General features: G+C 69.4%; 54 protein-coding genes (1 of these 54 only partly in view). 40 read left to right on the forward strand and 14 right to left on the reverse strand.

Annotation, left to right across the window (positions count from 1 at the left end; genetic code table 11):
- Positions 1-57: 57 nt before the first annotated feature.
- Entirely contained in the window at positions 58-1104 is a 1047-nt protein-coding gene (locus ACFV9G_RS12695; RefSeq protein ID WP_378727831.1) for a class I SAM-dependent methyltransferase, read from the reverse strand.
- Positions 1105-1300: 196 nt separating this feature from the next.
- Here ACFV9G_RS12695 and ACFV9G_RS12700 point away from each other — a divergent pair, with 196 nt between their 5' ends.
- From ACFV9G_RS12700 to ACFV9G_RS12735, 8 genes are all read left to right on the forward strand, one after another.
- Positions 1301-1639, forward strand: coding sequence for a P-II family nitrogen regulator (locus tag ACFV9G_RS12700; protein ID WP_141803747.1), 339 nt, complete (start codon positions 1301-1303; stop codon positions 1637-1639).
- 69 nt (positions 1640-1708) lie between these two features.
- Positions 1709-2047 carry a P-II family nitrogen regulator gene (locus ACFV9G_RS12705; RefSeq protein WP_008363338.1) on the forward strand — a complete coding sequence of 113 codons (339 nt, stop codon included), beginning with the start codon at positions 1709-1711 and terminating at the stop codon, positions 2045-2047.
- A 105-nt stretch (positions 2048-2152) separates the two neighbouring features.
- On the forward strand, positions 2153-4366 hold the full coding sequence (locus ACFV9G_RS12710) for a [protein-PII] uridylyltransferase (protein WP_378727832.1): 2214 nt from the start codon (positions 2153-2155) through the stop codon (positions 4364-4366).
- A gap of 98 nt (positions 4367-4464) precedes the next feature.
- Complete coding sequence (ffh, locus tag ACFV9G_RS12715; protein WP_378727833.1) at positions 4465-6027, forward strand: signal recognition particle protein; 1563 nt, start codon at positions 4465-4467, stop codon at positions 6025-6027.
- Between the two features lie 393 nt (positions 6028-6420).
- Positions 6421-6783 (forward strand): hypothetical protein, encoded by a 363-nt coding sequence (locus ACFV9G_RS12720; RefSeq protein WP_378727834.1) that lies wholly within the window; start codon positions 6421-6423, stop codon positions 6781-6783.
- 130 nt (positions 6784-6913) lie between these two features.
- On the forward strand, positions 6914-8923 hold the full coding sequence (locus ACFV9G_RS12725) for a glycoside hydrolase family 3 protein (RefSeq protein ID WP_378727835.1): 2010 nt from the start codon (positions 6914-6916) through the stop codon (positions 8921-8923).
- A gap of 78 nt (positions 8924-9001) precedes the next feature.
- Positions 9002-10702, forward strand: coding sequence for an FHA domain-containing protein (locus ACFV9G_RS12730; protein ID WP_378727836.1), 1701 nt, complete (start codon positions 9002-9004; stop codon positions 10700-10702).
- A gap of 14 nt (positions 10703-10716) precedes the next feature.
- Complete coding sequence (locus tag ACFV9G_RS12735; RefSeq protein ID WP_378727837.1) at positions 10717-11787, forward strand: amidohydrolase family protein; 1071 nt, start codon at positions 10717-10719, stop codon at positions 11785-11787.
- Here the strand turns inward: ACFV9G_RS12735 and ACFV9G_RS12740 are convergent.
- Positions 11784-12365: a hypothetical protein gene (locus tag ACFV9G_RS12740; RefSeq protein ID WP_378727838.1), complete on the reverse strand. Its 582-nt coding sequence runs from the start codon at positions 12363-12365 to the stop codon at positions 11784-11786. The two genes, ACFV9G_RS12735 and ACFV9G_RS12740, sit on opposite strands and share 4 nt — an antisense overlap.
- A 326-nt stretch (positions 12366-12691) precedes the next feature.
- Between ACFV9G_RS12740 and rpsP the strand changes: the two genes are divergently transcribed.
- The 5 genes from rpsP (at position 12692) to ACFV9G_RS12765 (ending at position 16794) form a co-directional block, all read left to right on the forward strand.
- Complete coding sequence (gene rpsP, locus ACFV9G_RS12745; protein WP_378727839.1) at positions 12692-13189, forward strand: 30S ribosomal protein S16; 498 nt, start codon at positions 12692-12694, stop codon at positions 13187-13189.
- Positions 13190-13194: 5 nt separating this feature from the next.
- Positions 13195-13437 (forward strand): RNA-binding protein, encoded by a 243-nt coding sequence (locus tag ACFV9G_RS12750; protein ID WP_378727840.1) that lies wholly within the window; start codon positions 13195-13197, stop codon positions 13435-13437.
- Between the two features lie 219 nt (positions 13438-13656).
- A complete protein-coding gene (gene rimM / locus ACFV9G_RS12755; RefSeq protein ID WP_378727841.1) occupies positions 13657-14226 on the forward strand; it encodes a ribosome maturation factor RimM in 570 nt (189 codons plus the stop codon).
- A complete protein-coding gene (gene trmD / locus ACFV9G_RS12760; RefSeq protein ID WP_378727842.1) occupies positions 14223-15380 on the forward strand; it encodes a tRNA (guanosine(37)-N1)-methyltransferase TrmD in 1158 nt (385 codons plus the stop codon). Before rimM ends, trmD begins: the two co-directional genes overlap by 4 nt.
- Positions 15381-15537: 157 nt before the next feature.
- Positions 15538-16794, forward strand: coding sequence for an ammonium transporter (locus tag ACFV9G_RS12765; protein WP_378727843.1), 1257 nt, complete (start codon positions 15538-15540; stop codon positions 16792-16794).
- Positions 16795-16892: 98 nt separating this feature from the next.
- Here ACFV9G_RS12765 and ACFV9G_RS12770 read toward each other — a convergent pair whose 3' ends face one another.
- Positions 16893-18104, reverse strand: coding sequence for a Fic family protein (locus tag ACFV9G_RS12770; RefSeq protein WP_378727844.1), 1212 nt, complete (start codon positions 18102-18104; stop codon positions 16893-16895).
- 250 nt (positions 18105-18354) lie between these two features.
- On the opposite strand from ACFV9G_RS12770, the gene rplS reads away from it, so the two are divergent.
- The 9 genes from rplS to ACFV9G_RS12815 all read left to right on the forward strand — a co-directional run bounded on the left by rplS (position 18355) and on the right by ACFV9G_RS12815 (position 25831).
- A complete protein-coding gene (gene rplS / locus ACFV9G_RS12775) occupies positions 18355-18705 on the forward strand; it encodes a 50S ribosomal protein L19 (protein WP_378727845.1) in 351 nt (116 codons plus the stop codon).
- Between the two features lie 62 nt (positions 18706-18767).
- Positions 18768-19670 carry a signal peptidase I gene (gene lepB, locus ACFV9G_RS12780; protein WP_378727846.1) on the forward strand — a complete coding sequence of 301 codons (903 nt, stop codon included), beginning with the start codon at positions 18768-18770 and terminating at the stop codon, positions 19668-19670.
- A complete protein-coding gene (locus ACFV9G_RS12785; RefSeq protein WP_378727847.1) occupies positions 19667-20359 on the forward strand; it encodes a ribonuclease HII in 693 nt (230 codons plus the stop codon). Before lepB ends, ACFV9G_RS12785 begins: the two co-directional genes overlap by 4 nt.
- Before the next feature lie 82 nt (positions 20360-20441).
- Entirely contained in the window at positions 20442-20750 is a 309-nt protein-coding gene (locus ACFV9G_RS12790; RefSeq protein WP_045550889.1) for a DUF2469 domain-containing protein, read from the forward strand.
- A 139-nt stretch (positions 20751-20889) separates the two neighbouring features.
- Positions 20890-21255: a YraN family protein gene (locus ACFV9G_RS12795; RefSeq protein ID WP_091050102.1), complete on the forward strand. Its 366-nt coding sequence runs from the start codon at positions 20890-20892 to the stop codon at positions 21253-21255.
- Positions 21255-22838, forward strand: coding sequence for a YifB family Mg chelatase-like AAA ATPase (locus tag ACFV9G_RS12800; protein ID WP_378727848.1), 1584 nt, complete (start codon positions 21255-21257; stop codon positions 22836-22838). Before ACFV9G_RS12795 ends, ACFV9G_RS12800 begins: the two co-directional genes overlap by 1 nt.
- Positions 22835-24007, forward strand: coding sequence for a DNA-processing protein DprA (locus ACFV9G_RS12805; protein WP_378727849.1), 1173 nt, complete (start codon positions 22835-22837; stop codon positions 24005-24007). The genes ACFV9G_RS12800 and ACFV9G_RS12805 overlap by 4 nt, the downstream gene beginning before the upstream one ends.
- Positions 24008-24035: 28 nt before the next feature.
- Positions 24036-24998, forward strand: a complete 963-nt coding sequence (locus tag ACFV9G_RS12810; RefSeq protein ID WP_378727850.1) for a tyrosine recombinase XerC — start codon at positions 24036-24038, stop codon at positions 24996-24998.
- Positions 24999-25225: 227 nt separating this feature from the next.
- The gene (locus ACFV9G_RS12815; protein WP_378727851.1) at positions 25226-25831 is read left to right on the forward strand and encodes a hypothetical protein; all 606 of its coding nucleotides are present in this window, start codon (positions 25226-25228) and stop codon (positions 25829-25831) included.
- Here the strand turns inward: ACFV9G_RS12815 and ACFV9G_RS12820 are convergent.
- Entirely contained in the window at positions 25750-26373 is a 624-nt protein-coding gene (locus tag ACFV9G_RS12820) for a murein hydrolase activator EnvC family protein (protein ID WP_378727852.1), read from the reverse strand. The two genes, ACFV9G_RS12815 and ACFV9G_RS12820, sit on opposite strands and share 82 nt — an antisense overlap.
- Positions 26374-26795: 422 nt before the next feature.
- On the opposite strand from ACFV9G_RS12820, the gene rpsB reads away from it, so the two are divergent.
- The 9 genes from rpsB to rlmN all read left to right on the forward strand — a co-directional run bounded on the left by rpsB (position 26796) and on the right by rlmN (position 34581).
- Positions 26796-27728, forward strand: a complete 933-nt coding sequence (gene rpsB, locus ACFV9G_RS12825; RefSeq protein WP_378727853.1) for a 30S ribosomal protein S2 — start codon at positions 26796-26798, stop codon at positions 27726-27728.
- A gap of 49 nt (positions 27729-27777) precedes the next feature.
- Positions 27778-28587, forward strand: coding sequence for a translation elongation factor Ts (tsf, locus tag ACFV9G_RS12830; RefSeq protein WP_378727854.1), 810 nt, complete (start codon positions 27778-27780; stop codon positions 28585-28587).
- A gap of 168 nt (positions 28588-28755) precedes the next feature.
- Positions 28756-29469, forward strand: coding sequence for a UMP kinase (gene pyrH, locus ACFV9G_RS12835; protein WP_378727855.1), 714 nt, complete (start codon positions 28756-28758; stop codon positions 29467-29469).
- 59 nt (positions 29470-29528) lie between these two features.
- On the forward strand, positions 29529-30083 hold the full coding sequence (frr, locus tag ACFV9G_RS12840) for a ribosome recycling factor (protein ID WP_378727897.1): 555 nt from the start codon (positions 29529-29531) through the stop codon (positions 30081-30083).
- A gap of 156 nt (positions 30084-30239) precedes the next feature.
- Positions 30240-31148, forward strand: coding sequence for a phosphatidate cytidylyltransferase (locus ACFV9G_RS12845; protein ID WP_378727856.1), 909 nt, complete (start codon positions 30240-30242; stop codon positions 31146-31148).
- A complete protein-coding gene (locus ACFV9G_RS12850) occupies positions 31148-31654 on the forward strand; it encodes a histidine phosphatase family protein (RefSeq protein WP_378727857.1) in 507 nt (168 codons plus the stop codon). The genes ACFV9G_RS12845 and ACFV9G_RS12850 overlap by 1 nt, the downstream gene beginning before the upstream one ends.
- Positions 31655-31842: 188 nt before the next feature.
- Positions 31843-32811 (forward strand): hypothetical protein, encoded by a 969-nt coding sequence (locus ACFV9G_RS12855; protein ID WP_378727858.1) that lies wholly within the window; start codon positions 31843-31845, stop codon positions 32809-32811.
- Positions 32812-32942: 131 nt separating this feature from the next.
- Entirely contained in the window at positions 32943-33341 is a 399-nt protein-coding gene (locus ACFV9G_RS12860; RefSeq protein WP_378727859.1) for a hypothetical protein, read from the forward strand.
- A gap of 121 nt (positions 33342-33462) precedes the next feature.
- Positions 33463-34581 carry a 23S rRNA (adenine(2503)-C(2))-methyltransferase RlmN gene (gene rlmN, locus ACFV9G_RS12865; protein WP_378727898.1) on the forward strand — a complete coding sequence of 373 codons (1119 nt, stop codon included), beginning with the start codon at positions 33463-33465 and terminating at the stop codon, positions 34579-34581.
- Positions 34582-34623: 42 nt separating this feature from the next.
- On the opposite strand, the gene ACFV9G_RS12870 is transcribed toward rlmN, so the two are convergent.
- Positions 34624-35058, reverse strand: coding sequence for a hypothetical protein (locus tag ACFV9G_RS12870; RefSeq protein ID WP_378727860.1), 435 nt, complete (start codon positions 35056-35058; stop codon positions 34624-34626).
- 375 nt (positions 35059-35433) lie between these two features.
- On the opposite strand from ACFV9G_RS12870, the gene ACFV9G_RS12875 reads away from it, so the two are divergent.
- Positions 35434-36594, forward strand: a complete 1161-nt coding sequence (locus tag ACFV9G_RS12875; protein ID WP_378727861.1) for a glycosyltransferase family 4 protein — start codon at positions 35434-35436, stop codon at positions 36592-36594.
- Here ACFV9G_RS12875 and ACFV9G_RS12880 read toward each other — a convergent pair.
- Complete coding sequence (locus tag ACFV9G_RS12880; RefSeq protein ID WP_378727862.1) at positions 36569-37681, reverse strand: LOG family protein; 1113 nt, start codon at positions 37679-37681, stop codon at positions 36569-36571. The genes ACFV9G_RS12875 and ACFV9G_RS12880 overlap by 26 nt on opposite strands.
- Positions 37682-37841: 160 nt before the next feature.
- Here ACFV9G_RS12880 and ACFV9G_RS12885 point away from each other — a divergent pair, with 160 nt between their 5' ends.
- Positions 37842-38438, forward strand: a complete 597-nt coding sequence (locus tag ACFV9G_RS12885) for a hypothetical protein (RefSeq protein WP_378727863.1) — start codon at positions 37842-37844, stop codon at positions 38436-38438.
- 61 nt (positions 38439-38499) lie between these two features.
- Here ACFV9G_RS12885 and ACFV9G_RS12890 read toward each other — a convergent pair whose 3' ends face one another.
- The 4 genes from ACFV9G_RS12890 to ACFV9G_RS12905 all read right to left on the reverse strand — a co-directional run bounded on the left by ACFV9G_RS12890 (position 38500) and on the right by ACFV9G_RS12905 (position 42839).
- The gene (locus ACFV9G_RS12890; RefSeq protein ID WP_378727864.1) at positions 38500-39372 is read right to left on the reverse strand and encodes a serine protein kinase RIO; all 873 of its coding nucleotides are present in this window, start codon (positions 39370-39372) and stop codon (positions 38500-38502) included.
- A gap of 169 nt (positions 39373-39541) precedes the next feature.
- The gene (locus tag ACFV9G_RS12895) at positions 39542-40849 is read right to left on the reverse strand and encodes a hypothetical protein (RefSeq protein ID WP_378727865.1); all 1308 of its coding nucleotides are present in this window, start codon (positions 40847-40849) and stop codon (positions 39542-39544) included.
- Positions 40850-40906: 57 nt separating this feature from the next.
- The gene (locus ACFV9G_RS12900) at positions 40907-42286 is read right to left on the reverse strand and encodes an NAD(P)/FAD-dependent oxidoreductase (protein WP_378727866.1); all 1380 of its coding nucleotides are present in this window, start codon (positions 42284-42286) and stop codon (positions 40907-40909) included.
- A 79-nt stretch (positions 42287-42365) separates the two neighbouring features.
- Complete coding sequence (locus ACFV9G_RS12905; protein WP_008363265.1) at positions 42366-42839, reverse strand: Lrp/AsnC family transcriptional regulator; 474 nt, start codon at positions 42837-42839, stop codon at positions 42366-42368.
- 124 nt (positions 42840-42963) lie between these two features.
- On the opposite strand from ACFV9G_RS12905, the gene ACFV9G_RS12910 reads away from it, so the two are divergent.
- The gene (locus ACFV9G_RS12910; RefSeq protein WP_378727867.1) at positions 42964-44352 is read left to right on the forward strand and encodes an NAD(P)/FAD-dependent oxidoreductase; all 1389 of its coding nucleotides are present in this window, start codon (positions 42964-42966) and stop codon (positions 44350-44352) included.
- A 579-nt stretch (positions 44353-44931) separates the two neighbouring features.
- Here the strand turns inward: ACFV9G_RS12910 and ACFV9G_RS12915 are convergent.
- Both ACFV9G_RS12915 and ACFV9G_RS12920 read right to left on the reverse strand, forming a co-directional pair.
- Positions 44932-46194: a DUF222 domain-containing protein gene (locus ACFV9G_RS12915; protein ID WP_378727868.1), complete on the reverse strand. Its 1263-nt coding sequence runs from the start codon at positions 46192-46194 to the stop codon at positions 44932-44934.
- Positions 46195-46644: 450 nt separating this feature from the next.
- Positions 46645-46821: a hypothetical protein gene (locus tag ACFV9G_RS12920; protein ID WP_378727869.1), complete on the reverse strand. Its 177-nt coding sequence runs from the start codon at positions 46819-46821 to the stop codon at positions 46645-46647.
- Between the two features lie 18 nt (positions 46822-46839).
- Between ACFV9G_RS12920 and ACFV9G_RS12925 the strand changes: the two genes are divergently transcribed.
- A complete protein-coding gene (locus tag ACFV9G_RS12925; RefSeq protein WP_378727870.1) occupies positions 46840-47454 on the forward strand; it encodes a hypothetical protein in 615 nt (204 codons plus the stop codon).
- Here the strand turns inward: ACFV9G_RS12925 and ACFV9G_RS12930 are convergent.
- Entirely contained in the window at positions 47425-48069 is a 645-nt protein-coding gene (locus ACFV9G_RS12930) for a TetR/AcrR family transcriptional regulator (protein ID WP_378727871.1), read from the reverse strand. The genes ACFV9G_RS12925 and ACFV9G_RS12930 overlap by 30 nt on opposite strands.
- An 82-nt stretch (positions 48070-48151) precedes the next feature.
- On the opposite strand from ACFV9G_RS12930, the gene ACFV9G_RS12935 reads away from it, so the two are divergent.
- Entirely contained in the window at positions 48152-49564 is a 1413-nt protein-coding gene (locus ACFV9G_RS12935) for an amidase (protein WP_378727872.1), read from the forward strand.
- A 17-nt stretch (positions 49565-49581) separates the two neighbouring features.
- On the opposite strand, the gene ACFV9G_RS12940 is transcribed toward ACFV9G_RS12935, so the two are convergent.
- Positions 49582-50970, reverse strand: coding sequence for an aspartate aminotransferase family protein (locus ACFV9G_RS12940; RefSeq protein ID WP_378727873.1), 1389 nt, complete (start codon positions 50968-50970; stop codon positions 49582-49584).
- Between the two features lie 117 nt (positions 50971-51087).
- Between ACFV9G_RS12940 and ACFV9G_RS12945 the strand changes: the two genes are divergently transcribed.
- The 4 genes from ACFV9G_RS12945 to ACFV9G_RS12960 form a co-directional block, all read left to right on the forward strand.
- Positions 51088-52530 (forward strand): gamma-aminobutyraldehyde dehydrogenase, encoded by a 1443-nt coding sequence (locus ACFV9G_RS12945; RefSeq protein WP_378727874.1) that lies wholly within the window; start codon positions 51088-51090, stop codon positions 52528-52530.
- Positions 52531-52685: 155 nt separating this feature from the next.
- The gene (locus ACFV9G_RS12950) at positions 52686-54722 is read left to right on the forward strand and encodes an acyltransferase family protein (protein WP_378727875.1); all 2037 of its coding nucleotides are present in this window, start codon (positions 52686-52688) and stop codon (positions 54720-54722) included.
- A 216-nt stretch (positions 54723-54938) separates the two neighbouring features.
- Positions 54939-56048 carry a 1-deoxy-D-xylulose-5-phosphate reductoisomerase gene (gene dxr / locus ACFV9G_RS12955; protein WP_378727876.1) on the forward strand — a complete coding sequence of 370 codons (1110 nt, stop codon included), beginning with the start codon at positions 54939-54941 and terminating at the stop codon, positions 56046-56048.
- On the forward strand, positions 56045-56844 hold the 5' portion of the coding sequence (locus ACFV9G_RS12960) for a M50 family metallopeptidase (RefSeq protein WP_378727877.1). 559 nt of this gene lie beyond the right edge of the window; the window shows 800 of its 1359 coding nt (coding positions 1-800); the start codon lies at positions 56045-56047; the stop codon falls past the right edge of the window. Before dxr ends, ACFV9G_RS12960 begins: the two co-directional genes overlap by 4 nt.

Genomic DNA, 56844 nt, shown 5'->3' on the forward strand with positions numbered 1-56844 from the left:
CGTCAGGACGAGCCGACTCGGCGGTGAAACCGGTCAGGACGAGCCGACTCGGCGGGGTCAGGCCTGGGCTGCGCGACGGAGGCGGCGGACGACTCGTCGACCGAAGTTCCGCACCGGGTGGCGGGTGGCGTAGGTCAGGTCGGCCTCGAGGCCGGCGACCTTGCCGCGCAGCCGCTCGATGCGCTCGCGGCGGCGCCGGTTGACCTCGCGGGCCTCGCGCAGCTGCTTGGACAGGGTGCCGACCCGGGCCTGGGCGGAGTTGGCGGAGGCCTGGATGCCGAGGATGTGGTCGCGGGTGGCCAGCCGGGAACGGGTGACCTCCTCGAACTTGTGGGTGTGGGCGTCGCGGAGCCGGACCTCGTCGGCCGGAGCGGCCTGGACGAGCTCGGGGGCGGCCGGCGCGAGCTCGCCGTCGGCGAGCGGCCGGGCGGAGAGCTGGAACTGGTAGACCAGCGCGTCGGGCTGCTGGCGTACCCACTCCACGGCCACCTCGGGAAGCAGACCCGGGTCGACCGCGACCTCGACGTTGAGCGGGTCGGCGGTGGTGCCGCGCAGGTCCTCGACCGCGTAGCCCGCCTCGGTGAAGAGCTTCAGCAGCCCCTCGCGGGAGTAGAACTTGATGTGGGTGCGGTCCAGGAGACCGGTGTCGGTGGTCTGCCAGCGGCCCTGGAGCAGGGCGAGGCGGACCGAGCCGTGGGTGACGTTGGGGATCGAGATGACCACCCGGCCGTCGGGGGCGAGCAGGTCACGGGCCTGCTCGAGCGCCGCCCGCGGGTCGACGAGGTGCTCGAGGACGTCGGCGAAGATCACCAGGTCGAAGGAGCCGGGCTCGACGATCTCGGTCAGCGGGGTCGCGTCGACGTCGGCGACGACCACCCGCTCGAGGACCTTCTCGGCCAGGCTCGCCGCCTCGGGGTCGATCTCGATGCCGGTGACGGTGCAGCCACGCTCGGTGAGGATCCGGCCGATCTCACCGGTCCAGCAGCCGACGTCGAGGACCCGCTTCCCACCGTCTGCCGAGGCGATCGGCGCAGCCAGGTCGATGACCTGCACATGGCTGGTGTTGGCGTGATCGAGGTCGATCTCGACGGCGTAGTGCGACATGCGACGAGGGTAGCGACCTTTGGTGGTGCCGCGCGGGTTCGGCACGGGTGAATTGCGGGCTGTTTCGACGCTTCGGCGACGTACGGGGAAATGGTCTGTTACACAGTGGAAACAGACGCTTCGGGGTGTCGAAACGTCCCCGGGTGAAGGTGGCGGCGAAGATGACAGGATCAAGGACTTCTGGAGGCGCCCTCTCGTGAAACTCGTGACCGCAGTGATCAAGCCCCACAAGTGGGAGGACGTGCGCGAGGCCCTGGAGGCGTTCGGTGTGACCGGCATGACCGTCTCCGAGGTCTCCGGCTACGGCCGGCAGAAGGGCCACACCGAGGTCTACCGCGGCGCCGAGTACGACATCGCCCTGGTGCCGAAGATCCGCATCGAGATCGTGGTGGAGGACGAGGATGCGGCCGACGTCGTCGGGATCGTCGTGAAGACCGCGCAGACCGGTCGGATCGGCGACGGGAAGGTCTGGCTCAGTCCGATCGAGTCCGTCGTCCGTGTCCGGACCGGTGCGCGCGACGCCGAGGCGCTCTGATCCAGTGGAACGCTCGACCATTAGGCTTCGTCCGAGTGCCGGTCCATCGAATCCCACCGGAGGAGAGAAATGAAGCTCGTCACCGCAGTGATCAAACCCCACAAGTGGGAGGACGTCCGCGTCGCCCTGGAAGCTGTCGGTGTCACCGGCATGACCGTCTCCGAGGTCTCCGGCTACGGCCGGCAGAAGGGCCACACCGAGGTCTACCGCGGCGCTGAGTACGACGTCGCCCTGGTGCCGAAGATCCGCATCGAGATCGCCGTGCCCGACGAGGAGGTCGAGTCGGTGGTCAGCGCCATCGAGACCTCGGCGAAGACCGAGCGCATCGGTGACGGCAAGGTCTGGGTCTCCCCGCTGGAGACGATCGTGCGGGTCCGCACCGGCGACCGCGACGACGCCGCGATCTGAATCTCTCATGAAGGGGCTGGCGCATGAGCGAGCGGCAGCGAGCGACGATCAGGATTGTCGCGCCGCCGCGTTCGCACCCTGGCTTCTCCCTACGATCGCGGCGGCGTGACGGCTGAGGGCCGGGCGGAGCGCACAGCCGAGGCCGACGAGCACTGCGCCGAGGCGTACGCCGCAGCGGGCGGCCCCGAGGTCGGGGTCGCCCTGGTCGCGGTCGGGGGATACGGGCGCGGGGAGCTCGCGCCCTTCTCCGACTGGGACGTGGTCCTGGTGCACGACGACGCCGTCTCGCCGGGGTCGGTGGCCGAGCAGGTCTGGTATCCGCTCTGGGACGCCGCGCCCAAGCTCGACCACTCGGTGCGCTCGTTCTCCGAGATGCTCTCGTCCTCGACCGGTGACCTCCGGGTCGCCCTGGGGCTGCTCGACATCCGGCACCTGGCCGGCGACCGCGGCCTGGTGCTGCGGCTGCGTACGACGATGCTGGCCCACTGGCGCAAGCACGCCCGGGCCCTGCTGCCCGAGCTGAGGACGATGAGCGTGGAGCGACACCGGCGTGCCGGGGAGCTCGCCCACGCCTCGGTGCCGGACCTGAAGGAGATGTACGGCGGGCTGCGGGACGCGGTCGTCATCAAGGCGATCGTGGCGACCTGGCTGGTGGACGTACCTGCGGTCGACCTGGAGAAGTCGCGCCGCGCCCTGCTCGACGTCCGTGATCTCGTGCAGGAGATCGGCGGCCGGGCCACCGACCGCGTCGTGCCGGAGATGTGGGACCAGCTCGCCGAGAGGCTCGAGCTGGACGACGCTCGTACGGCACAGGCCCACGTACGCACCATCGGCCGCCGCCTCGCCCATCTCTCCCGCCTGGCCTGGCGACGGGTGGACGGGGTCCTCGAGCGATCCCGTCCCGGAGCGCCGCGTCGCCCGCGGCTGACGCCTCTGGGCGGCGGGCTGGCGCTCGCGTCCGGCGAGGTCGTCCTCGTGCCGGGCGCCCGCCCCGCGCGGGATCCGCTGATGCTGCTGCGCGCCTCGGCGCTGGCCGCCGAGCACGGGGTCGCCCTGGCGCCGCCGACCGCCGCGCGGCTGGCCAAGGACACCCCGGCGCTGGCCGAGCCGTGGCCGGAGGACGCCCGCCGACTCTTCGTACGGCTGCTGGGGGCCGGGCGCGGGCTGCTCGCGGTCTGGGAGACCCTGGAGGAGACCGGCGCGGTCTCTCGGATCCTGCCCGAGTGGGAGCGGATCCGGCTCCTCCCGCACGCCTCGATCATCCACCGCTTCACCGTCGACCGGCACACCATCGAGACCTGCATCGAGGCGGTCGCGCTGATGCCGCGCGTGGCTCGCCCCGACGTGCTGCTGGTCGCGGCGCTGCTCCATGACATCGGCAAGGGGTCGCTGACCGAGCACAGCGTCGCGGGGGAGCCGATCGCCCGCCGCATCGCCTCACGGATGGGATTCCCGGACGAGGAGGTCGAGCTGATCTCGCAGCTGGTGCGCTGGCACCTGCTCCTGTCGGTGACCGCGACGACCCGTGACCCGGACGACCCGGCGACCGTCGACCTGGTGGTCGACACGATGGGCGACGCCGAGGCGCTCGCCCTGCTCACCGCGCTCACCGAGGCGGACGCGCGGGCGACCAGCACCCAGGCCTGGACCAGCTGGCGGGCCCGGCTCATCCTCGACCTCGCCCGCCGGGCCGCGCGGGTCCTCGACACCGGCGTCGCCGCGGGGGAGCGGTCGCAGGCCGCGGTGGAGATCCCCGAGAGCGTACGTTCGGGCTCGACCTCCTTCCGTGCCGAGCCGCTCGCCGACGGCGCCCGGGTGTGGGTGATCGCGCCCGACCGGCTCGGCCTGCTCGCCGATCTGGCCGCCACCTTCGCGGTCGCGCGGCTGCCGGTCAGAGCCTGTCGTGCCTGGCAGCAGGGCGGTTTCGGGGTGAGCGTGTGGGACCTCGACGACTCCTATGTCGACGCCGCGGTGCTGCGCACCCGGTTCTCCGCCATCACCGAGGGCCGCCTCGACCCGACGACCCGGCTGGCGCCGAGCGCGGCCGCGCGGGGGAGCGAACCCTCGGTCGTCGTACGTCCCGAGGCATCCAGCAAGGCCACGGTCCTCGAGGTGCGCACCATCGACCGTCCCGGGGTCGTCTACACGGTCGCCGTCGCGCTGGCGCGGATGGAGATCGCCGTCCGCTCCGCCCATATCTCCACCCTCGGCCCGCAGGCCGTGGACGTGTTCTACCTCCAGGAGGCCTCGGCCGGAGTGCTCGCCGAGCATCGGGCGGCCGAGGCGGCCCATGCGGTCCGCGCGGCGCTCGAGTGCTGACCGCCACCGTGCCACCCTGCGATGGCGCTGCCGAATAGCACCCCACACACAACAGTTCGTTAGTCTTGGCAGGACCACCACTCTGCTGAAGGACCGCTTTGTTCGCCACGCTCTCCGACCGGCTCGCCACGACGTTCAAGAACATTCGGGGCAAGGGCCGCCTCACCGATGCCGACATCGACGCCACCGCTCGCGAGATCCGTATCGCGCTGCTCGAGGCCGACGTCGCGTTGCCGGTGGTGCGCGAGTTCGTCGCCCGGGTCAAGGAGCGGGCGCGCGGCGAGGAGGTCAGCCAGGCGCTGAACCCCGCCCAGCAGATCGTCAAGATCGTCAACGACGAGCTGGTCACGATCCTGGGTGGCGAGACCCGTCGGCTCCGTTACGCCAAGACCGGCCCGACGGTGATCATGCTCGCGGGTCTGCAGGGTGCCGGTAAGACCACCCTGGCCGCGAAGCTCGCGCTGTGGCTGAAGGAGCAGGGCAAGGCGCCGCTGCTGGTGGCCGCCGACCTGCAGCGGCCCAACGCGGTCAACCAGCTCCAGGTCAACGGTGAGCGCGTCGGGGTCCCCGTCTACGCACCCCAGCCTGGCAATGGCGTCGGCGACCCGGTCGCGGTTGCCCGTGACGCTGTCGAGGAGGCCAAGCGCAAGCTCCACGACGTGGTCATCGTCGACACCGCCGGCCGCCTCGGCATCGACGAGGAGCTGATGAAGCAGGCCGCCGACATCAAGGCGGCGGTCAACCCCGACGAGGTCCTCTTCGTCGTCGACGCGATGATCGGTCAGGACGCGGTCAACACCGCGCAGGCCTTCCTCGACGGCGTCGGCTACGACGGCGTGGTCCTCACCAAGCTCGACGGCGACGCCCGTGGTGGTGCGGCGCTCTCCATCGTCCAGATCACCGGCAAGCCGGTCATGTTCGCCTCCAACGGCGAGAAGATGACCGACTTCGACCTGTTCCACCCCGACCGGATGGCCGGCCGCATCCTCGACATGGGCGACATGCTCACCCTGATCGAGCAGGCCGAGAAGACCTTCGACCAGGGGCAGGCCGAGCAGGACGCGGCCAAGCTCGCGAGCGGCGAGTTCACGCTCGAGGACTTCCTCAAGCAGATGCAGCAGCTGCGCAAGCTCGGCTCGATGTCGAAGCTGATGGGCATGCTGCCGGGCATGGGTCAGTTCCGCGACCAGCTCGACAACTTCGACGAGCGCGAGATCGACCGGATCCAGGCGATCATCCAGTCGATGACCCCGGCCGAGCGCGCCAACCCGAAGATCCTCGACGGCTCCCGCCGCGCCCGCATCGCGAAGGGCTCGGGCCGCCAGGTCTCCGACGTCAACCAGCTCATCCAGCGCTTCACCGAGGCGTCGAAGATGATGAAGCAGCTCGCCTCCGGTGGCGGCATGCCCGGGATGCCCGGCGCGCCCGGTGCCGGCTTCGGCAAGCGCGCCGGCGCCAAGCAGGTGGCCCAGAAGAAGAAGGGCAAGGGCGCGCGCAAGTCCGGCAACCCGGCCAAGGCCGCCCAGCAGGCGAAGACGGACGCCGAGAAGAAGCCGGCTGCCGCCAACCCGTTCGGGGTGCCGGGTGGCGAGGAGATCGACTACGAGAAGGCTGCCGCCGAGCTCAACCTGCCCGGGGACTTCTCCAAGTTCCTGAAGTGACCCGCCTCGACCGCTGAGTCGGCGCATCTGTCCCGGCCAGAATCGCTGAGTCGGCGCATCTGTCCCCATCGGATCGCCCGCTTCGACCAGCTTTGGCGAGACAAACGCGCCGACTCGACGCTGGTTCGCGAGACACATGCGCCGAGTCGGCTCGTTAGAACGCGCCGACTCGGCAGGATTCGCCGTCACGACGCGCCGACTCGAGGCGCCGCAGCGCCACCGGAACCGGGCCACATTCTTCAACCTCAGAGCCGAGGCGCCCGTCAGTTTCGCGCATGTGTGCGGAACTGGCGCTTCGCGGGCGCTCTCGACCTGCCACTTCGGCACACATGTGCCGAAGTGGCGCCACGGGCCTGTGCGCTTCGCAGCGACTCGCACCTTTATCCTGGCCGCATGGCAACGGTCCTGGTCGTCGACGGTGCGAACGTCGTGGGTGCCCGCCCGGACGGCTGGTGGAAGGACCGGGCCGGCGCCGCGCGCCGGCTGCACGAGGCACTCCTGGTGGCCGACCTCCCGCACGACCGGATCGTGCTGGTCCTGGAGGGACAGGCCAAGGGCGGCGTACGTCCCGGCCGCGACGCCCACGTGCTCACCGTCCACGCACCCAAGGACGGGGACGCCGCGATCGTCGGTGCCGTCCGGGAGGCGCAGGAGAAGGGCGACCGGGTGACGCTGGTGACCGCCGACCGGATGCTGCAGGCACGCTGTGGCGGCGCGACGGCCCTGGGGCCGTCCTGGTTGCTTGACCAGATCTGAGTAATTCGAGGGGTTACGCACGCGTAGCCATTGACCGGCATTGTGATCGCCGTCACGCTGGGAGCGCTCTCACGAGCCCTGGCGCCTCATCGCCGAGGTGTTGGTAGATCACTCTCAGGAGGTCTGTCCCGTGCGATCACACAGACGGCGCGGCGCGATCGGTGGAGCCTCGGCTCTCGCCGGTCTGCTCTGTGCCACGCTCTTCGTTGCCCCTGCATCCAGTGCGGCGCCCACCAGCGCGCCCGCCGGCGTGTCCACCGATGCGCTCACGCGCTCGGGCCACACGCTGCCCTACAAGAACCCACGTCTGGCGACCAAGACCCGCGTCGCCGACCTGCTCGCCCGGATGACGCTCGCCGAGAAGGTCGGTCAGATGGCCCAGGCCGAGCGCGCGGACGTCGCCGCTAACCCCGGCCAGATCGCTGAGCTCGGGCTCGGCAGCGTACTCTCCGGCGGCGGCTCGACCCCGGCCGAGAACACCCCGGAGGCCTGGGCCGACACGGTCGACGCCTTCCAGGAGCAGGCGCTCTCGACCCGGCTGGGGATCCCGCTGCTCTACGGCGTCGACTCGGTCCACGGTCACGGCAACCTCAACGGCGCGACCGTGTTCCCGCACAACATCGGCCTCGGCGCGACCCGCGACCCGAAGCTCGCCGAGCGGATCGGGCACATCACCGCGGAGGAGACCCGCGCCTCCGGGCCGCAGTGGACCTTCGCCCCGTGCATCTGCGTCGCCCGCGACGACAGGTGGGGGAGGACGTACGAGTCCTTCGGTGAGGACCCCAAGCTGGCCGCCAAGATGTCGCAGATGATCGAGGGGTTCCAGGGCGACAAGAACGAGCTCGACGATCCCGACCGCGTGCTCGCCACCGCCAAGCACTTCGCCGGCGACGGCTTCACGACGTTCGGGACGGGCGAGGGCGACTACACCATCGACCAGGGCATCACCCAGGCCTCGCACGCCGAGTTCGAGAAGCTGGCGCTCTCGCCGTACGTCACCGCCATCAAGAAGCACGACGTCGGCTCGGTGATGCCGTCCTTCTCCAGCGTCGACTGGACTGAGGACGGACTCGGCAACCCGCTCAAGATGCACGCCCACGAGGAGCTCGTCACCGGCTGGCTCAAGGAGAAGCAGGGCTTCGACGGCCTGGTGATCTCCGACTGGCGGGCGATCCACCAGATCCCGGGGACGTACGCCGAGCAGGTGGCCATCTCGGTCAACGCCGGCGTCGACATGTTCATGGAGCCGTTCTCCGGCGACACCGTCGGCTATCCGCAGTTCATCGAGACGCTGACCGACGCGGTCGAGAGTGGCGCCGTCTCGACGGCCCGCATCGACGACGCGGTCTCCCGCATCCTGACCGCGAAGTTCGACCTCGGACTCTTCGAGAAGCCGTTCACCGACCGGCGCAACATCGACGAGATCGGCAGCGCCGACCACCGTCGCGTCGCGCGCGAGGCGGTGGCGAAGTCGCAGGTCCTGCTCCGGAACAGGCACACGCTGCCGCTCTCCGGCCGCGACGACGTCTACGTCGCGGGCAGCAAGGCCGACAGCATCGGTGACCAGGCCGGGGGCTGGACGATCACCTGGCAGGGCAACTCGACTCACCAGATCCCCGGCGACACGATCCTCGACGGCATCGAGTCCGCGGCCCGTGGCGAGGTGACCCACTCGCCCGACGCCTCCGCGCCGGTCCCGGCCGGGGCACATGGTGTCGTGGTCGTCGGCGAGCACCCGTACGCCGAGGGCTTCGGTGACGTCGGTGGCCCGCGCTGGGGCTACGACCCGGGTGAGGGCGGCGTGCTCCGGCCGGCGCTGACGATGCAGCTCAGCGACGCCGACACGGCGGCGATCGAGACGGTCTGCGCGGCCGCGGCGACCTGCACGGTGCTCGTCGTCTCCGGGCGTCCGATGATCATCCCGCCCGAGCTGCTCGGGCAGATCGACGCTCTGGTGGCCTCCTGGCTGCCGGGCAGCGAGGGCAAGGGCGTCGCCGACGTGCTCTTCGGCAAGCGCCCGTTCACCGGGAAGCTTCCGGTGACCTGGCCCCGCTCGGTCGACCAGGAGCCGATCAACATCGGCGATTCCGACTATGACCCGCTGTTTGCGTACGGACACGGCCTGAAGACGCACCGATAGCGAAAAGGCCCGATCCGAGTTGTGCGAATCTTCGATTCGCGACGCTTGGATCGGGCCATTTCGGTGCATGATTCGTGCATGCAGACGCTTCGCGTAGACGTATCGGGACGAGCGCTCAGCTTCCCGCCCGACAAGATCGTCCGAATAGGGCGTTCGATCGATGCCGACGTGGTGCTCTCGTCATCCTCCGTCTCCCGCGCTCATGCGGAGCTGCGCCCGGACCCGTCCGGGTGGAAGCTGGTCGACGTCGGCTCCGCCGGAGGGACGTACGTCTCCGGCAGCCGCGTCACCGAGGTGCCGTTGACCGGTGCGACCGAGATCCAGCTCGGCCCGGCGGGGCCGGGCTCGACGATCACGGTCACGCTCGACGACGCGCCGGTGGCGGCGGGTGCTCCGCGTGCTCAGGCGCCGGCTCCGCCGCCTCCGCCGGCGATGGCGGGCGCCACGGCGGCTCCGCCCTCCGGGGCGGCACCGGCGGCTCCGCCCCCGCCCGGCAACCTGCCGCCCGCGCCCCCGGCGCCCTCGGCGACCCAGGACATCTCCGAGATGACGATCGCTCCCGGGATGGCCCGCCCGACCGCTCCCGGTCAGCCGCCGGCCCCGCCGACCGGCCCGGACCTGCTGCTGGTCGCCGAGGGCAAGGAGCACCGCTTCCGCCACCCGGTCACGGTCACCATCGGCCGTGCGGCCGACAACTCGGTCGTGCTGGAGGACCAGGGTGTCTCCCGCCAGCACGCCCGGTTGGTGGCGACCCCAGGCGGCTGGACCTTCGAGAACGGCTCCCAGACCGGGTCGTTCCTCAAGGGGAAGCCGTTGGTCCGGGAGCAGATCGACGAGGAGACCGAGATCCGCCTCGGTCACCCGGTCGCCGGCGAGATCCTCAAGGTCATCCCGATCTACGCCGCCGAGGTCGAGGTTGCCCGGGCCGCCGCCAAGCGCCGCAACAAGCTGCTGCTGTGGGGCGGGATCGGGGCCGCGGCCGCGGTCGTGGTCATCGGACTGGTGATCGCGATGTTCGTGGTGCCCGGCGGCGACCCGGCCGCCCAGGACACCGGTCTGACCAAGGACGAGCTCAACAGCGCGCAGCGGGCCGCCGTCTGGATCACCTACGCGCCGACCGAGGACACCATCGCGATGGGATCCGGGTCGATCGTCACCGAGGACGGCAAGATCCTCACCAACGCCCACGTCGCCGACCCGGCGAAGATCCCGGAGTATGCCGCCAAGGGCGAGGTCTCGCCCGAGGTCGTCAACATCCACCTGACCGACCCGGCCGAGGGCTACAAGGTCGGCGAGCCCGACTACATCGCCAAGGTCATCCAGTCCGACGGCGAGGTCGACAGCGCGGTCGTGCAGATCATCGCCGACGGCGAGGGCAACCCGGTGAACCCGTCATCGCTGGACCTGCCGACGATCTCGCTCGGCGACTCCAACGCCGTCGACCGCGGCGACTTCATCGCCACGATCGGCTTCCCCATGCTGCCGAAGGAGAGCTTCGCGGACAAGGAGGGCGTGCTCTTCCAGCCGCCGACCGTCGCCGAGGGCAACGTCGCGACGATCCTCTCCTTCGAGGGCGAGGAGCGGGCCGTCTTCGACGTCACCGCCCGGATCTCCAGCGGCAACTCCGGTGGCGCCGCGGTCAACGACGACGGTGAGCTCGTCGGCGTACCGACCTCCATCGGGTGGGACGAGAGCAACGTCGTCACCGGCCAGGTGATCCCGCTCGCTCAGCACTTCCCGATCCTCGAGGCCGCCGGGGTGAAGGTGCCGCGCAACTAGGTAACCTGCGTCACATGACTGCTCTGCGCTTCTCCGGCCCGGTCCTTCCCGATGGAGAGGTGCGGGACCTCTACGTCCTCGACGGCCGCATCACCTACGAGCGGCCGTCGGGGGCGGAGACCGGCGCCTCGGGCTGGATCGTCCCCGGCCTCGTCGACGCCCACTGCCACATCGGGCTCGGGCCCGACGGTGCGGTCGACGCCGAGACCGCCGAGGCCCAGGCGATTGCCGACCGTGACGCCGGTGCGCTGCTCCTGCGCGACGCCGGCTCCGCCGCCGACACCCGCTGGGTGCAGGCACGCGACGACCTGCCCCGGCTGATCCGCGCCGGCCGCCACATCGGACGTACGAAGCGCTACATGCGCAACTACGCCGACGAGGTCGAGTCCGACGGTCTGGCCGAGGCCGTCGAGCGGCAGGCCCGCTCCGGTGACGGCTGGGTCAAGCTCGTCGGCGACTGGATCGACCGGGCCGAGGGCGACCTGAAGCCCTCCTTCCCGGAGGAGTCGTTCGCCGAGGCGATCAAGGTCGCCCATGACAACGACGCGCGGGTCACGGCGCACTGCTTCGGTCACGAGGTCCTGCCCGGCCTGATCGAGGCCGGGATCGACTGCATCGAGCACGGCACCGGGTTGACCACGGACCTCGTCGAGGCCATGGCCGAGCAGGGCACCGCACTGGTCCCCACCGTCGCCCAGCTGGAGATCTTCCCCGACCTGGCCGCGGCCGCGGCACCCAAGTTCCCGACGTACGCCGCCACCATGGAGGACCTCTACGCGCGCCGTCGCGAGACGATCATGAGCGCCTACGAGGCGGGCGTGGCCCTCTACGCGGGATCCGACGGCGCCGGCGACCAGCTGCACGGCGTACTCCCGGTCGAGGTCCTCGCCATGCACCGGCTCGGTCTTCCGGCCGACGTCGTCCTCGGTGCCGCCTCCTGGCGCGCCCGGGAGTGGCTCGGGCACAACCCCGGCCTCGCCGAGGGTGACCCCGCCGACTTCGTCGTCTACGACACCAACCCCCTCGACGACCTGACCGTCCTAGCCCGGCCCGCCGCCGTGGTTCTCAGGGGAGTCGTCCACTAGACAGAGCGGCTGGATTCGAACAGCCGCCGATCGCGCCGGGCGCTGACCCAGTCGACGAGCATGGCGGCGGACAGGACGAATCCGGCGACGATCAGCGCCACGCCGCAGAGCATCCCGAACCCGTTGTCCAGCGCTAGCTGTGGGCCGTAGCTACCCTGCGCCGGCGTGATCCGAGCCGGGCGGTCCTCGCTCACCGGTGACGTGCACGTGACCCGAAGGCGCCCGGACCCGGCGTCGAATTGGAAGGCGATGTAGTCGCCCGTCTCCTCGGACCATCCCGCTTGGCTCGGCTTCGGCGACAGTTGGATCGAGCCTCGCGAGGAGTCGACGATCGTGCAGGACGCGTCCCAGGACCGGAACCACGGTTCGTTCCCGGGGTCGTCCGTGCTGGGGAGGGTGAGGAGCGCGTCCATACCTGGCTCGATCAGGACATCGTGCGGTGCGCCGTCGATCGGGATGCTCGCCCGGATGGGCTCCGCCGTGACGAACGGAAGGAACAAGGTCAGGAAGAGGGCCAGCCCGCCGACCAGGACCGCGAGGCCGACGACGCCGCCCACGGCCTTGGCCGAAGGGAACACCTTGGGCGTCCCCTGAGGTGAGGAGGGCCGTGGGTATGGAGTGAAGGGGGTGGGGGTATCCCGATGGGACATGCGGCAGAGTATCCAGGGCATCGCGGCGTCATGGACGTGGTTTTCGTCAGCGAGGAGCTGGCGGGTGGGGCGGTTGCGCGCTGCGTACGGGAATTTCTTCCCGACCTGCAGGTCTGGCAAACTGGAGCGTGTGTCCTGTGCGCAGGGACCCTCTCACCCAGCGCAACAGTGCCCGCCGAAGTTGCCTGACGGGTGTCCCCACACCGACACGGGCCTCTTCACCCATATTCGATTCCAAAGGAATACCACCAACAGTGGCTGTCAAGATCCGCTTGAAGCGCCTGGGCAAGATCCGGGTTCCGCAGTACCGCATCGTCATCGTCGACTCGCGCAAGAAGCGCGACGGCGCTGTCATCGAGGAGATCGGTCTCTACCGTCCCAAGGAGGAGCCGAGCTTCATCCAGGTCGACTCCGAGCGCGCCCAGTACTGGCTCGGCGTCGGCGCCCAGCCGACTCCGGCTCTCGAGGCGATCCTCAAGGTGACCGGCGACTGGCAGAAGTTCAAGGGCCTCCCGGGCACCGAGGGCACCCTGCGGGTCGCCCCGCCGAAGCCCGACAAGCTCGAGCTCTTCAACAAGGCTCTCGCCGAGGCGCACGCTTCGGCTGGTTCTGAGGCCGTCACGAAGAAGGCCGCCAAGAAGGCTGAGGAGCCCAAGGCTGAGGAGCCGAAGGCCGAGGAGCCCAAGGCTGAGGAGCCCAAGGCCGAGGAACCCAAGGCCGAGGAGACCCCGGCCGCTGAGGCCGAGGCCTGAGCAGCATGCTCGCCGAAGCTCTCGAGCACCTCGTCCGAGGAGTCGTCGACAACCCCGACGAGGTGAGCGTGCGCGACAAGCAGCTTCGTCGCGGCTCCGTCCTCGAGGTCCGGGTCCACCCCGACGACCTCGGCAAGGTGATCGGCCGCGGCGGCCGCACCGCCACCGCGTTCCGTACGGTCATCTCAGCGCTGGCCGGCAAGGGCGGCGCGCGGGTCGACTTCGTCGACGTCGACGGCGGTCGCTGAGCACCGGCTGCACCAACTCACGGCAGGCGCCATCCCCGTTGCGGGGGTGGCGCCTGTTGCTCATTCTCGGGCCGCCGAACTCGTGTAACACGTCGTTCGTAGGACTACTCGCCCTATCCGATAGGGCGAGTAGTCCTACGAACAGCGTGTTACAGCGAGCGGCGCCGCCCCCACGCTGAGGAGTTCGGCCCGACGTACGCCACCCTCTAGGCTCACCTCGTGGAGTTGATCGAGGTGCTGGTCGGACGGATCGGCAAGCCGCACGGGATCCGAGGGTTCGTGACCGTCGAGGTGCGCACCGACGAGCCCGACCGGCGGTTCGCCGAGGGCACGGTGCTGCGGGCGCAGCCGCCGAAGGGATCGGCGTACGCCGCCAAGGAGTTGACCGTGGAGGGCGCCCGTTGGCACGGGCAGGTGCTCCAGATCGCCTTCGAGGAGATCGCCGACCGCAACGAGGCCGAAACGGCTCGCGGGACGCTGCTCTTCGCCGACGTCCCGGCCGAGGAGACCCCCGAGGACCCCGACGAGTACTACGACCATCAGCTCGTCGGCCTGACCGCCTTCGATGAAGAGGGCCGCGAGCTGGGCACGGTGAAGGCGCTGGTCCACGGGGGAGCCCAGGACCTGCTGACGATCCGTACCCCGGACCGGCGCGACGCGCTGGTGCCGTTCGTCAAGGCGCTGGTGCCGGTCGTCGACCTGGTCGAGAAGAAGGTCGTCATCGCCGACCGCCCCGGCCTGGTCACGCCGTTCCCCGAAAGCACCGAGGACGAGGACGACGCCACGTGAGGCTCGACTACCTCACCATCTTCCCCGACTACCTCGCGCCGCTCCGGCTGAGCCTGCCGGGCAAGGCGATCGAGTCCGGGTTGCTGGACCTGCACGTCCACGATCTGCGTGCCTGGGCGCACGACAAGCACCGCACTGTCGACGACACGCCCTACGGCGGTGGCGCCGGGATGGTGATGAAGTCGGAGCCGTTCGGTGAGGCCTTCGACGAGCTGGCGATCGACGGCGCGACCGTGATCGTGACCACCCCGAGCGGCGAGCCGTTCACCCAGGCGTTGGCTCGCGAGCTGTCGACTCGGGAGCGGCTGGTCTTCCTGCTCGGCCGCTACGAGGGCATCGACCAGCGCGTCCTCGACCACGCCGCCACCCGCGCCGAGGTCCGCGAGATCTCCCTGGGCGACTACGTGCTCAACGGGGGAGAGGTGGCCGCGATGGCGATCACGGAGGCCGTCGTACGCCTGCTCCCCGGGTTCATGGGCAACGCCGAGTCGCTCGTGGAGGAGTCCCACGAGGACGGCCTGCTGGAGTACCCGGTCTACACCAAGCCCGCCTCCTGGCGTGACCTCGAGGTCCCGAAGGTGCTGCTCAGCGGCGACCACAAGCGGATCGCGCAGTGGCGCCACGACCAGGCGGTGGCCCGGACCTCCGTACGCCGCCCCGACCTGCTCCACGCCTCCCAGGCAGCCACCGAGTGGGAGATCGTGCCCGCCGTACGTGCTGATGTGCCCGAGCTGCACACGCTCCAGCTCGCCTGCTGGGTGCAGGAGATGCACGACAACCCCGGCGTCGCGATCCCGCCGCTGCACGAGTCGCTCGACGACACGGCGCGCGCTCTGGAGACCCACGACGTCTACGTGGTCCGCTCCGCCGGGCGGCTGGTCGGCTCGGTCCGTGCCCGGCTCGAGGGCGACGTCTGGGAGATCGGACGGCTGATGACCGCCCCGGACCTGCAGGGCCGGGGTCTGGGTCGTCAGTTGCTCGACCACATCCAGGCGGTGGCGCCGGCGGGTGCCAAGACCCACCAGCTCTTCACCGGAGCGAAGAGTGAGCGGAACCAGAAGATCTACAAGAAGGCCGGCTTCCGCCTGCGCCGTGACCTCGAGGCTCCCTCAGGCGCCGTCATCATGACTAAGACCCATGCAACTCGACGGTAACGGATCAGCAACCGAAAACTCTGTTACTTTTCTGTAACACAAGGCATCCGTCTCTGAAACCTTGCGTCGCAACGATGCCGGGCAATGCGTACGACGAGCGATGTGGCTCGCGTGGCGTCACAGCCCCATCCCGAGACTCAAATCAATGAGGCACTGAATGTCTGTCGAACTTGCGTGGCAACTCCTGTGCGCGGCCCTGGTCATCTTCATGACCCCCGGTCTCGCGTTCTTCTACGGCGGCCTGGTGAAGGCCAAGTCCGTCGTCTCGATGATGATGCTGAGCTTCGGCTCGATCGCCGTCGTGACGATCCTCTACGTCCTCTACGGCGGCACCGGCATCGCTGGCAATGGCACCAGCGGTGGGAGCAAGCTCTTCGGTAACCCGTTCGAGGACTTCGGTATGACCGACCTCGTCACCTCCGCCGGTAGCGGCGACGCGGGCAACCTCTTCGGCGGTCACGCCTTCCTGGTCGCCTTCTGCATCATCACCGTCGCCCTGGTCTCGGGGGCCGTCGCCGACCGGGCTCGCTTCTGGCCCTGGATGATCTTCGCCGTCTTCTTCGCGACCTTCGTGGTCTTCCCGACCTTCCGCTGGATCTGGGGCGTGGACTCCGAGGGCAACTTCTACGGCTGGCTCGCCAACAACGTCTACGGCCTGGGTGGCTCCCTCGACTGGGCCGGCGGCACCGTGATCCACCAGTCGGCCGGCGCCGCGGCGCTCGCCCTGGCGCTCGTGCTCGGTCGTCGCAAGGTCGGCTTCTCCAAGGAGGAGACGGTCGCTCACAACGTACCGCTCGTGCTGATCGGCACCGCGATCCTCTGGTTCGGCTGGTTCGGCTTCAACACCGGTGTCTTCGGTGCCGACGAGGGCCAGACCTCGCTGATCTTCCTCAACACCCTGCTGGCCCCGGCCGCGGGTCTGATCGGCTGGATCGTGGTCGAGCAGTTCAAGGACGGCAAGCCGACCGCCGTCGGCGCTGCCTCCGGCATCGTCACCGGCCTGGTCGCGATCACGCCGGCCTGTGCGTTCGTCAGCCCCGTCTGGGCGCTCGTCCTCGGCCTCGTCGCCGGTGCCATCTGCGCCCTGGCCGTCGAGCTCAAGTTCAAGCTCGGCTTCGATGACACGCTCGACGTCGTCGGCATCCACCTCGTCGCCGGTTTCATCGGCTGCGTGTGGGTCGGCATCTTCGGCATGGAGTCGCTCACCGGTGGCAGCCTGGTCTTCGGTGGCAACTTCAAGCTGCTCGGTGCCCAGATCCTCTCCTCGCTCACCGTGATCGTCTACTCGTTCGTCATCGCCTTCGTCATCGGCTTCGCGATCGAGAAGACCGTCGGCTTCCGCGCCAAGGAGGAGGACGAGGTCGCCGGTATCGACACCGTCCTCCACGAGCCGGGCTACTCCGAGCTCGGCTGATCTGATCGCATCCTCCACGAGGCCCGTCCCGTTCGCGGGGCGGGCCTTGCGGCGTACCGGGGTGCCTTCGTCTGCATACCTTGCTGGAGGAGCAGGCCTCAGCGTGGGCCGTACGGAAGCTGTCGGGCCTGATGCTGGATGCGGACGCTGAGGTCCTCGACCTCGGCCAGCACCGCCGGCGCGACCCACACGGGGGAGCGGCGCGTGCGTTTGGTGCGGGTGAGGACTCCGACCTGCTCCAAGCCGTCGATCGTCCCCTCGGGGTCCTCGATGCCGAGGCTCTTGGTGACCAGCTCGGCGTTGAGGATGGGCTCCTCGGTGAGCAGGTCGAGAAGGCGGTACGCAGCAGACCCGGGCCGTGGGTCACCGGCCGCCTCACCCCAGCCGCGCCGGATGCTCTCCAGCGTCTCGGCCGTCTTCCACGACTCCGTCGTCGCGATCGTCGTCGAGGCGGCGAGCATCGCGATGATCGTGGACGCCGTGCCGGCCCGGTAGTCGTTGAGGGCGGCGAAGTAGCGGTCGCGGTGGGCGACGAGCGCCGAGGCGATCGGGACGGCCAGGTGCCGTGAGGCGCGGCGTCGTCGGAGCACGGCGTGGATCAGCGCCCGACCGATCCGGCCGTTGCCGTCGATGAAGGGGTGGATCGACTCGAACTGGGCGTGCACGATCGCCGCCTGGGCGATGGGGGAGAGGTCGTCGCGGTTCGCGAAGGCGACCAGGTCCTCGATGTAGTCGACGACCGTCTCCGGCGGCGGTGGCACGTGCAGGGTGTCGCGGGGCGCGTAGTCGGAGCCGCCGACCCAGTTCTGCACGACGCGGAACCTGCCGGCGTTGGCCGCCTCGTCGGGATGGCGTGCGAACAGGTCCCGGTGGGCGCGCAGGATCGCGTCGGAGGTGATCTTGCGGGTCGTGTCGGCCTCGCTGATCAGCCGCTGCATCGCCTGGGTCGCGGATGCCATCGAGGTCGCCGAGGAGCTGGCGCCGATGCCGAGGAGGGCCCGACCGTAGTCGGCCATGCTGGCCTCGACGTGCTCGATCTTGGAGGAGTCGATCGCCTCGGTGCGCAGCTGCAGATGGTTGAGCCCGTCCATCGTCCGGCCGTGGACCAGGTCGAGATGACGGAGCGCGCCCGCGCTGGCGGTCGTCATCGCCGCCACCGGCCGCTCCAGCGCCAGGTCGAGGTCGGCGATGTGAGGCGGCAGCGCCACCGTGACCTCACGGAGCAGCCGGTCAACGCGCGGGCCGCGCGGGATCCGCTGCCGGTAGGGGCGCGTCACGTAGGTGTGCGGTGGCCAGTCGGTGTCGGTCACGAGGGAATCCTCGCAGGGGGCGCCGCGTACGTCTCGATTCTCGGCGGTCCACGGCGCTGTGGCAGACTTGTGGACCGGTCCAGTCGGCCGAAGCACGCTCCGAAGAAGACACCCGGAGGTGTCGTGACGGGCTCCTGCCACAGGGGGAACCGTGCGCCGCCGGCCAGCGTGGCTGGACCACCGCCAAAAGACAGCCCTGACCAGGGCATGGATGACCGCGATCGGCCTGTGGCGAGCGTGAGGAGAAATGATGAGCAACGTACTCGCTGAGGTCGGCAACGCCTCCAAGCGCGACGACCTGCCGGAGTTCCGCGCCGGTGACACCGTCAAGGTGCACGTCAAGGTCGTCGAGGGCAGCCGGTCCCGCGTCCAGGTCTTCCAGGGCGTCGTGATCCGCGTCCACGGTTCCGGCATCGGCCGCACCTTCACCGTCCGCAAGGTCTCCTTCGGCGTGGGTGTCGAGCGCACCTTCCCGCTGCACTCCCCGATCTTCGAGCAGATCGAGGTCGTCACCCGCGGTGACGTCCGTCGCGCGAAGCTCTACTACCTGCGCAACCTGCGCGGCAAGAAGGCGAAGATCAAGGAGCGCCGCGAGGCCTGAGAGGTCCCTGAAGATAGCGAGTCGATGAGGCTCGTTGTGGAGGAACTCTCTAGACTCACCGCGTGACTTCGAACGACCGCGATCCTTCCGTCGGCGTAGGGCCCCAGGCCCGCTGGGACGGGCCCGAGACAGGGGGATCGCGGTCGTTCTCGTCTTCTCCTCAGGCCCCTCGCTGGGCCTCGCAGCCGCCGGGCCCGGCCAACGGCCCGCGCGGCGAGGAGGAGCACAAGCCCCGCCTGTCGGCCTGGCAGGAGGGCATCGTCCTGGTCGTGCTGGCCGTGCTGGTCGCGGTCGTCGTGAAGGCCCTGTTCGTGCAGGCCTTCTACATCCCCTCGGAGTCCATGGAGCCCGGCCTGCAGGGTGGCCCGTCGGTGGCGACCGACGATCGGGTGCTCGTGGAGAAGCCGTCCTACTGGCTCGCCGGCACCCCTCAGCGCGGCGACGTCGTGGTCTTCTCCGACCCGGGCTCCTGGCTCGGTGTCGACGAGTCGGCAGGTCCCAGCAACATCTTCGGCAAGGCGCTCGCGGTCATCGGTCTCTACCCTGAGGGGGGCCACTTGGTGAAGCGTGTCATCGGGGTCCCCGGCGACGTCATCGAGTGCTGCGACAAGCAGGGTCGACTGATGGTCAACGGCGTCCCGATCGACGAGCCGTACGCCCGACCCTCCCAGACCAAGTGCGGCCGCCCCAACAAGGAGGGCGAGTGCTTCGGGCCGATGCCCGGCAATCGCCACTGGGAGGCCGGTCCGGTGCCCGAGGGTTCGCTGTTCGTGATGGGCGACAACAGGGCCAACTCGGCCGACTCGACCGTGCACATGTGCACGGCCAACGAGACCGACTGCGCGCTGGTGCCCTGGGTGCCGGAGGACAACGTGGTCGGCAAGGTCGTCGCGCTGGGCTGGCCGCTGGACCGGGCGAAGTGGATCCACCGCCCCGAGAGCTTCGAGGACGTGCCGTCACCGTGAGTGCTGCGCCGACCCTGCGAGTCGAGCGGTCCATGCTGCGCGAGGGCGTCACCCATCTCGGCGCCGTCGACGAGGTCGGGCGCGGCGCGCTCTGCGGGCCGGTCTCGATCGGGATCGTGGTGATCACCGCTTCCACTCGGACGGCACCCCAGGGCGTACGCGACTCCAAGCTGCTCACTCCCGAGGCCCGCGAGATGCTCGCGCCGAAGGTGCGCCGGTGGGCCGTCGACTCCGCCGTCGGGCATGCGCTGGCCTCCGAGATCGACGAGGTCGGGATCATGGCCGCGATGCGCCTGGCCGGTCAGCGAGCGTTGAGCGCCCTGGACGTACGTCCCGACGCGCTGCTGCTCGACGGCAACCACAACTATCTGACCCCGCCCGTGCAGGAGGGGCTCTTCGGTGAGGTCTCCGCGATGGTGGAGGAGGTCGAGGTGCCGCCGGTGACGACGATGATCAAGGCCGACATGAAGTGCGCCGCCGTCGCCGCCGCCTCGATCCTGGCGAAGACTTCGCGCGACGCGCTGATGGTCGCGCTCCACGAGGAGTATCCCGACTACGCGTGGGCCGACAACAAGGGCTACTCCGCCCCCGCCCATATCGCCGCGCTGGAGCGCCTGGGGCCCTCGGCATATCACCGGCGCTCGTGGAGTCTTCCCGGAACTTCCCGGGAGTTGGCTCTAGAGTCCTAGGCATGAGCGAGCGTCAGCGAGCGACCGATGACCTCAGGCCGCCGCCTCCGTATTCTTCGCTTCCCTCTACGGAGGAGGCGGCATGAGCGCGGAGGATCTCGAGAAGTACGAGACCGAGATGGAACTGACCCTCTACCGCGAGTATCGCGACGTGGTCGGCATCTTCAAGTACGTCGTCGAGACCGACCGCCGCTTCTATCTGTGCAACCAGGTCGACGTGCGGGCGCGTACGGACTCGGGGGACGTCTACTTCGAGGTGTCGATGAACGACGTCTGGGTGTGGGACATGTATCGGCCGGCCCGGTTCGCGAAGGCGGTCAAGGTGCTCACCTTCAAGGACGTCAACGTCGAGACGCTCAACCCGACCGACATCGACCAGCCGTTGGACTGACGGCCGGCTGATCTCGGGCCAGTTGCTGTCCACAGGGCGATCTCGATCCGGGGTTATCCCCAGGCGCCCCGGACCCAGCCCTGATTGTCGGTGCTCGCGATGAGTCTGGACCTCGAAGCCGAATGGCAGGAGGCCCATGATGAGTTCAACGGCGCCGGCGCGGATCGCGCTGGGAAACTACGGCGAATCGGTCGCCGAGAGGCACTTGGTCGAGGCGGGTATGACCGTGCTCGACCGCAACTGGCGGTGCACTGACGGGGAGATCGACCTGGTCCTGCGCGAGGGCGACACCCTCGTCGTGTGCGAGGTCAAGACCCGCAGCCATGACGGGTGCGGCACTCCGCACGAGGCGGTCGACAAGACCAAGCTCGACCGGCTGAAGCGGTTGGCGATCGCCTGGCTGGAGCAGCACGACGTGCGCGCTCCGGGGATCCGGATCGATCTCGTCGCGGTGATGCACGCGCCCCGTGGCTCGGCGCTGGTCGATCACGTCAGGGGCCTGTGATGGGATACGCGCGAGCCCATGGCGTCGCCCTTCGGGGCGCAGTCGGTCACCTGGTCGACGTGCAGGCCGATGTCTCGCCCGGTCTGGTCGGGGTGACGCTGGTCGGGCGTGCCGACAGCGTGCTGGCCGAGGGGCGCGACCGGGTGCGGATGGCGATCATCAACTCCGACCTCGAATGGCCCGCGACCAAGCGGATCACCGTGCTGCTCTCGCCGGCCGACCTGCCGAAAGGCGGGTCGCACTACGACCTCGCGATGGCGTTGGCGATCCTCGCGGCCGGCGGCGAGCTCGAGACGACCGGGCTGGAACGCACGGTCTTCATCGGGGAGCTGGCGCTCGACGGTGGGCTGCGGCCGACCTCCGGGGTGCTCCCGATGGTGCTCTCCGCCTCCCACGCCGGGATCGCGCGGGTGGTGGTGCCGGAGCCGCAGGTGGCCGAGGCGCGGATGGTGCCGGGGATGGAGATCCTGGGGTTCCGGTCGCTGGGCCAGGTGGTCGCCGAGCTGCGTGGTGAGCCGGTGCCCGACGCGCCGCCGGTCGCGACCGGCACCGGCGGCAGCCTGCTCGGCTGGCGGGGTGATCGCAGGCTCGACGACATGGACATGTCCGACCTTCGTGGCATGCCCGAGACCCGCTATGCGGTCGAGGTCGCGGCGGCCGGTGGACACCACCTGCTGCTGAAGGGGCCGAAGGGCTGCGGGAAGACCTCGATCGCCGAGCGGATCCCGACGATCCTGCCCGATCTCTCCCGTGAGGAGTCGCTGGAGGTGATGGCGGTGCAGTCGCTGGCCGGGGTGCTCGACGTCGACCGAGGGCTGCTGATCCGTCCGCCGTTCGCGGCCCCGCACCACGACGCCTCCAAACCCGGGATCGTGGGCGGTGGCACCGGCAGGGTCCGTCCCGGCCAGGTCTCGCTGTCCCACGCCGGCGTTCTCTTCCTCGATGAGTTCCCGTTGTTCAAGAGTGACGTCATCGAGTGCCTGCGCGAGCCGCTGGAGAGCGGCGACATCACGGTGTCGCGAGGCGAGGAGTCGGTGACGCTGCCAGCACGCGCCCTGGTCGTGCTCGCCGCCAACCCGTGTCCCTGCGGCAACTTCGACGCCTCGATCACCAAGGACGGCTGCATCTGCCGGTCGAACGAGCGCCAGTCCTACGAGCGGAAGGTCTCCGGACCGATCACGGACCGCATCGACATCATCCGCACGCTGCGGCCGATGTCCGAGCAGAACCGTGATCCGTGGGGCTCGGAGACCAGCGCCGACATCCGTGAACGGGTCACGGCCGCCAGACGCCGCCAACGCGAGCGCTACGCCGACTTCGGCTGGCGGCTCAACGGGCAGGCCAGCGGCATCGCGCTGCGCGACAACTGGCCGCTGCCGCCATCGGCCGAAGCGCTCATCGACTCGCGCATCTTCTCGGGCGCTCTGACCCGGCGCGGCGCGGTGCGCGTGCATCGCCTCGCGTGGACGGTTGCCGACCTCGCCGGGGTCGACTGGCCGGGGGTCACCGAGACCGAGACGGCGCTCGCGCTGCGCAACGGCGGCTCGCTCACGGTGTCGGTGTTCGAGGGGAGGTCGGCATGACCGCGGAGCCCGTCGCACCGACCTTCACCGACCTCGAGCGCGAGCGCCTGGCCCGGGTCGCGCTGACCCAGCTGATCGAGCCCGGCACCCCGCTGCTCGACACCTGCATGGTCGGATCCACCGCGACCGAGGTCTACCGGCGCTTTGCGGAGGAGGATCCCGAGCTCGGCGACGACGGCCTCGAAGCGAGGCTACGACTGGCCCAGATCCACCCCGACCGCGACCTGGAGCGGGCGAGCAACGTCGGGTTCCGCTACGTCATCCCAGGCGACGAGGAGTGGCCCGTTCAGGTCGAGCGGCTCGCCGGGCAGGAGCCCCTTCAACACCGCACTGGCACGCCGCTCGGTCTGTGGGTGCGAGGACCGCTCCTGCTCAGCGACCTCGACCGGTCGGTCGCCATCGTCGGGTCCCGGGACGCCACCGCCTATGGCGCCGACGCCGCGGCGCGGATCGCGGCGGATCTCGCGGTCAACGACTTCGTGACGGTCTCCGGGGCAGCGGTCGGCATCGACGCGGCCGCTCACCGGGGCGCGCTCACCGGGCCGCCGGGCAGCACCGTCGCCGTGCTCGCAGGTGGCGTCGACGTTCCATACCCGCTGCGCAACCGGCGCCTGCTCGACGCGATCGCCGAGGGCGGAGCGGTGATCTCGGAGATCGCGCCGGGGTTCCCCGTCACCCGCTATCGATTCCTCTCCCGCAACCGGATCATCGCCGCCCTCGCCCGGGGCACCGTGGTCGTCGAGGCCGCAGCGCGCAGCGGCTCTCTCAACACCTCACACTGGGCCTACAGCATCAACACACCCGTGATGGCTGTGCCGGGTCAGGTGGGCGCGATGACCTCGGTCGGCACCCACGAGCTCGTCCGCAGTGGGAAGGGCGTCCTGGTGACCGACGGTCTCGACGTGCGCGAGCTCGTCGGCGACATGGGCGAGGCGGTCCCCGAGGAACCCCGAGGCCCCGTACGCCGCCGCGACTCGCTCACCTCCGTCGAGAAGCAGGTCCTCGATGCGGTCCCGGTGAGCAGCCCCTCGTCACAGCTCGCGATCGCGAGATCCGCCTGCCTGCACCCGAAGACTGCCGGCACCGCGCTGTCCCGACTCGAGGCGCTCGGTCTCGCCGAGCGGTTCCCCGACGGGTGGCAGCTGGCCCCGGGCGCGGCTCGCACCTGAGGCCCGGGCAAACACCTATCCTGGCTCGGTGAGCGCTGATCCCGAGGTGGACCCGGAGGGCGGGTCCACGGAAGCGGAGCTCCCCGAGGTCTACGCCGCGCTGCTCGGGGACTACGAGCGACACCTCTCCGCCGAACGTGGCCTCTCCGACCACACGGTCCGGGCCTACCTGGGCGACATCCGCAGCCTCCTCGACCACGCCGGCCGGATGGGCCGCACCGAGCCCGAGGCGATCGACCTGCGCACTCTGCGTAGCTGGCTGGCCAAGCAGCAGACGACCGGCCACTCACGTACGACCCTGGCCCGGAGGGCCACCGCGGCCCGGGTCTTCTGCGGTTGGCTGGTCCGGACCGGCCGGGCACAGGTCGATGCCGGCGCCGCGCTCGGCTCGCCCAAGGCCCACCGCACGCTTCCGCCCGTACTGCGCCCCGACGAGGTCGAGTCCCTCATCGCCGCCGCCATCACCGCGGCCGAGGACGGCACGCCGCTGGGGATGCGCGACATCGCCCTGCTGGAGATGCTCTACGCGACCGGCGCGCGCGTCGGTGAGCTCGTCGGCCTCGACCTGGACGATGTCGACTACGAGCGCCGGGTCGTCCGGGTGCTCGGCAAGGGACGCAAGGAGCGGATGGTGCCCTTCGGCGGCCCCGCGGTGCGGGCGCTCGACCGTTGGGTCGTCCGTGGCCGCCCGCAGTTGCTCACCGAGTCTTCCGGCCCGGCCCTGTTCCTCGGCGCTCGCGGCGGCCGGCTCGACCAGCGCGCCGTACGCACCCTCGTCCACCGCCGCCTCGCCGACGTCCCCGGCGCCCCCGACCTCGGCCCCCACGGACTGCGCCACAGCACCGCCACGCACCTCCTCGAGGGTGGCGCCGATCTGCGCTCGGTCCAAGAGCTTCTCGGTCACGCCAGCCTGGCCACCACCCAGATCTACACCCACGTCAGCAGCGACCGGCTCCGCAAGGCCTACCGCCAGGCCCACCCTCGCGCCTGACCCGCCGAGTCGGCAGTTGCGTCGGCCGAGTCGGCAGTTGCGTCGGCCGAGTCGGCAGTTGCGGTGGCCGAGACCGTAGCCGTTGGTGACGGAACTCGACTTTCGCGACCCATGACTCACTACTCGGCCGCACGACCGCCGACTCGGCGGGGCCTACGCCAGATCGCGTACGCAGTCACCGCCGTCGCGCGGACGCCGGGGCGGCGCTACCCGGCCAGTCTGAGGGCATGACCAGGAACTCGATGTCCAACAGGCCGGCGCGACTGCGGCCCGGCGTGCGCAAGGCAGTGCTCGTGCTCCATCTCCTCGGGGTGGGAGCTTGGCTCGGCATCGACGTGGTGGTCGGCATCATGGCGGCCGTCGGTTCGGGATCGGGCGACGCCGCCGACCGTGGTCTGGCGCTGCAGGTGATCGGCACCTATCTCGCGGGCCCGATGCTCGCGGCGGGGTTGATCGTGCTGGCGACCGGACTGGTGCTCGGATGGGGGAGCAAGTGGGGGCTGGTGCGGTTCTGGTGGGTCGCGGTGAAGCTGGTCGTCAACATCGTGCTGGTGGCGCTGATCCTCTTCGTCCTGATGCCAGGCATGGAGCAGGTGCGGATCACCGGCGAGATCCTGGCCGCGAGCGGCGAACTGACCGGTGACGTCAGCAACCTACGGTTCCCGCCGGCCGTTTCGCTGACCGCCCTCACGATCGCCGTCGTCTTGTCGGTCTACAAACCCTGGGGACGGACGCGGTTCGGTGAGTCGGCCTACCTGACCGGGTCGCTGCGCCAGAGAGGGAGGAGTCGGACCGGCTCCGGCGCGTCGACGAGCAGCAGCGGGTCGAGGTAGACATCGTCGGCGTTGCGGATCCAACCCCAGTGCAGGCAGGTGGCCGGGAAGCAGTGCGAGCCGGCGATACCGAGCCGGCCCAACGGCGCTCCGGCTGCGACCGGGTCGCCGACGGCCACGGTGGCCGCGACCGGCTCATAGGTGGTCCGGGTGGCTCCGTGGTCGACGGTCACCACCGCCTTGCCGGCGATCAGTCCGACGAAGGCGACCGTCCCGGCCAACGCGGCGCGCACGACCGCGCCCGGCGGCCCGGCCAAGTCCACGCCGCGATGACCTGCACCCCACGGAGCGTCTGGCGGGTCGAAGCGGCGCACGACCTTCGGCTGGGGTGTCAGTGGCCACACGCCTCGGGGGACCTCGTCGGCTTCTCCGACCGGGCTCGGACCCTCGTCGTGGCCCACAGCCCCACCCAGCGCGGCGCCGGTCGGCGCCACCTCGGCACGTGGCGTTCCGAGGGCTGGGCTTGCCGGGGCGATGAGGACGACGAGGAACAGGGCCGCGACGAGGGCGCGGGCCCGGTCGGAGAGGCGGTACGAGGTCATGACGAGCAGACAACCCCGGATCGAGGACCCGCACAACGAGCGCCGTACGTCCTGTGGAGAACCCCGTCCCGAAACACCCCTGTGGACACTGATCGGCCCGCGCCGGAGCCGGTCACGGAGGATTGGCCCGAGACACCGGTCGGCGGCTAGTCTTGGACCGGCAGCCCCTTGTGGGCTGACTTCGCACGCCAGCAGACCGCGACGGTATCTCGCTCCGAGACGCCGGTCGCCCGCGGGCGCGGCCCTCAGTCCCGAGCAGCACGCTCAGGTCGGACCGCGTGCAGGCGTCAGGGCCCATCACCACCGATGGGCGCGAAACTGAAAACCGACCGGCTCGCGCCAACACCCGCCCGACCTCGAGAAACGCAAGGTCGAGCCACCAGCGGTGCACGCGCGGGCCACCACCTAGGAGAAAAAACATCATGGCAGTCGTGACCATGCGCCAGCTCCTCGAGAGCGGCGTCCACTTCGGACACCAGACCCGTCGCTGGAACCCGAAGATGAAGCGGTTCATCCTCACCGACCGCAACGGCATCTACATCATCGACCTGCAGCAGTCGCTGGCCTACATCGACCGCAGCTACGCCTTCATCAAGGAGACCGTGGCCAAGGGCGGGACGATCATGTTCGTCGGCACCAAGAAGCAGGCCCAGGAGGCCATCGCCGAGCAGGCGACCCGCGTCGGCATGCCCTACGTCAACCAGCGCTGGCTGGGCGGCATGCTCACCAGCTTCCAGACCGTGCACCAGCGGATCAACCGCCTCAAGGAGCTCGACGAGGTCAACTTCGACGACGTCGCCGGCTCGGGCCGCACGAAGAAGGAGCTCCTGCAGATGAAGCGGGAGCGCGACAAGCTCGAGAAGACCCTGGGCGGCATCCGCGAGATGGGCCGGACCCCGTCCGCCGTCTGGATCGTCGACACCAAGAAGGAGCACCTCGCTGTCGAGGAGGCTCGCAAGCTCAGGATCCCGATCGTCGGCATCCTGGACACCAACTGCGACCCCGACGAGGTCGACTTCCCGATCCCGGGCAACGACGACGCCATCCGTGCGGTCGGCCTGCTGACCCGCGTGGTCGCCGACGCTGTCGCCGAGGGCCTCATCGCCCGCTCCGGTGGCAAGACCGAGGGCACCGAGGGCGCCACCGCCGAGGAGCCGCTGGCCGAGTGGGAGCGCGAGCTCCTGGCGACCCCGGCTGCCGAGGAGGCCAAGGCCGAGGAGACCCCGGCTGCCGAGGAGGCCAAGGCCGAGGAGACCCCGGCCGCGGAGGCCCCCGCCGCGGAGGCTGCTGAGACCACCGAGGCTCCGGCCGAGGAGACCCCCGCCGAGGCCCCTGAGGCCCCGGCCGAGGCCTGAGCCTCATCGTCCACCCAAGAGCCACTTAACAAGTCAGAGGAAGACACACATGGCTTACACCGCTGCCGACGTCAAGAAGCTCCGTGAGCTGACCCAGGCCGGCATGATGGACTGCAAGAAGGCGCTCGACGAGGCTGACGGCAACTTCGACAAGGCTGTCGAGATCCTTCGCGTCAAGGGCACGGCCAAGGCCGCCGCCCGCGCCGCGGAGCGCACCACCTCGGCCGGCCTCGTCGCCGCGTCCGGCAACGCGCTGGTCAGCCTCCTCTCGGAGACCGACTTCGTTGCCAAGAACGAGGGCTTCGTCGCTGCTGCCCAGCAGATCGCCGATGCTGCCGACGCCAACAAGGCCAACGACCTCGAGGCCCTCAAGGCCGTCTCGCTCGGCGACAAGACGGTCGGCGAGACCGTCGAGGAGCTCGCCCGCACCATCGGCGAGAAGATCGAGCTCGGCCAGGTGGCCTACTTCGAGGGTGAGACCACGGTCTACCTGCACAAGAAGGCCTCCGACCTGCCGCCGAGCCTCGGCGTCCTGGTCGCCTACGAGGGTGACGAGGCGGCCGCGAAGCAGGCCGCCCAGCAGGCTGCTGCGCTCAAGGCGGAGTACCTCACCTCCGACGAGGTGCCGGCCGACGTGGTCGACGCCGAGAAGGACGTCCTCACCAAGAAGACGCTCGAGGAGGGCAAGCCCGAGGCTGCCGTCGCCAAGATCGTCGAGGGTCGGATCAAGGCGTTCTTCAAGGAGATCGTCCTGCTCGACCAGGAGTCGGTCTTCGAGTCGAAGAAGTCCGTCAAGCAGGTCCTCGACGCCGCCAACACGCAGGTGAAGCAGTTCGCCCGCTTCGACGTCGGCGCCTGAACCGAGCCTGATTCCGCGCGCACAGCGCGCGATCGGTTAGGTTGAGCAGCAACGTACGACGAAAGGGGCCGGTCCGATGAACCGAATGGTGATCATCGGACCGGCCCTTTCGTACGCCACCCCCGCATGCACCACCCCGCAAGAGGTCGCCCCAGGAAAGGCCACGGCATGACCCGCTACCAGCGCATCCTGATCAAGCTGTCCGGAGAGAACTTCGGCGGTGGCGAGGTCGGTGTCGACCCCATCGTGGTCGCCTCGATCGCCAAGGAGATCTCCGCTGTCGCCGCCTCCGGCGTGCAGGTCGCGATCGTTGTCGGCGGCGGCAACTTCTTCCGCGGCGCCGAGCTCCAGCTGGCCGGCATGGACCGGTCCCGCGCCGACTACATGGGCATGCTCGGCACCGTCATGAACTGCCTCGCGCTGCAGGACTTCCTCGAGAAGGAGGGTGTCGACACCCGCGTGCAGACGGCGATCACGATGGGCCAGGTCGCGGAGCCCTACATCCCGCGCAAGGCCATGCGTCACCTCGAGAAGGGCCGCGTCGTGATCTTCGGCGCCGGTTCCGGGATGCCCTACTTCTCCACCGACACCGTTGCCGCCCAGCGCGCCCTCGAGGTCCACGCCGAGGTGGTCCTGATGGCCAAGAACGGCGTCGACGGGGTCTACACCGCCGACCCGAAGAAGGACCCGACGGCGACGAAGTACGATGAGATCACCTTTGGTGAGGCGCTGCAGAAGCAGCTCAAGATCGCCGACGCCACCGCGTTCGCCCTCTGCATGGAGAACAAGATGCCGATCGTCGTCTACGGCGCGGAGGACGAGGGGGCGGTCTACCGGATCGTCCAGGGTGAGAAGATCGGTACGCTCGTCACCGCTGGCTGAGCGGCACGAGCCCACACGCCACACCCACAACACTTACGAGCGCACAGGAGCATCCGGTGATCAACGACATCCTCAACGAGGCCGACAGCAAGATGGTGAAGTCGGTGGACTCCACGCGTGAGGACTTCGCCACGATTCGTGCCGGCCGGGCGACCCCGCAGATGTTCAGCAAGATCCTGGTCGACTACTACGGCACCCCGACGCCGATCCAGCAGCTCGCCTCGTTCACCAGCCCCGAGCCGCGGATCATCAACATCGCCCCGTTCGACATCGGCGCGATGGCCAATGTCGAGAAGGCGATCCGCGACTCCGACCTCGGTGTCAACCCGTCCAACGACGGCAAGATCCTGCGTGCGGTCTTCCCGGAGCTGACCGAGGAGCGCCGCAAGGAATACATCAAGCTCGCCAAGGAGAAGGCCGAGCAGGGTCGTATCTCGGTGCGCCAGGTGCGCCAGAAGGCCAAGCAGGGTCTCGAGAAGCTCGAGAAGGACGGCGAGGCCAGCAAGGACGACGTCACCGGTGCCGAGAAGCGCCTCGACGGCCTCACCAAGAAGCACACCGACGCGATCGATGAGCTGCTCAAGTCCAAGGAAGCCGAGCTGCTAGAGGTCTGAGCCTGTGACCCTGCGACGAAGTCGCAGGGTCACAACGCGAAGAGATCGAGCGAGCGCAGCGGCTGAGCTTGCGAAGCCGCGAAGCGGGTCGAGATCTACCCGCCCGAGGTCGAGTTCCACAAGCGAGTCGGACCGCGACCAGAAAAGGACCTGAGCATGAAGGAATCCCTTGTGAGCCAGACGCCGCCGTCGCCCTCTCCGTCAGCTTCCGAGCCGCCGAAGAAGGACTACGGCCGCGCCGGTCGCAACCTGCCGGCGGCGATCGGCTCCGCCGTCGTCCTCCTGGTCGCTATCGCGCTGAGCCTGATGTTCGTGAAGACGGCGTTCATGCTGATCGTCGTCGGCTGTGTCGTCGCCGCGGTCTGGGAGCTCCACCGTGGCCTGATGGCCAAGGACATGGACGTCCCCGAGCAGCCGCTGATGATCGGCGGCACGCTGATGGTCCTGGCGGCGTACTTCTTCGGTGCCGACGCGCTGGTGACGGCGACCGCGGTCACCGCTCTGGTGATCATGCTGTGGGTGTTGCGGCGTGGGGTCGACGGCTACGTACGCACCTCGGCAGCCTCGGTCCTCACCCTGTTCTACCTGCCGTTCCTGGGGTCGTTCGTCGCGCTCATGCTCGGCGAGGGTGGTGGCTGGACCTCGGGCGGCCTCTCGGACGACGGCGTACGCGGCATCATCGTCTGGGTCCTGCTCACGATCATGTCCGACATCGGCGGCTACGTGGCCGGGGTCCTCTTCGGCAAGCACCCGATGGCGCCGGTGATCTCCCCGAAGAAGTCGTGGGAGGGTTTCGCCGGATCGGTGGTCTTCACCGTCGCCACCGGCGTCGGTCTGGTCGTATGGCTGCTCGACGCGTCCTGGTGGGTCGGTGTCGCGCTCGGCGTGGTCGCCTGCGTGATGGCGGTCCTGGGCGACCTTGTCGAGTCGGTCATCAAGCGTGACCTCGGCGTCAAGGACATGAGCCAGATCATCCCCGGCCACGGCGGCCTCATGGACCGCCTCGACTCGCTCCTGGCAACCGTCGCCCCGGTCTGGCTGATCCTCCACTACGCCGTCTTCTGATGCTCTTCCTCGTACGCCACGGCCGACCCTTGGTCGTCCGTGGCGTCGCTGCGGAGCACTGGGAACTCGACCCGGCCGGGTTCGACGACATCTGGGCCCTGCGTGACCGGCTCCCGGCCGGCGCTGCGTGGTACTCCTCGCCCGAGCCCAAGGCGCAGCAGACCGCCCAGCTGCTCACCGATGGCGAGGTGGGCGTGGTCGACGCTCTCCGCGAGCACCGCCGCGGCGAGGCGTGGGTCGAGGACTTCCACGCCACGGTCGAGCGCGCGTTCGCGGAGCCGACCCTGCCCGCGTACGACGGCTGGGAGCCACTCGAGGTGTGCCGCACCCGCGTGACGAAGGCCGCCTCCGGGATCCTCGCTGCCCACGCGGGCGAAGATCTCGTGCTCGTCGGCCATGGCACTGCCTGGACCGTCCTGGTCAGTGAGCTCACCGGCAGGCCCCCGGACCTCGCCCGATGGCGAGATCTCGGTCTCCCGGACCTGATCACCGTCGACGCCAGATAGTCCCGGGCGTCTTGGCCCGTTACCGATACGTAGATGGGCCGGACCGCCCGGGACTATCGGCGAGCCGGCTGAATGTCGGTGGTCGTGGCCATGATCTGAGGATGGCCAAACGTCGGGAGCACTTCCGGCCGTCGGAGATATCTGGGCGGCCCGGACTCGTGCGCCCGGTGCGGGTCGATCCTTCCGGGATGAGCGGCCCGACCCGGAAACAGGCGCGTGGGAGCGCTTGGCGGCGGTGCTTCAACGGGTTGTACGTTCCCAGCCACGTCGACGGGTCGGATCCGCAACAGCGGGCGCTCGAGGCTGCGAGCGTGGTGCCCGCCGACGGGGCGTTGACCGGGTGGGCCGCGCTGGCTTGGGCCAAGGTCAAGTGGGTTGACGGCACCGATCGATACGGTGCACGGGCGGCGGCCGCGATTGTGACGCCGGGACACAACACCCGAGCGCGCCAAGGCATCGTGATCAGCCACGAACGGCTCCTTCCCGCCGAGCGTCGGACAGATGACGGCGTGGTGCTGACGGGTCCCCTCCGGTCAACCGCCTATGAGGTCAGATACGCGCCGAACCTGATGGAGGCGGTGCGCTGGATCGATCTCGTTGCGGCCAGTGACCTGATCTCGCTCGACGAACTGGCCGAGTACGCCGACGAGTTGGTGGCCTGGGCTGGCGTCGGCCATCTGCGTGAGGCGCTTACCCATGCGAATGAGAACGTCTGGTCGCCGGCGGAGGTTGACCTACGTCTGACCTGGACGGTGCGGCTGGGGCTCGGACATGTCGTCACCAACAGGCCGATCTTCGACCTCGACGGCCGACACATCGGCACTCCGGACGTACTCGATCTCGAGCGGGGCGTGGTGGGGGAGTACGACGGCAAGGTCCACCTCGCCGCGAAGCAGCGCAGGAAGGACCTGGTTCGTGAGGCGGCGTTCAGGCGAGCGGGCCTCGAGTACGTCACGATGGTCGCGGCTGATCGGAATGACCCGGCCGACTTCAAACGCCGCACGTTGGAGGCACGGGCTCGCGCGAACCGGGTGCCGACGAGTGAGCGAGCCTGGACGATCGAGCCGCCTCGGTGGTGGGTGTCGACCAACACGGTCGAGGAGCGGCGTGCCCTGACACAGGCTCAGCGTGCCTGCTTCCTCCGACGGGCCGCCTGACAACCGGATAGCTCCGGGCGAACCGGCCCATTACCCGCGGGTAGAGGGGCCAAGCCACCCCGAACTATCCAAGTGGCGGACCGCAGCGATTCTTTACCAAGGATGACGTGGTTCGGCGTTACGGTTGAAGGGTGACCCAGCGTCCCGCGGACCTCGACGTGGACTCCGATCCAGACGTCGAGGCAGATCACGGCCCGGAGGAGGAGTCCTCGGGGTCCGGTGGCGTGTGGGCGTGGCTGCACGACTCGCACCCGACCGTGGCAGCCCTGGTCGGCTTCTACATCGGCCTGGCGTACGCGATCCTGGTGCCGGGCACCTGGGGTGCCCTGCTGGCGTGGGTGGTCGGTCAGGAGCGAGCCGAGGAGCTGTTCCCGTGGGTGACGCTGACTCTGCTCGTGCCGCTGGCCCTGCTCATCCCGCGCAAGACCCGCCGCCTGGCCGAGTTCGTCTGGCTGGGGATCATCCTGACCGTGCTGGTGGTGGTCGGTGTCGGCGCGCTGGTCTTCTGGATCCTGCTGAAGACGGGCTGACCGGGCGGGCTGGATCCAGGTTTAGCCGTACGCAGCACCCCGGTGGGACAATGAAGCAGTGACCGAGCCCGATCCTGCGAACGTACCGGCCCCGCACAGTCCTGAGGCCGAGGCCGCCGCGATGGAGGGGCGCCGCCTGCCCCTGGTGATGGCGCCGCCCAAGGGCCGCGGAAAGCCGCCGCGTCACCTGGCCGACCTCGACCTTGCCGGCCGTCAGGACGCGGCGAAGGAGGCGGGGCTCCCGGGGTTCCGGGCCAAGCAGCTCTCGGTGCACTACTTCGAGCGGCTGGTCGACGACCCCGAGAAGATGACCGATCTTCCCGCGGGCCAGCGCCAGGAGTTGGTCAACACGTTCCTGCCCGACCTGATGACGCCGATCCGTCAGCAGGAGGCCGACAAGGGCACCACGGTGAAGACGCTGTGGAAGCTCTTCGACGGCGCCCTGGTCGAGTCGGTGCTGATGCGCTACACCGACCGCGCCACGGTCTGCATCTCCTCCCAGGCCGGCTGCGGCATGGCCTGCCCGTTCTGCGCGACAGGCCAGGGCGGTCTCGAGCGCAACATGTCGACGGCCGAGATCGTCCACCAGGTCGTCGTCGCCGCCCGGCAGATGGCCAGCGGCGAGATCCCCGGCGGCCCGGGCCGCCTCTCCAACGTGGTCTTCATGGGCATGGGGGAGCCGATGGCCAACTACAAGGCGCTGATGGGTGCCGTACGCCGCCTCACCTCGCCTGCGCCCGAGGGCCTGGGCCTCTCGGCCCGCCACGTGACGGTCTCCACGGTCGGCCTGGTCCCGAGGATCAAGCAGCTCACCGAGGAGGGCATCCCGGTCACCCTCGCCCTCTCGTTGCACGCCCCCGACGACGAGCTGCGCAACGAGCTCGTCCCGATCAACACCCGCTTCTCTGTCGCCGAGACCGTCGACGCCGCCTGGAACTACGCGCGCGTGACGAAGCGCCGGGTCTCCATCGAGTACGCGATGATGCGCGGCATCAACGACCAGGGCTGGCGCGCCGACCTGCTCGCCGACGTCCTCAACTCCTACGGCGACTGGGGCTGGGTCCACGTCAACCTGATCCCCCTCAACCCGACCCCCGGCTCCAAGTGGACCGCCTCCGACCCGGCCGACGAGCGTGAGTTCGTACGCCGCTTGGAGGCCAAGGGCATCTCCACCACCGTCCGCGACACCCGCGGCCGCGAGATCGACGGCGCCTGCGGCCAGCTGGCCGCAGCGGAGTAGCCGTTCGGGCGAGGTCCTCGGGCCACGAGGACATCGCCCCGCTCAAGCTCCCGGCGCGGGCCGCTGCTCGTGCCCGTGTCGGCCTCGGGTGCGGCGGGCTTCCTTCATCTCCGACTCATAGAGATGTCGCTTGCCCTCGACGAGGGCGTCCCGAGCCTCCTTCTCCAGCCGTTTGAAGGTGGCGTAGTAGCCGTCGTCGTACTCCTCGACGATCTGAAACGTCCACCGGCCGTCGAGCACGTTGCGCCCGACGAGCTCGCGCTCGAACGTGTCCGCCAGCTCCGTGTGGCCGGCCTCGCGTAGCTGCTGGACACCCTTGCCGAGGGTGAGGTCGGCCGTGCCGGTGATTCGATGCAGTGCGTACAGATGACCGCGGGCGACCTCGATCGCTTCGAGCGCCTCGCTGATGGTGCCGAGCGCCTCGACGGTGAGATCGTCGACGCCTTCGGGCCGGATGTGCTCCTCGTCGGTGGTCATGTCGCGATCGTGGCAACACGAGCGGAGGCGCGGCAACCCCTGAACCGGCACGAGATCGACGAACCTGCAGCCGGCTGGTCGCCGAATGGCACCACGTACGCGGGCCGGCCCGACAGGTCCGGCCCGCGTACGTCCCCCTTTTCGCGATGCGCGTCTCAGCACATCGCGAGCCCCGCGAGCCTAGGAACTGCGGCTGTCCGGCTTCTGTCGCCGACCGAGGTGCGGTGACAGATTTCTGAGGGTCATGCGGCGTTTCCGCTGATGACACCGCCCGGACTATCTGTCGCCCGGCACGGAGTTCTGGCCACGGGAGGTTCACCGACGCGTCAACCAAGTCGGGGGTCGCGTTGCCGGAGGGCGCTCACGATCAGAAACATGAGCATCAGCCTCGATCGGGTCCCGCTGGTCGCCGCCAACTCGGAGCCGCTCCGTGTCCTCATCGTCACGGAGTCTTTCCTGCCGCAGGTCAACGGCGTGACGAACTCCGTACGCCGCGTGCTGGAGCATCTCGCGGTCGACGGCCACACCGTCGAGGTCGTGGCCCCCACCGGGCCCACCGAGTACGCCGGGTTCCCGGTGACCCGGACCCGGGGCGCGACGTTCTGGGTCTACAAGGACTTCCGTGTCGGCCTCGAGACGCGGCGCAAGCTGCGGGCGGTGATGCGCCGGTTCAGCCCCGACGTCGTCCACGTGGCCTCACCCGCGCTGCTCGGTCGGCAGGCGGTGCTGGTGGCCAAGGAGCTCGGTATCCCGAGCGTGGCGATCTACCAGACCGATCTGGTCGGCTTCTGGGACAAGTACAAGGCGGTCGGTGGCCCGCAGGCCGCGGCGATGCTCACCCGTCAGGCGCACTCGGCGGCCGACCGCACTCTGGCGCCGAGCTCGTCGGCCCTGACCCAGCTGGAGGGTCTCGGCGTACAGCGCACCGGGCTGTGGCCGCGAGGCGTCGATGTCGAGCTGTTCCACCCGAGCCGCATCGACCACGACCTGCGCGCGCAGCTCGCGCCCGAGGGGGAGACCATCGTCGGGTACGTCGGTCGTCTGGCCCAGGAGAAGGAGCTCCACCTGCTGACCGCGCTGGCCCACAACCCGGCGTACAAGGTCGTGCTCGTCGGTGGCGGCCCGCAGGAGCGCGAGCTGCGCCAACTGCTCCCGAACGCGACCTTCCTGGGCGTGCTGCAGGGGGAGGAGCTGGGGGCTGCGTACGCCTCCCTCGACGTGTTCGCGCACACCGGCTCCCACGAGACGTTCTGCCAGGCGGTCCAGGAGGCGCTGGCCTCGGGCGTCCCGGTCGTCGCGCCGCGCTCGGGCGGGCCGCTGGACCTGGTCGCCGACGGCGTCACCGGGTTCTTCTACGAGCCGGGCAGCCGCGACGACCTCGGCTCTCACGTCGCACTGCTCCACAACGACCCGCAGCTGCGGCTGCGGATGGGACGCGAGGCCCGCAAGAGCGTCGCGCACAAGTCCTGGGGCGCGGTGAACGCCGCCCTGGTCGACCACTACCGCGACGTCATCCGGGCGCGCCGGCCGCGATGACGTCGAGGACCTCCTCGGTGGTGTCGACGAGGTGGATGTGGCCCTCCATCGCGCGACCGCGGGCGAGGGCCTGCAGGAGCGGCCAGACCGGCAGGTCCTTGGTCCAGTAGCTGCGCCCGACCAGCACCATCGGCGCGACCGCGCTCGCGTCGGCGTAGTAGTTCTCACAGGCGTCCTGGAAGATCTCCTGCACGGTGCCGCCGGCACCGGGCAGGAAGACGATCCCGCCGTCGCAGACCTCGAGCAGCACGGCCTCGCGGGTGGCGTTGCGGAAGTACTTCGCGATCGCCCCGGCGAACACGTTGGGCGGCTCGTGCCCGTAGTGCCAGGTCGGGATCCCCAGCGACTTTCCGGGCGTGACCTCCACCCGATCGCGTACGTCGAGGGCTACCTGCGCCCACGCCTGCACCGAGGGCCGGAACGACGGCACCGAGGCCAGCGACTCGAGCGCGTCCTCCAGCACCTTCTTCGACGCCCCGGCGAGGAAGGCGCCCAGGTTGGCTGCCTCCATCGCCCCCGGGCCGCCGCCGGTGGCGATCACGTGGTTGCTCGCCAGGTGCTGGGCGAGGCGGGCGGCGCTCGCGTAGTCCTCCCCGCCGCGCTTCAGGGCATGTCCGCCCATCATCCCGACGAGCCGCGTGCCCTCCTCGCGCCGCGCCCGCACCCAGGCTTCCAGGGCGGTGTCGATCGCGTGGTCGTGGAGCGTGATCGCGAGCTCGTCGTCGGCATCGCGCGGCTGCTGCAGCCAGGCGTACGCCCTCGCGTCCAGGCTCTGGGCGTAGACCGGGTCGTCGTAGAGCTCCTCGGCGGTGTAGAGGTGGGAGCGGTGGACGTCAACCGGCACCTCTGCGATCACCGGCATCACCAACGCGCCCTCGTCCTCGGCGTAGCTGCCGTCCCCAGGCGCGAAGGCGCAATCCAGGAATGTCGCTCCGGCAAGGTCCGTGTCCCGCAGGGTCTCGGACCGCGAGGTCAGATCCAGCGCGCGCAGCCGCCATCCCCGCAGACTCTCCGCGCCCGCCGCCACCCGTCCGTCCAGCTCCTCGACCGACTCGATGTCGACCTGCCCTCCCCGGTGATGCTTCATGGGATCAACCTACCGACCGACCGCGGTGAGACCCGGTCAGTGCATCGGACTCTGTCTCACAGCTTGAGGACGTCGAGGTCGAATCCGCCCCCGGCGGCGTACGGCGGGGATATCGTCTGGACACGGTCCGACGTCGGGCTGCCAGTATCGAGGTGGTCGGGTGTCGGTAGGGAGGATCCTCCGTGCGGCACGCTCCCACGCAGTGCTGATGGAGATCGGGATCGGTGTAGCGGTCTTGTGCATCTGCCTGCTCGTGGCCGGTATCGCCATCCGGGTGAGTGTCGCCGAGGGGGCTGCTGAAAGCAGGCGGGCCGTCACCGACGCGAAGGCCCTCGAGATGCGACGGGAGCGGCTCGCGCCGCACCTGGAGCAGATCAACGCGATTCCGACGCCGGAGGGTCTGCGGTGGGTGCAGGATGCCGACGTCGGAGAGTGTGGCGTCGACCCGTCGGATGGAGGTCTGGTCCAGGCTGAGGCATGGTTCGAATGGCAGGCGACGGAGTCAGTTGCCTACGACGAGGTGAGCCGAACAGCGGCCGTCGGGTATGTCGAGATCCTCGACCACCTCGTCGACCACGGGTGGCGGATCGGCGAACGTGAGAATCTGAACGGCATGGTCAGCACCGCCAACCCCGACTTCGACTCCGTCGAGCTCGTGCATCCCTCGGGTGTCAGGATGCGTACACAGTTCTTCGGCGATGCGATTCTGGGAGACCTGTTCTTCAAGGGTGCTCCCCAGGTCTGTTCGTTCGCCTGAACCGCCGCGGTGTGTGATGCCAGGCTTGCGCTCCAGGTCCTGGCATCACACGAGCGGCCGGTCAGAAGGCGTGGGCCATCAGGTCGGCGTAGACCTCGTGCTCGTCGACCTCCAGGCCGCGGGCCTGGAACCACTTCGCGACGTTGGTGATGTCACGGAGCAGGAAGTCGAAACCCAGGGGGTTGCCGACGAGGTCGATGATCTGGGGGAGGTCGATGATCACCAGCCGGTCCTGCTGGGCCAGGATGTTGTAGGGCGAGAGGTCACCGTGGACCAGCCCGGCCTGGACCATCGTGGCCAGCGCCTCGACGAGCCCGTCCCACCACATCTCCAGGACGTGGCGCTCCGGGCGGGTCTGGGCGAGCCGCGGTGCCGTCTCGAGCTCTCCGTTGCCGCCGTCGACGGCGATCCACTCCATCAGGATCTCGGTGCCGTCGATCTGCACCGGATAGGGGACCGGGAGGCCGAGGTTCCAGCAGCGTACGAGCGCGTTCCACTCGGCGTTGGCCCACTCGGCCTTGGCGACCTCGCGGCCGAAGGTCGAGTTCTTCTTCAGTGCGCGCTCGTCACGGGAGCGCTTGACCGAACGGCCCTCGGTGTAGCTCGCGGCCCGGTGGAAGGTGCGGTGGTCGGTGTCGCGGTAGCGCTTGGCGACCATCAGCGCCTCCTGCTCCGGGAAGAGCGGGTCGGCGCGGACCAGCAGGAAGGCGTCGGCCTCCTTGCCGGTCTTGAGGATGCCGAGCTCGGTGTCGATGGCGCCCTGAGAGGTCACCACCCAGTCCGGGCGCGGCTCCGGTCCACGGGAGAGGGGCTCCACGGAGAGCCAGGTGGACCAGCGTTGTCCGTCCTCCAGATCGTCATAGGTCTGGAAGTCGAAGACGAAATTCGAGTCGATCCCCTCGAGAGGATCAGCGGAGATGTTCTCCTGAGTCACTTCGGGTGCTCCTGATGCGAGAGATGTTGTCTGTGGGCAGGCACAGGACAGAGACAGTCATGGTCTGCTCCTCTCGATCAGGGGCGCCTCGTGGACAAGGAACGCCGGTCGCGGTCCATGGTGGAGGACCGCGACCGGCGTACGCAACAGGTTTATTCGGACCGGCCGGCTACGGCGAGACGAGCCACATGTCGCCGCTGCCCACGACCAGCACTCGGCCGTCGTCGAGCCCATGGGCGACCGATCCCCACGGCGCGGCGAGCTTCGCCGAGACCTCGCCGGACTCGGCGTCGATGAAGGAGTGCGTGTAGGACGGTACGTCGCGCCCGATCGCGAGGGCGGCGAGCGGATCTGGGGCGTTCTCGTACACGTCTACGATCGGACCGCTGACCTGGACGCCGGGGTAGATCTTCGTTGTCTTGTCGAGCGCCGCATGCGAGGTCTTGCTCAGCTTCTCGGTCCACAGTTTCTTCCCTGTGGTGGGGGAGTACGCCACGACCTGATCGGTCAACGTCAGCACGACCGCGTCGGGCGTCGGCGCCAGATCGGTCCGTTCCGCGTCTGAGGCCGGCCCGGCCTCGATGCTGAAGCTGGTGGCCCTCCTGCCCTCGAGATCCGTGGTGACGACGTCGTAAGCGTCAGCGGTGCGGTTGGTGAGGTAGATGCGGTCGGTGAGGACGTTGACGTAGGGGAATCCGAGGTCGGGGCATGCCGTCGCGGTCCTCCAGGCCGGTTCGCCCGCGCGGGTGGCGGTGAAGGTGCACGTGCCGCCCGTGCGGTCGACGCCGACGAGGAGGTCACCGACCTGGGCCGCGACATGGTCGTCCATGAGCGCGATCGGTTCGCCCACGGGCTTGCCGTCGCGCACCTCGCGGACGGTGTGCGACTTCGGGTCGAGGTCGGTCGCGAACGCCGGGATGCGACGCACGCGGCTGTTATCGGTGGTGCCGTGGCCGATGGATGCCGGCGCCTCGAGGTCCGGCGAGCGCCGTTGGACGGCGGCTGAGGTCTCCGTGCCCGAGGCGTCGAAGCGGACCGTCGAGCACACCTTCCTCGCGCACACGACCGTGTCGAGCGCTCCGTCGGGGCTGATCGCGAGCGGGTTGTGCAGGTCGTCGAACCGGCGCTGCCACATCTGCTTGCCGTCGCGGTCCAGCATGGTGATCTGTCCGATCGAGACGACCGCGACGTGGCCGCCGTCGCCTACGTATGCCCAGGTGCCGTCCAGATACTCCTCGGCGACGGTCGTCCCGTCGGCGAGGTCACGAATGGTGAGCAGGCTGTCGCCGTAGGTGTAGATCCGGTCGTTCACGGCGACCGACTCGTGGGACCCCTGCTCCACCTCCGCGTGCCACAAGACGTCGCCGGCCATCAGGTCGTGGGCTCGCCAGTGCCCGATCCCGACGAGCAGGGCCGCGACACCGGCCAGCGCACCTACTGCGATGAGCGCCTTCTTCGCGCGCGACGACACAGCCATGTTTCCCCCGAGGTATCGACCGACGTGGGCAGCGTAGCGCCAGGCCCCGCGGACGGATCAGTGGCCGCCGACGAGCGGAGCGACGGCCCGGGCCACCAGCGATCCTTTGCCCGTGGCGGACTCCTCGGCGTCGGCCACGGTCATCGCACGCAGTCCGGCGTTGACGCCGAGCCACCGCAACGGCTCAGGCTCCCAGCGAGGGGAGACGTGTCCGACCCAGGGGAGTGCGGTGAGATCGGAGTCCTCCCCGAGGACCAGGTCGCGCAGCGTACGGCCGGCCAGGTTGGTGGTCGCGACGCCGTCGCCGACGTAGCCGCCGGCATGCGCGAGCCCGCTGGCCGGGTCGTAGCCGACCGAGGCGTGCCAGTCTCGCGGGATGCCGAGCACGCCGCCCCACCGGTGAGTGACCTGGTGGCCGCGCACGGCCGGGAACATCTCGATCAGGGTCGCCCGCAGGCGGTTGTGGGTGCGCAGGTCGGAGGCGTCGGCGTGGGTGATCCTCGAACCGAAGGAGTACGGAGCGCCCCGCCCACCGAAGACGAGCCGGTCGTCCGCGGTGCGCTGCCCGTAGATCAGCAGGTGCCGGCCGTCGGAGAACGTCTCGCGCTCCTCCAGGCCGATGCTCGACCAGACCAGGTCGGAGAGGGGTTCGGTGGCGATGATGAGGGAGCGGACCGGGATGACCTCGCGCTCGAGGCCGGCCAGCGTCGGGGTGTAGCCCTCGGTGGCGCGTACGACGACGTCGGCGGTGACCACGTCACGCTCGGTTCGCACCTGGTGCGGCTCGATCGCGGTGACCCGGGTCTGCTCGTAGATCGTGACGCCGCGGGCCTCGACGGCGCGGGCCAGGCCCCGGGCGAGCTTCGCGGGATGGAGCGCAGCGCAGTCGGGGGTGTAGGTCGCGCCGAGTGTGTTGGTCGCGGCGAGCCGCTTCTCGGCAGCGGCTCGGTCGAGCAGGGAGATCTCGGCGTCACCGAGGCCCCAGGAGCGGGCGTGCTCGACCTCGTCGCGGGCGCGCTCGAGCTGGGCGGCCGTACGGGCCACCACGACCGTGCCGCCCTTGGCGATGTCGGCCTCGATGTCCTCGACCCCGGCGACCCGGATCACCTCGTCGACGGTCGCCCGCATCGCCCGGTCCTGGGCGAGCGCGGCCTCCCTGCTCGAGCCCGCGGCCACCTTGTCGAGCGAGGCAGGGAAGAGGGCCGAGCACCAGCCACCGTTGCGGCCTGAGGCGCCGAACCCGGCGACCTCGGCCTCGAGGATCGCGATCTTCAGGTCGGGCCTGGCCTCGGCCAGGTAGTAGGCCGTCCACAGTCCGGTGTAGCCGGCGCCCACGATCGCGACGTCGACCTCGATGTCGCCCATCAGCGACGGTCGCGGCTCCCAGTCGTCGCCTGCCGTCGCGTGCCACAGGCTGATCTCGGCGTAGCCGCTCACCGGGCCACCTCCGTAGCGCAAGCGCCAGAATACGGATGTGGCCCGGTGAAAGGTCCACTGGCCGCTCGCTGGCGCTCGCTCACCTGACTCCCCAGGCGTACGTCTGCTTGTGCAGGTGGAGATACATGAACGTCTCTGTGCTCACCACGCCCTCGATGGCGCGGATCTTGCTGGAGACGAGGTTGAGCAGGGCCTCGTCGCTCTCGGCGACGACCTCCACGAGCAGGTCGTAGGAGCCGGCGGTGATGACGATGTAGTCGACCTCATCGAGCTTGCCGAGCTCGTCGGCGATCCCTTCGATCGGCCCGGACGTGCGTACGCCGATCATGGCCTGTCGCGCGAAGCCCAGCTCGAGCGGGTCGGTGACCGCGACGACCTGCATGACGCCGCTGTCGACGAGGCGCTGCACGCGCTGGCGCACCGCGGCCTCGCTCAGGCCGACCTCCTTGCCGATCGCGGCATAGCTGCGCCGCCCGTCCTGCTGGAGCTGCTCGATGATCAGCTTGTTGACCTCGTCGAGGTGAGCGCCCCCGTTGCGCTTGCGAGTGGTCATGGCGCCCAGTCAACCTGTTCATCGTGGCCAGATGCAACGAAATCCGTCGTGTGTAACGAACAATTTCCATGATTCCGTACGTAGTGTGTGGCTGAAGGCCTCTGAAGTTGTCATAGTGGGCGTCGTGAACCATGTCTCGCTGACCGATGCGAAGCCCGCCGTCTACTGGCTGGACGACCCGGTGAAGCCGGCGCCGCTGCCGCCTCTGCTCGGGGTGGCATCGGCGGATCTGGTGGTCGTCGGGGGTGGCTACTCGGGTCTGTGGACGGCACTTCTGGCGCGCGTTCGGTTTCCGTCGTGGTCGGTGGTGCTGCTCGAGGCCGGCCAGTGCGGGGACCAGGCATCGGGTCGCAACGGCGGCTTTGCCGAGGCGTCGCTGACCCATGGATTCTGGAACGGCCTGGAGCGTTGGCCCGACGAGCTCGCGACGCTGGACCGGCTCGGTCAGCAGAACCTGGATGAGATGGCCGCGACCATCGAGGAGCACGGCATCGACTGCGACTGGCGGCTGACCGGCGCGCTGAACGTCGCCACCCGCCCGCACGAGGTCGAGGATCTCGCCGAGTGGTCGGCCGCGCTGACCGAGCACGGCATCAAGCACCGGCTGCTGGACGAGACCGGGGTGCGGGACGAGCTCCGCTCGCCGACCTTTCTCGGTGGCCTGGAGGTGCTCGGCGATACGGCCACGGTCGAGCCGGCGCGGCTGGCCTGGGGGCTGCGGCAGGCCTGCCTGGACGCGGGGGTCGTGATCCACGAGGGCTCCGCGGTGACCGGCCTTGCCCGCGACGGCGCGGGGATGCGGGTCTCGACTCTCACCGGGTCGGTGCGGGCTGGACGCGTCGCACTGGCCACCAACGCCTTCCCGCCGCTGCTGCGGCGGCTGAAGATGATGACGGTGCCGGTCTATGACTACGTACTCATGACCGAGCCGCTCTCGCCCTCGCAGATGGAGGCGATCGGCTGGGCCAACCGGCAGGGCGTCAGCGACTCCGCCAACCACTTCCACTACTACCGCCTGACCAGGGACAACCGGATCCTGTGGGGCGGCTACGACGCGATCTACCACTTCGGCTCGAAGATCGCGCCGGAGCTGGAGACCGGCGCCACCCACGACAAGCTGGCCGGACACTTCTTCGAGACCTTCCCGCAGCTCGAGGGGCTGCGTTTCACCCACCGCTGGGCCGGCGTCATCGACACCTGCACCCGCTTCTCGGCATTCTTCGGCAAGGCGTACGCCGGCCGCGTCGCCTACGCCCTCGGCTACACCGGTCTAGGCGTCGGAGCCACCCGCTTCGGCGCTCAGGTGATGCTCGACCTCCTCAGCGGCGAGCAGACGCAACGTACGTCGCTGGAGATGGTGCGCTCCAAGCCGCTTCCGTTCCCGCCCGAGCCGGCGCGATATGCCGGCATCTCGATGATGGTCCGCTCGCTCGGTAAGGCCGACGCCAACGGTGGTCGTCGGGATCTGTTCCTGCGGACGATGGATCGGTTGGGGCTGGGGTTCGACTCGTAGGTTGGGTTGACTGGGCGAGGCGCTGGGTGTTCGTTGCTTCTTGGGCTGGTGGCCGCCGACCCGTTACGGAGGGTGTTCTCAGCCGACCCCGAGAAACTTGGCTGGCTATCGGGTCGGCGGCGGGGTTTGGCGCGGATTCCCTGGGTTGGGTATGGGCTTGGGAATCCTTGGTGCTGATTCCTCGGTCGGTGCGGTTGATGCTTGGCCCTTTTACAAGACGATGACCCCTTGTGAAAGATTCACAAGCGCGTTGCTCGGGGCGGGTGGCGCGTTGGCCGCCTCGGCGGGGACGGCGCCGGCAGCGAGGCCGCGGGCACCGTGGCCTGCCGAGATGTTGATTCCCCGTGTTCCGGAGTGTGCGGAACCAACCGTGGCGTGGGCAGTATCGGCATCCGCGGGGATCTTCGTCCAGCGACCAGCACGGTGCAGCGACCAGCACGAATCGACTACGGTCGCGGCTCGACGACAGCCAGCCGCACCAGGGTCGGGGAAGCGCGCGCCGATCGTCTGCGGCAGCCATGGACACCTGGCGGCGAAGAACGTGGGTGGTGGGGTGATCTGGTTGCGGGCGTGGCTGGTTCAGGTTCGTCGGGTGAACCGGATCTGTCCGTCCGGGAGTCGCTCATAGATGCAGTTGGCGTCGTGGATCCGGCGATGGTCGCTGGGGCACAGCAGCACCATGTTGGCCAGGTCGGTCTTGCCGCCTTCGGACCAGGGTTTGAGGTGGTGGGCCTCGGTCCAGGCTGCTGGGGCGTCACAGTCTTCGGCTTGGCAGCCCTGATCGCGGAGCCGCAATGCTCGGTGTTGGATCGGGTGGGCCAATCTGGCGGTGCGACCCAGGTCTAATACCTCGGAGTTGGTGCCGAGGACGGCGGGGACGAGGTCGGCGTTGCAGGCCATCCGGCGGGCCTCGGCGGCGGTGATCTTCTCGCCGTCGAACCCCAACGCTGCGGTGCCGAGATCCTTGCGGAGGTCCTCCACGCTCATGGTGATGAACACCGTGGTGGCGTGGCCACCGTGGCGGGGCAGGTTCTCCACGTCGTAGGTCTCGACCACGCGGGCGAAGGCCTGCCCCAGGAGTCGGTCGTAGGGGGCCTTGCGGCCCTTGTCCTCCGCGGACCACTTCCGGGGCTGGGCCAACGAGTCGAGGATGGTGCGCAACCTGATCCCGACCGCGCGAGAGACCCGGGCGTGGATGTCGATGGTGCCGTCACTGTTGTCACGGGAGGAGTAGAAGGTACGCCGTTGGGCGTGCTCTTCCTCGCGTTGGAGTGCTTTGGCTTCAGCTTCCTCGAACCGGGCGGGGTCGATCTCGGCGAGGATGCGGCGGCCGGCGATCTTGAGCTCGTTGGCGGTCATCCAGCTGGCGTAGTCCACGAGGAGCTTCTCGGCCAGGGCCAGGTCCTCGGCACTGGCCGCGGGGTCGGACTCGATGGCATCGAGCGCCTTCGTGATCACCCTCGCCTTGTCCTGGGACACCACACCCTCGGCCAGACCAGCAGCGACCAGGTCGTACTTGGCCACGCCGACGGCGAGTTTGATCTGCGAACGGGCCACCCCCTTGTCGACGAGGAGCTCGGTCCGCAGCCACCCGGAGGCGTCCTTGGCGCCGGTCTCCTCGGCGATGTCACCGGCAGAGGCGAGGACCCGCAGGTTCAACGCGGCTTGTTTGGCGTGGATCTTCTCGAGCTGGGCCAGGCGGTCCTTCTTCTGGCCGGTGCGCCAATAGGCCGGGTCCCTGGTCAGCAGCTTGTCGAGGGAGGACTCGATGGCAGCCAGTTCGGCGTCGATCGGATCACCAGGGTTGGTGCCCCAGCGGCCGACGTCGTATTCGAGACTCATCGCTTCCCTCCCCTCAGAGGTGTGTCGTGATGGGTCTGATTCTACGCCTTCAAGGGATACCTAACCACCCATAGGTGCAGGTCAAACACTGTTTTCGCGGTGAGCGAACGACCTCGCTTCTGTGGATGGTAAGTGGCCCGAAGGGCCACCCCTCGACCCCCACAAGCCCCACCCTTCCCGGCAATGAATGCGCTGCGCCACACCCGGGCCGCCGCCCCGATAGCCAGCCAAATCTTTCTCGATCTGGTCCGGAGTCCAGGACCGCGAAGCGGCCGGCGAAGCCGGCGCCCGCAGGGCGTCCTTGACGCCGGTCCAGATCGAGAAGACCTTCCAAGCAAGGGTCGGCGGCCCCATCAGCCCCAAAGAACGGTCACAGGAAGGCTGGTCTCGACAAGCTCGACCACCGGAACATGATCCGCCCGCGGCGTCGGAACCACAGAGCGCCAGGGGCTAGGCCGCCGGGTGCTGGGCCGCCGCGACCCGCTCACGAAGCTTGGCGTGGATCTCCTCCGGCGTGCGCTGCGTACGCTGGCGGTGGTTGCGCGCGATGATGACACCGGTCGCGGTGACCCCGGCCAGTCCGGCGAGGCCGACGATCTTCCACACGCTTGCACTACCGATACTCATGAGGACCCCCTGCTCGAGATGTCTGACGACACCACTATCTCCCTCGAAGACGCCGTGGACCAGACCCGGACCGGCGATCTGTGGCTCTTCCGCGGCCGTTCGGTCGCCGACCGGGCGATCCGGATGCTCAGCAACGCCCCGGTCAATCATGTCGGGATGGCGGTGGTGCTCGACGACCTGCCGCCGCTGATGTGGCACGCCGAGCTCGGCAAAGGCCTGCTCGATCTTTATACCGGCACCCACCACCGCGGCGTACAGCTCCATGATCTGCGCGCCGCGGTCGAGCAGTGGGCCGGCCGCTACGAGCAGCAGGTGTGGTTGCGCCAGCTGACCGCCGACATCGACCGCCCGAAGGAGGACGCGCTGCTGCGGACGATCGCCCGGCTCGACGGCACGCCGTTCCCGTCGACGGCCGCGCTGGCCGGACGCTGGGCGCGAGGGAGGGTGCGCTCGAAGGCCGGGCTCGAGCAGGTCTTCTGCGCTGAGGTCGTCGCCGCGACGTACCAGGAGATGGGTCTGCTCGACGACGAGCGCCCGACCAACTACTACGACCCGGGTCGCTTCTGGTCCGGCGACCACCTGACCCTGCAGGACGGCGCGGTCCTAGGGAGCGAGGTACGCGTCGTCGGCTGACCCGTGGCCGGCGAGCCGGAGCGCGAGCGTGACCTCGCCGCGCTCGACGAGCGTCCCGATGACGAGGGCACGGAGCCCGCGTAGCAGGGCGTCGGGCTCGACCAGGTCGGGCGCTGCGAGGGCGTGCAGCAGGTAGCCGTGCACGAGGGCGAGCAGGGAGTCGGGGTCGGTCCGGGTCGCGCCCGCCACGGTCGCGGCGCGGTCCGCGACGGCACGGCCGGCGGTGAGCGCCTCGGCGACCACCGGGCGGAACTGCGGCTCGCGGGCGGCGTGGAGCAACCCCTCGAGAAAGGCGAGCGAGTCGGTCGGGGGTGACATCAGCGCCGCCGCGAACGCCTCGGCCATCGCGTCGGTGCCCGACCCCGTCGCGGCGAGCTCGTCGGCGAGCGTACGCAGCCGGGCGACGTCCTCGGCCACGCCGGTGCGTAGCGCTTCGGCCGCCAGGTCGGTGATGGAGTCGAAGAAGTAGCCCACCGTGGCCAGCGGTAGCCCGGCGCGCTCGGTCACGGCCCGGTGGCTGACCCCGGCCATGCCCTTCTCGGCGGCCACCTCGATCGTGGCCCGGACGAGGGCGTCGCGTCGCTGCCTGGCGCTGTCGCCGTGACGTCGCTTCATGGGCAGAGTGTTTCACGGGGCCCGCCGCAAAGTCTGGAAGATCTTCTAGACTTTTGGAGGCCGATCCAGAAGGCTGTCCGACATGACCGCAACCGACCGCGTACACGCCTTCACCGACGACGCCCTCGGCGACCACGACGCCGTCGAGATCGCCCGGCTCGTCCGGAACCGGGAGCTGAGTGTGGAGGAGGTCGAGGCGGCGGCCGTCGCCAGGCTGCGAGCGGTGGCGCCGGGCCTGCACGCGCTGGCGTACGAGGCCTACGACGCGCCCCGTCGCGCGGACGCCGACACCGGCCTGCTCCACGGCGTGCCGACCCTGCTCAAGGACAACACCGACCTGCTCGGGATGCCGACCAACCACGGCTCGGAGGCGTTCGCTGCACGGGCGGCGTCCCACGACGGGCGCTACACCACGCAGTTCCTCAGCTCGGGGATGACGGTGCTGGGCAAGAGCCGGATGCCGGAGTTCGGGCTCAACGCGACCACGGAGTTCCGCAGCGGGCCGCCGACGCCCAACCCCTGGAACATCGACCACTCCGTCGGGGCCTCGTCGGGCGGGTCCGCGGCCCTGGTCGCAGCCGGAGCCGTGCCGATCGCGCACGCCAACGACGGCGGCGGGTCCATCCGGATCCCGGCCGCGGCCGCCGGACTCGTCGGGCTCAAGCCGAGCAGGGGAAGGCACATCGACGGCGAGACCGCCCGCACCCTGCCGATCAACATGGTCAGCGAGGGGGTGGTGACGCGGACCGTCCGCGACACCGCGACCTTCCATGCCGCGCTCGAGCGGCACTGGCGCAACCCGGCTCTGCCGCCCCTCGGGCTGGTCGAGGGCCCCGCGCGACGTCGGCTCCGCGTCGCGATGATCATGGAGTCGGTGACCGACGCCGTCGTGGACACCCAGACGAAGGCGGCCGTGGAACGCACCGCGACCCTGCTGGAGGAGCAGGGCCACAGCGTCGAGCCGATCCCAATCCCCATCGACGCCCGCTTCGGCGACGACTTCCTCAGCTACTGGGGCCTGCTCGCCTTCCTCGCCGGCAACCTCGGCCGCCTGACCATCGACCGTACGCTCGACACCGGCCGCCTCGACGGGCTCACCGACGGCCTGCGTCGCGCCTTCACCTCCGGCGGCTGGCGCCGCACGCCCGGTGCTCTCGCCCGCCTGCGGCGGGCCGCCGGGGCGTACGCCACGATCTTCGACCACCACGACGTGGTCCTGTGTCCGGTCGTCGCCGGCGTCACCCCGCTGCTGGGGCACCTCTCCCCGAACGTGCCGTTCGACGACCTGGTCGACCGGCTCCGGCGGCACGTCGCGTTCACGCCGCTGCAGAACATCACCGGTGCGCCGGCAATCTCGCTGCCGATGGCGCTCAGCGAGGAGGGACTGCCGATCGGGGTGCAGCTCTCCGCGGCGTACGGGGACGAGCGGACCCTCCTCGAGCTCGCCTACGCCCTCGAGGAGCAGTCGCCGTGGCCGCCCATCCAGGACAACTGAGCCAGCAGTGAGCACCCTCAGAGCATCGTCGAGGCCTTCTCCAGCACCCGGCGCAGGATCTGCTCCATCTCGTCGAACTCGGCCTGACCCACGGTCAGCGGCGGGGAGAGCTGGATGACCGGCTCGCCCCGGTCGTCGGCTCGGCAGTAGAGGCCCTCGGACCACAGCGCCTTGGAGACATACCCGTAGAGGATCCGCTCGCACTCCTCCTCGGTGAAGGTCTCCTTGGTCGCGCGGTCCTTGACCAGCTCGATGCCGTAGAAGTAGCCGGTGCCGCGCACGTCGCCGACGATCGGCAGGTCCTTCAGCTTCTCGAGGGTCGCCAGGAACAGCCCCTCGTTGCGGCGTACGTTGCCGAGCAGATCCTCTGCCTCGAAGAGGTCGAGGTTGGCCATCGCCACCGCGGTGGAGACGGGGTGACCGCCGAACGTGTAGCCGTGGTAGAAGGTCTCGTCCCCGGAGAGGAACGGCTCCATCAGCCGGTCGGAGATGATCGTGGCGCCCAGCGGCGCATATCCCGAGGTCAGCCCCTTGGCCGAGGTGATCATGTCCGGGACGTAGCCGAACCGCTCTGAGCCGAACATCGTGCCCAGCCGCCCGTAGGCGCAGATGACCTCGTCGGAGACGAGCAGGACGTCGTACTCGTCGCAGATCTCCCGCACCCGCTGGAAGTAGCCCGGGGGAGGCGGGAAGCAGCCGCCCGAGTTCTGCACCGGCTCCAGGAAGACCGCGGCGACGGTGTCAGGCCCCTCGGCCCGGATCACGACCTCGATCTGGTCGGCGCACCAGCGTCCGAAAGCCTCCGGGTCGCTCCCGTCCATGAGGCCGCCGGTGATCTCCGAGGCTCGGTAGATGTTGGTGTTCGGCACCCGGAAGGTGCTCGGCACGAGCGGTTCGAACGGGGCCTTGATGTCGGCCAGGCCGGTGATCGACAGCGCCCCGTGGGTGGTGCCGTGGTAGGCGATGTTGCGCCCGATGACCTTGTGCTTGCCCGGCTTTCCCCGCAGCTTGAAGTAGTTCTTGGCGAGCTTCCACGCGGTCTCGACGGCCTCGGAGCCGGAGTTGGTGAAGAAGACCCGGTTCAGGTCGCCGGGGGCGAGCGAGGCCAGCCGCGCGGCCAGCTCGATCGCCGGCTCGTGCGCGTAGGACCACAGCGGGTGGAAGGCCAGCTGCTTCGCCTGCTCCGCGCCTGCGTCGGCGAGCTCCGCGCGCCCGTGGCCGACCTGGGTGACGAAGAGCCCCGCGAGCCCGTCGAGGTAGCGGTTGCCCTCGATGTCGTAGATGTAGGCGCCCTCACCCCTGGCGATGATCGGCACGTCGGTCTTTGCGTAGCTCGAATGCCGCGTGAAGTGCATCCAGAGATGGTCCTTGGCGTCGCGCTGCAGCTGCTCGTAGTTGCCGGTCATGACTCCATGGTCACCCACCGCATCTGGCTTTCGCAAGCGAATCCGTTTCAAAGTGCGATTATCACTTCGGATTCAGTTGTGACATCCCTGTTACAGGAAGGAGTTAGTCTCTAGCGCATGGCTGACCAGACCTTCAGGAACGTGATCGGCGGCGAGCTGTGCGAGGCCGCCGACGCCGCGACGTACGAAGTCGTCGACCCCGCCACCGGCGAGGTCTACGCGCAGGCCGTGATGTCGGCGGAGGCCGACGTCGACCAGGCGTACGCCGCCGCAGCAGCGGCCTTCGAGAGCTGGGGCGAGACCACGCCCCAGGAGCGCAGCCTGGCTCTGCTCCGGATCGCCGACGCGATGGAGGCCCGGGCCGAGGAGCTGACCGCGGTGGAGGTCAAGGACACCGGCAAGCCCTATCAGCTGACCCTGGAGGAGGAACTGCCGCCGACGATCGACCACTTCCGGTTCTTCGCGGGCGCGGCACGGACCCTGGAGGGGAAGAGCGCAGGCGAGTATCTACCCGACCACACCTCCTGGATCCGTCGCGAGCCGATCGGCGTGATCGGGCAGGTCACGCCGTGGAACTACCCGCTCGCGATGATGTCGTGGAAGATCGCCCCGGCCCTGGCCGCCGGCAACACGGTCGTGCTCAAGCCCTCCGACACCACCCCGGCCAGCTCCGCGCTGCTGGCCGAGATCGCCCAGGAGTTCCTGCCGCCGGGTGTCCTCAACCTCGTCACCGGAGACCGCGACACCGGCCGCGCGCTGATCCGGCACAAGACGCCGCAGATGGTCGCCATCACCGGCTCGGTGCGCGCCGGCATGGAGGTCGCCGCCACTGCGGCACAGGACGTCAAGCGCGTCCACCTCGAGCTCGGCGGCAAGGCGCCGGTGATCGTCTTCGACGACGCCGACATCGACAAGGCGGTCGCCGGCATCGCGGCGGCGGGCTACTTCAACGCCGGCCAGGACTGCACCGCCGCGACCCGGGTGCTGGTGCAGGAGGGCATCCACGACGAGTTCGTCGCGGCTCTCGCCGAGGCGGCCCGCGACACCACCGTCGGTCTCCCCGCCGACAACACCGACGTCGGCGCGCTCAACAACCCCGGTCAGCTCGCCCGCGTCAAGGGCATGGTCGACCGCCTCCCGGACCACGCCACGATCGCCGCCGGAGGTGCACCGGCACGGGTCGAGGGCGGCGAGAACGGCTACTTCTACCAGCCCACGGTCCTGGCCGGGCTCCGCCAGGACGACGAGCAGATCCAGCACGAGATCTTCGGCCCGGTGATCACGGTGCAGCGGTTCGCCGACGAGGCCGAGGCGCTCAGATGTGCCAACGACGTCGACTACGGCCTCGGGTCCAGCGTGTGGACCAAGGACCACGCCACCGCGCTGCGGGTCAGCAAGCGCCTCGACTTCGGTGTCGTCTGGATCAACACCCACATCCCCTACATCTCCGAGATGCCCCACGGCGGCTTCAAGCACTCCGGCTACGGCAAGGACCTATCCGTCTACGGGTTCGAGGACTACACCCGGATCAAGCACGTGATGTCCTACATCGGGGGCTGAGACATCAGTGGGGACAGCAATTCAACAGGTCGGTCGGCGACCCTCGATGTGAGAGCAGACCATGTCCGTGAAAGCATCGAGGGCCGTTTCGCGTACCTCCGCGTCACGGACCCAGCAATGGATAGCAGTCGACCCCCACACGAGGTGCACCCCACATGTCAGCCAAGCAATGGCGGACAGATGTCCAAGGTCTCCGGGCCATTGCCGTAGGCCTGGTCGTCGCTGCCCATGCGGGCATCCCGCACACCGAGGGCGGGTTCGTCGGCGTCGACGTCTTCTTCGTCCTCTCCGGCTTCCTGATCACCACCCTGCTGCTGCGCGAGGCTGACACATCGGGAACGGTCAGCATCCCGCAGTTCTACGCGCGTCGTGCCCGCCGGATCCTGCCGGCAGCCACTCTCGTGATCCTGGTCGTCCTGGCGTACGCCGCCTGGCAGCTGCCCACCACCCGGCTCACCGACGCGGCCGCCGACGGCACCTGGGCGGCGTTCTTCCTGGCCAACGTGCACTTCGCGGCCGAGGGCGTGCAGTACTTCCAGCCCAGCGAGCCCTCGCCGTTCCAGCACTACTGGTCGCTCTCGGTGGAGGAGCAGTTCTACCTGGTCTGGCCGGTGCTCGCCCTCCTGCTCCTCCCCAGGCTCGGCCGCAAGGGCTTCACTGTCGTCGCCGCGGTGATCGCTGTCGTGAGTCTGGCGTGGTCGATCCACGCCACCGGCGAGAACCCGACCGCCGCCTACTTCTCCACCCCGGCCCGAGCCTACGAGCTCGCCGCCGGCGCGTTGCTGGCCTGCTGGGGCGGCCGGCTCAAGGGCGCCGCGAGCATCATCGCCGGCCTGGCGGGAGCCGCGGCGATCCTCGCCTCCACCGTCCTGTTCAGCGAGGCGACCCCGTTCCCCGGCTGGCAGGCGCTGGTGCCCACCCTCGGCACGGTCGCGCTGCTGGCCTCGGGCGCGAACGCCCCGACCGCGCGGCTGCTCGCGATCCGTCCGCTGAGGTACGTCGGTGACATCTCCTACTCCCTCTACCTGTGGCACTGGCCGCTGATCGTGCTGGCTCCTGAGGTCCTGCACCTGGGCAACGCCGCCCTGGAGATGACGGTCGCGGTCGCCGTCGCGGTGATGCTCTCGGCACTGAGCCACCGCTTCGTCGAGCTCCCGTTCCAGCACAAGCAGGTGCCGGTGCTCTCGCACGGACTGCGCGCGCTGGCCCTGTGGCCGGTCGCGCTCGTGCTGGCGGTCGGCAGCGGCTGGCTGACCACCGGCTATGCCGCCTACGCCGAGAAGGAGCGGGCCGCCGAGGCGCAGGCGTGGTTCGCGGCCCACGAGGTCCCCGACACCGCCGCCGAGACCGGCGGCCCGCCGCAGGTTCAGCGCGAGCTGCGTGCCGCGCTCGAGATCGCCGACCGTGGTGGTCCGATCCCGCCGGGCGTGCTCGGTGAGGACATCACCGACGATCGGTGGCAGAAGTCCTACGGCGACTGCTACGCCAACTACGGCGACACCCGCGGCACCGACTGCACCCTCGGCGACACCGATGCGAAGAAGACCGTCGCCGTCGTCGGCGACTCCCACGCCGGCATGTGGCTGACCGCCTTCGACGACCTCGGCAAGGAGAACGGCTTCCGGGTGGTGCCGGTCGTGAAGGTCGGCTGCGCTCCCTACCCGGTCCAGCACCGCGGCAAGAAGATGACCCAGGCCGAGTGCGACGACTTCCGCGACTGGTCCGCGGACCACCTCGAGCGCCTCGACCCCGACACGATCGTCTCGACGGCTCGCGGTCAGCTCTTCATGCCGAAGACGTACGACGGGATGGACCGTGACGAGCAGTGGTCCCGGGCGGTGCGCACCACGGTGAAGGCCTATCGGGAGATCTCCCGCAAGGTCGTCGTGCTCGGCGACGTGCCCAAGGTCGACCAGAATCCTGCCGACTGCCTCAGCGACCCCGAGGCCGACCAGCGCTCCTGCCTCAGCGACCAGGACTCGCGCGAGACCAGCAGCAACGAGCTCACCGAGACGGCGCTGGAAGGCACCGAGGCCGCGTACGTCGACACCCAGCGATTCGTGTGTGCCGAAGACCGCTGCCCGCTGGTCGTGGGGGAGAAGGTCACCTACTACGACGACTCGCACCTGACCGAGTCCTGGGTCCGTCACGTCACGCCGCGGCTCGGGGCCATCCTCGATCCGCTGATCTGATGCGAATTTAACTGGGATGCCCGTTTCAGGATTTGCCTTTACGTGCATCTTTGTGGCTTAATTGTGGGCAGACGTTGCAAAACGTTTCATGCACAGCCCTGGACCCGTGGGGGAGTCCGGGGCTGCTGCTATTTCTGGCATCCTTTCGGGCCGAGACGTGCCTGACGAGGCCTGGCCGTTTGGCGCCCTCTCAGCCTCTGCTGGGAGGATGGGCAGGTGAACGATCAGCGACCACGCGACGTGGTGATCCTCGGCTCGACCGGGTCCATCGGCACCCAGGCCCTCGACCTGGTGCGGGCCAATCCGGACCGGTTCCGGGTCGTGGGGCTGACCGCGGGTGGGGCCAACAAGGAGCTGTTCGAGGCGCAGGTGGCCGAGTTCGCGCCGAGGTTCTCCGGGTTGGGGGAGGAGGCCTCGGTCGAGGCCGCCGCCCAGCCCGCCGACGTGGTGCTCAACGGGATCACCGGCGCCGTCGGGCTCCGCCCGACGCTGGCCGCACTGGAGGCGGGCAACACGCTCGCCCTGGCCAACAAGGAGTCGCTGATCATCGGGGGCCCGCTGGTCAAACGCATCGCGGGCGAGGGGCAGATCGTCCCGGTCGACTCCGAGCACTCCGCGATCGCGCAGTCGCTGCGCGCCGGTCGTGCCGATGAGGTGCGCAAGCTGGTGCTGACCGCCTCCGGCGGCCCGTTCCGCGGCCGCTCCCGCGACGAGCTCGCCGAGGTCACCCCGGCGCAGGCCCTCAAGCACCCCAACTTCGCGATGGGCCGGGTGATCACGACCAACTCGGCCACCCTGGTCAACAAGGGACTCGAGGTCATCGAGGCACACCTGCTCTTCGACGTACCCTTCGACCGGATCGACGTCGTCGTCCACCCGCAGCAGTACATCCACTCGATGGTCGAGTTCACCGACGGCGCGGTGGTGGCCCAGCTCGGGCTGCCGACGATGCTGGTGCCGATCTCGATGGGGATGGCCTGGCCCGAGCGAGTGGCGGACGCCGAGACCCCGATCGACTGGACCAAGGCCGCCGACTGGCGCTTCGAGCCGCTCGACGACGTCGCTTTCCCCGCGGTGCGGCTGGCCCGTGAGGCCGGCACCCGCGCCGGCACCCACCCCGCTGTCTACAACGCAGCCAACGAGGTGTGCGTGGATGCCTTCCACGAGGGACGGATCCCGTTCACCGGCATCGTGGACACGATTGCGGAGGTGTTGGCAGCCCACCACGGCGTACGCTCTGAAAGCACCCTCACCATCGAGGACGTGCTCGCCGCCGACGCTTGGGCGCGCGACGAGGCCACCCGCATCCTGGAGACCCGCCCGTGAGTGTTCTGCTCTACACCTTGGCCGTGATCGGCTTCGTCGTCGCGATCCTGGTCTCGATCGGGCTCCACGAGCTCGGTCACATGATCCCGGCGAAGGCGTTCGGCGGGAAGGTGACCCAGTACTTCATCGGCTTCGGGCCGACGGTGTGGTCCAAGCAGGTCGGCGAGACCGAGTACGGCCTCAAGGCGATCCCGCTCGGTGGCTACGTCAAGATCGTCGGGATGCTGCCGCCCGGCGCCGACCAGCTGGGGGAGCGCACCGACGACGGTGCGCTCAAGATCCGCAAGTCCAACACCGGCATGTTCACCCAGCTGATCAGCGACGCCCGCTCGGCCGAGTGGGAGCTGATCCGTCCCGAGGACGAGCCGCGGCTCTTCTACAAGATGGCCTGGTGGAAGAAGGTCATCGTGATGGCCGGCGGGCCCACGGTGAACATCGCGATCGCGTTCTTCGTGTTCTGGGGCGTCTTCGGGATCTACGGAGTCCACGAGAACGTCGTCGACGAGGGGCATCCGGTCGTCTCGAGCCTGCAGGAGTGCCTGCTGACCTGGGAGGACCAGGGCCGCGAGTGCCGCGCGAGCGACAAGCCGACCCCCGCCGCCGACGCCGGCCTGAAGCCCGGCGACGAGCTGATCTCGTTCAACGGCACCGAGCTGACCTCGTGGGCCGTCGCCCAGGAGCTGATCCGCGACAACATGGACGGCGACGCCACCATCGTGATCGAGCGCGACGGTGAGCAGATGACGCTGAGCACCCAGACCGTCGTGCAGGAGCGGGTCAAGGATGTCGACGACAC

It is taken from the genome of Nocardioides sp. NPDC059952 (assembly GCF_042730435.1).
Lineage (GTDB): Bacteria > Actinomycetota > Actinomycetes > Propionibacteriales > Nocardioidaceae > Nocardioides.

Excerpts from the sequence above, each read along its gene's own strand:
- ACFV9G_RS12730 (WP_378727836.1), top strand. The coding sequence starts at position 9,002 with ATGCAGACGCTTCGCGTAGACGTATCGGGACGAGCGCTCAGCTTCCCG.
- rlmN (WP_378727898.1), top strand. The coding sequence starts at position 33,463 with ATGGAGGGGCGCCGCCTGCCCCTGGTGATGGCGCCGCCCAAGGGCCGC.
- ACFV9G_RS12935 (WP_378727872.1), top strand. The coding sequence starts at position 48,152 with ATGACCGCAACCGACCGCGTACACGCCTTCACCGACGACGCCCTCGGC.
- ACFV9G_RS12905 (WP_008363265.1), bottom strand. The coding sequence starts at position 42,839 with ATGACCACTCGCAAGCGCAACGGGGGCGCTCACCTCGACGAGGTCAAC.
- pyrH (WP_378727855.1), top strand. The coding sequence starts at position 28,756 with ATGACCCGCTACCAGCGCATCCTGATCAAGCTGTCCGGAGAGAACTTC.
- ACFV9G_RS12720 (WP_378727834.1), top strand. The coding sequence starts at position 6,421 with ATGGCAACGGTCCTGGTCGTCGACGGTGCGAACGTCGTGGGTGCCCGC.
- ACFV9G_RS12870 (WP_378727860.1), bottom strand. The coding sequence starts at position 35,058 with ATGACCACCGACGAGGAGCACATCCGGCCCGAAGGCGTCGACGATCTC.
- ACFV9G_RS12850 (WP_378727857.1), top strand. The coding sequence starts at position 31,148 with ATGCTCTTCCTCGTACGCCACGGCCGACCCTTGGTCGTCCGTGGCGTC.
- ACFV9G_RS12735 (WP_378727837.1), top strand. The coding sequence starts at position 10,717 with ATGACTGCTCTGCGCTTCTCCGGCCCGGTCCTTCCCGATGGAGAGGTG.
- ACFV9G_RS12750 (WP_378727840.1), top strand. The coding sequence starts at position 13,195 with ATGCTCGCCGAAGCTCTCGAGCACCTCGTCCGAGGAGTCGTCGACAAC.
- ACFV9G_RS12820 (WP_378727852.1), bottom strand. The coding sequence starts at position 26,373 with ATGACCTCGTACCGCCTCTCCGACCGGGCCCGCGCCCTCGTCGCGGCC.
- ACFV9G_RS12880 (WP_378727862.1), bottom strand. The coding sequence starts at position 37,681 with ATGAAGCATCACCGGGGAGGGCAGGTCGACATCGAGTCGGTCGAGGAG.
- ACFV9G_RS12915 (WP_378727868.1), bottom strand. The coding sequence starts at position 46,194 with ATGAGTCTCGAATACGACGTCGGCCGCTGGGGCACCAACCCTGGTGAT.
- ACFV9G_RS12815 (WP_378727851.1), top strand. The coding sequence starts at position 25,226 with ATGACCAGGAACTCGATGTCCAACAGGCCGGCGCGACTGCGGCCCGGC.
- ACFV9G_RS12790 (WP_045550889.1), top strand. The coding sequence starts at position 20,442 with ATGAGCGCGGAGGATCTCGAGAAGTACGAGACCGAGATGGAACTGACC.
- ACFV9G_RS12925 (WP_378727870.1), top strand. The coding sequence starts at position 46,840 with ATGTCTGACGACACCACTATCTCCCTCGAAGACGCCGTGGACCAGACC.
- ACFV9G_RS12800 (WP_378727848.1), top strand. The coding sequence starts at position 21,255 with ATGGGATACGCGCGAGCCCATGGCGTCGCCCTTCGGGGCGCAGTCGGT.
- ACFV9G_RS12765 (WP_378727843.1), top strand. The coding sequence starts at position 15,538 with ATGTCTGTCGAACTTGCGTGGCAACTCCTGTGCGCGGCCCTGGTCATC.
- ACFV9G_RS12875 (WP_378727861.1), top strand. The coding sequence starts at position 35,434 with ATGAGCATCAGCCTCGATCGGGTCCCGCTGGTCGCCGCCAACTCGGAG.
- ACFV9G_RS12930 (WP_378727871.1), bottom strand. The coding sequence starts at position 48,069 with ATGAAGCGACGTCACGGCGACAGCGCCAGGCAGCGACGCGACGCCCTC.
- ACFV9G_RS12845 (WP_378727856.1), top strand. The coding sequence starts at position 30,240 with ATGAAGGAATCCCTTGTGAGCCAGACGCCGCCGTCGCCCTCTCCGTCA.
- ACFV9G_RS12855 (WP_378727858.1), top strand. The coding sequence starts at position 31,843 with ATGAGCGGCCCGACCCGGAAACAGGCGCGTGGGAGCGCTTGGCGGCGG.
- ACFV9G_RS12705 (WP_008363338.1), top strand. The coding sequence starts at position 1,709 with ATGAAGCTCGTCACCGCAGTGATCAAACCCCACAAGTGGGAGGACGTC.
- tsf (WP_378727854.1), top strand. The coding sequence starts at position 27,778 with ATGGCTTACACCGCTGCCGACGTCAAGAAGCTCCGTGAGCTGACCCAG.
- ACFV9G_RS12945 (WP_378727874.1), top strand. The coding sequence starts at position 51,088 with ATGGCTGACCAGACCTTCAGGAACGTGATCGGCGGCGAGCTGTGCGAG.
- ACFV9G_RS12895 (WP_378727865.1), bottom strand. The coding sequence starts at position 40,849 with ATGGCTGTGTCGTCGCGCGCGAAGAAGGCGCTCATCGCAGTAGGTGCG.
- ACFV9G_RS12940 (WP_378727873.1), bottom strand. The coding sequence starts at position 50,970 with ATGACCGGCAACTACGAGCAGCTGCAGCGCGACGCCAAGGACCATCTC.
- rpsB (WP_378727853.1), top strand. The coding sequence starts at position 26,796 with ATGGCAGTCGTGACCATGCGCCAGCTCCTCGAGAGCGGCGTCCACTTC.
- ACFV9G_RS12695 (WP_378727831.1), bottom strand. The coding sequence starts at position 1,104 with ATGTCGCACTACGCCGTCGAGATCGACCTCGATCACGCCAACACCAGC.
- ACFV9G_RS12950 (WP_378727875.1), top strand. The coding sequence starts at position 52,686 with ATGTCAGCCAAGCAATGGCGGACAGATGTCCAAGGTCTCCGGGCCATT.
- rplS (WP_378727845.1), top strand. The coding sequence starts at position 18,355 with ATGAGCAACGTACTCGCTGAGGTCGGCAACGCCTCCAAGCGCGACGAC.
- ACFV9G_RS12920 (WP_378727869.1), bottom strand. The coding sequence starts at position 46,821 with ATGAGTATCGGTAGTGCAAGCGTGTGGAAGATCGTCGGCCTCGCCGGA.
- ACFV9G_RS12805 (WP_378727849.1), top strand. The coding sequence starts at position 22,835 with ATGACCGCGGAGCCCGTCGCACCGACCTTCACCGACCTCGAGCGCGAG.
- ACFV9G_RS12795 (WP_091050102.1), top strand. The coding sequence starts at position 20,890 with ATGAGTTCAACGGCGCCGGCGCGGATCGCGCTGGGAAACTACGGCGAA.